General features: G+C 67.1%; 60 protein-coding genes and 1 tRNA gene (1 of these 61 only partly in view). 21 read left to right on the plus strand and 40 right to left on the minus strand.

Features of this window, described 5'->3' with window-relative positions:
• Positions 1 to 270 precede the first annotated feature (270 nt).
• The 8 genes from AVAK2825_RS02430 (at position 271) to AVAK2825_RS02465 (ending at position 9239) form a co-directional block, all read left to right on the plus strand.
• Entirely contained in the window at positions 271 to 408 is a 138-nt protein-coding gene (locus AVAK2825_RS02430) for a hypothetical protein (protein WP_284393942.1), read from the plus strand.
• Positions 386 to 1285: a LysR substrate-binding domain-containing protein gene (locus AVAK2825_RS02435; protein ID WP_284393944.1), complete on the plus strand. Its 900-nt coding sequence runs from the start codon at positions 386 to 388 to the stop codon at positions 1283 to 1285. The genes AVAK2825_RS02430 and AVAK2825_RS02435 overlap by 23 nt, the downstream gene beginning before the upstream one ends.
• A 274-nt stretch (positions 1286 to 1559) precedes the next feature.
• Positions 1560 to 3290: a methyl-accepting chemotaxis protein gene (locus AVAK2825_RS02440; protein WP_284393947.1), complete on the plus strand. Its 1731-nt coding sequence runs from the start codon at positions 1560 to 1562 to the stop codon at positions 3288 to 3290.
• Positions 3287 to 4780: a chemotaxis protein CheW gene (locus AVAK2825_RS02445; protein WP_284393950.1), complete on the plus strand. Its 1494-nt coding sequence runs from the start codon at positions 3287 to 3289 to the stop codon at positions 4778 to 4780. Before AVAK2825_RS02440 ends, AVAK2825_RS02445 begins: the two co-directional genes overlap by 4 nt.
• A 34-nt stretch (positions 4781 to 4814) precedes the next feature.
• Complete coding sequence (locus AVAK2825_RS02450; RefSeq protein ID WP_284393954.1) at positions 4815 to 5312, plus strand: GAF domain-containing protein; 498 nt, start codon at positions 4815 to 4817, stop codon at positions 5310 to 5312.
• Positions 5309 to 5704, plus strand: coding sequence for a response regulator (locus tag AVAK2825_RS02455; protein WP_284393956.1), 396 nt, complete (start codon positions 5309 to 5311; stop codon positions 5702 to 5704). The genes AVAK2825_RS02450 and AVAK2825_RS02455 overlap by 4 nt, the downstream gene beginning before the upstream one ends.
• Before the next feature lie 91 nt (positions 5705 to 5795).
• Positions 5796 to 7679 carry a bifunctional diguanylate cyclase/phosphodiesterase gene (locus AVAK2825_RS02460; RefSeq protein ID WP_284393958.1) on the plus strand — a complete coding sequence of 628 codons (1884 nt, stop codon included), beginning with the start codon at positions 5796 to 5798 and terminating at the stop codon, positions 7677 to 7679.
• A gap of 48 nt (positions 7680 to 7727) precedes the next feature.
• Entirely contained in the window at positions 7728 to 9239 is a 1512-nt protein-coding gene (locus AVAK2825_RS02465) for an FAD-linked oxidase C-terminal domain-containing protein (RefSeq protein WP_284393961.1), read from the plus strand.
• 34 nt (positions 9240 to 9273) lie between these two features.
• Here AVAK2825_RS02465 and AVAK2825_RS02470 read toward each other — a convergent pair whose 3' ends face one another.
• On the minus strand, positions 9274 to 9858 hold the full coding sequence (locus tag AVAK2825_RS02470) for a GYF domain-containing protein (RefSeq protein WP_284393963.1): 585 nt from the start codon (positions 9856 to 9858) through the stop codon (positions 9274 to 9276).
• Positions 9855 to 10541, minus strand: a complete 687-nt coding sequence (locus tag AVAK2825_RS02475) for a hypothetical protein (RefSeq protein ID WP_284393965.1) — start codon at positions 10539 to 10541, stop codon at positions 9855 to 9857. The genes AVAK2825_RS02470 and AVAK2825_RS02475 overlap by 4 nt, the downstream gene beginning before the upstream one ends.
• 141 nt (positions 10542 to 10682) lie before the next feature.
• Here AVAK2825_RS02475 and AVAK2825_RS02480 point away from each other — a divergent pair, with 141 nt between their 5' ends.
• Entirely contained in the window at positions 10683 to 11108 is a 426-nt protein-coding gene (locus tag AVAK2825_RS02480; protein WP_284393967.1) for an XRE family transcriptional regulator, read from the plus strand.
• 93 nt (positions 11109 to 11201) lie between these two features.
• Complete coding sequence (locus tag AVAK2825_RS02485; RefSeq protein WP_272566942.1) at positions 11202 to 11621, plus strand: XRE family transcriptional regulator; 420 nt, start codon at positions 11202 to 11204, stop codon at positions 11619 to 11621.
• Positions 11622 to 11668: 47 nt separating this feature from the next.
• Here AVAK2825_RS02485 and AVAK2825_RS02490 read toward each other — a convergent pair whose 3' ends face one another.
• Positions 11669 to 12976, minus strand: a complete 1308-nt coding sequence (locus tag AVAK2825_RS02490; RefSeq protein ID WP_272566941.1) for a DUF445 domain-containing protein — start codon at positions 12974 to 12976, stop codon at positions 11669 to 11671.
• 41 nt (positions 12977 to 13017) lie between these two features.
• On the minus strand, positions 13018 to 14160 hold the full coding sequence (locus AVAK2825_RS02495; RefSeq protein WP_284393976.1) for an aminotransferase class V-fold PLP-dependent enzyme: 1143 nt from the start codon (positions 14158 to 14160) through the stop codon (positions 13018 to 13020).
• A 229-nt stretch (positions 14161 to 14389) separates the two neighbouring features.
• On the opposite strand from AVAK2825_RS02495, the gene ltaE reads away from it, so the two are divergent.
• The gene (gene ltaE / locus AVAK2825_RS02500) at positions 14390 to 15463 is read left to right on the plus strand and encodes a low-specificity L-threonine aldolase (RefSeq protein ID WP_284393978.1); all 1074 of its coding nucleotides are present in this window, start codon (positions 14390 to 14392) and stop codon (positions 15461 to 15463) included.
• 408 nt (positions 15464 to 15871) lie between these two features.
• Here ltaE and AVAK2825_RS02505 read toward each other — a convergent pair whose 3' ends face one another.
• The 4 genes from AVAK2825_RS02505 to AVAK2825_RS02520 are packed head-to-tail and all read right to left on the minus strand — an operon-like array spanning position 15872 to position 21914.
• A complete protein-coding gene (locus AVAK2825_RS02505; protein ID WP_284393980.1) occupies positions 15872 to 16993 on the minus strand; it encodes an HlyD family secretion protein in 1122 nt (373 codons plus the stop codon).
• Entirely contained in the window at positions 16990 to 19191 is a 2202-nt protein-coding gene (locus AVAK2825_RS02510; RefSeq protein WP_284393985.1) for a TolC family protein, read from the minus strand. Before AVAK2825_RS02510 ends, AVAK2825_RS02505 begins: the two co-directional genes overlap by 4 nt.
• Before the next feature lies 1 nt (position 19192).
• Positions 19193 to 20518 carry a glycosyltransferase family 2 protein gene (locus tag AVAK2825_RS02515; RefSeq protein ID WP_284393987.1) on the minus strand — a complete coding sequence of 442 codons (1326 nt, stop codon included), beginning with the start codon at positions 20516 to 20518 and terminating at the stop codon, positions 19193 to 19195.
• Between the two features lie 4 nt (positions 20519 to 20522).
• Entirely contained in the window at positions 20523 to 21914 is a 1392-nt protein-coding gene (locus AVAK2825_RS02520) for a TackOD1 domain-containing metal-binding protein (protein ID WP_284393989.1), read from the minus strand.
• A 139-nt stretch (positions 21915 to 22053) separates the two neighbouring features.
• Here AVAK2825_RS02520 and AVAK2825_RS02525 point away from each other — a divergent pair, with 139 nt between their 5' ends.
• Entirely contained in the window at positions 22054 to 22332 is a 279-nt protein-coding gene (locus tag AVAK2825_RS02525; RefSeq protein ID WP_502870473.1) for a methyl-accepting chemotaxis protein, read from the plus strand.
• Positions 22333 to 22424: 92 nt separating this feature from the next.
• On the opposite strand, the gene AVAK2825_RS02530 is transcribed toward AVAK2825_RS02525, so the two are convergent.
• Positions 22425 to 23147: a YggS family pyridoxal phosphate-dependent enzyme gene (locus AVAK2825_RS02530; protein WP_284393991.1), complete on the minus strand. Its 723-nt coding sequence runs from the start codon at positions 23145 to 23147 to the stop codon at positions 22425 to 22427.
• Between the two features lie 39 nt (positions 23148 to 23186).
• On the opposite strand from AVAK2825_RS02530, the gene AVAK2825_RS02535 reads away from it, so the two are divergent.
• From AVAK2825_RS02535 to AVAK2825_RS02550, 4 genes are all read left to right on the plus strand, one after another.
• Positions 23187 to 24230 carry a type IV pilus twitching motility protein PilT gene (locus AVAK2825_RS02535; RefSeq protein WP_092744851.1) on the plus strand — a complete coding sequence of 348 codons (1044 nt, stop codon included), beginning with the start codon at positions 23187 to 23189 and terminating at the stop codon, positions 24228 to 24230.
• Positions 24231 to 24307: 77 nt separating this feature from the next.
• Positions 24308 to 24943: a cyclic nucleotide-binding domain-containing protein gene (locus tag AVAK2825_RS02540; protein ID WP_284394001.1), complete on the plus strand. Its 636-nt coding sequence runs from the start codon at positions 24308 to 24310 to the stop codon at positions 24941 to 24943.
• A 33-nt stretch (positions 24944 to 24976) separates the two neighbouring features.
• On the plus strand, positions 24977 to 26113 hold the full coding sequence (locus AVAK2825_RS02545) for a PilT/PilU family type 4a pilus ATPase (protein WP_272566929.1): 1137 nt from the start codon (positions 24977 to 24979) through the stop codon (positions 26111 to 26113).
• Positions 26114 to 26180: 67 nt separating this feature from the next.
• Entirely contained in the window at positions 26181 to 27113 is a 933-nt protein-coding gene (locus AVAK2825_RS02550; RefSeq protein ID WP_284394004.1) for an NAD(P)-dependent oxidoreductase, read from the plus strand.
• A gap of 105 nt (positions 27114 to 27218) precedes the next feature.
• Here the strand turns inward: AVAK2825_RS02550 and AVAK2825_RS02555 are convergent, their stop codons facing one another.
• The 3 genes from AVAK2825_RS02555 to AVAK2825_RS02565 all read right to left on the minus strand — a co-directional run bounded on the left by AVAK2825_RS02555 (position 27219) and on the right by AVAK2825_RS02565 (position 28976).
• Positions 27219 to 27896, minus strand: coding sequence for a BON domain-containing protein (locus AVAK2825_RS02555; RefSeq protein WP_487088864.1), 678 nt, complete (start codon positions 27894 to 27896; stop codon positions 27219 to 27221).
• Positions 27893 to 28489, minus strand: coding sequence for an SIS domain-containing protein (locus AVAK2825_RS02560; protein ID WP_284394008.1), 597 nt, complete (start codon positions 28487 to 28489; stop codon positions 27893 to 27895). Before AVAK2825_RS02560 ends, AVAK2825_RS02555 begins: the two co-directional genes overlap by 4 nt.
• 103 nt (positions 28490 to 28592) lie before the next feature.
• Positions 28593 to 28976, minus strand: a complete 384-nt coding sequence (locus AVAK2825_RS02565) for a YraN family protein (RefSeq protein ID WP_284394011.1) — start codon at positions 28974 to 28976, stop codon at positions 28593 to 28595.
• Here AVAK2825_RS02565 and rsmI point away from each other — a divergent pair.
• Positions 28976 to 29896, plus strand: a complete 921-nt coding sequence (gene rsmI, locus AVAK2825_RS02570; protein WP_284394013.1) for a 16S rRNA (cytidine(1402)-2'-O)-methyltransferase — start codon at positions 28976 to 28978, stop codon at positions 29894 to 29896. The genes AVAK2825_RS02565 and rsmI overlap by 1 nt on opposite strands.
• A gap of 74 nt (positions 29897 to 29970) precedes the next feature.
• Here the strand turns inward: rsmI and AVAK2825_RS02575 are convergent, their stop codons facing one another.
• The 26 genes from AVAK2825_RS02575 to AVAK2825_RS02700 all read right to left on the minus strand — a co-directional run bounded on the left by AVAK2825_RS02575 (position 29971) and on the right by AVAK2825_RS02700 (position 48501).
• Positions 29971 to 31227 (minus strand): Hsp70 family protein, encoded by a 1257-nt coding sequence (locus AVAK2825_RS02575; protein ID WP_284394015.1) that lies wholly within the window; start codon positions 31225 to 31227, stop codon positions 29971 to 29973.
• A 259-nt stretch (positions 31228 to 31486) separates the two neighbouring features.
• Positions 31487 to 31563, minus strand: a tRNA-Met gene (locus tag AVAK2825_RS02580).
• A 25-nt stretch (positions 31564 to 31588) separates the two neighbouring features.
• Positions 31589 to 31987 (minus strand): 50S ribosomal protein L17, encoded by a 399-nt coding sequence (gene rplQ / locus AVAK2825_RS02585; RefSeq protein ID WP_284394017.1) that lies wholly within the window; start codon positions 31985 to 31987, stop codon positions 31589 to 31591.
• A gap of 90 nt (positions 31988 to 32077) precedes the next feature.
• Positions 32078 to 33070: a DNA-directed RNA polymerase subunit alpha gene (locus tag AVAK2825_RS02590; RefSeq protein ID WP_272549398.1), complete on the minus strand. Its 993-nt coding sequence runs from the start codon at positions 33068 to 33070 to the stop codon at positions 32078 to 32080.
• 111 nt (positions 33071 to 33181) lie between these two features.
• Positions 33182 to 33805, minus strand: coding sequence for a 30S ribosomal protein S4 (rpsD, locus tag AVAK2825_RS02595; protein WP_272566916.1), 624 nt, complete (start codon positions 33803 to 33805; stop codon positions 33182 to 33184).
• An 89-nt stretch (positions 33806 to 33894) separates the two neighbouring features.
• Positions 33895 to 34299, minus strand: a complete 405-nt coding sequence (gene rpsK / locus AVAK2825_RS02600) for a 30S ribosomal protein S11 (RefSeq protein WP_011793799.1) — start codon at positions 34297 to 34299, stop codon at positions 33895 to 33897.
• Positions 34300 to 34317: 18 nt separating this feature from the next.
• Positions 34318 to 34683 (minus strand): 30S ribosomal protein S13, encoded by a 366-nt coding sequence (gene rpsM, locus AVAK2825_RS02605; RefSeq protein ID WP_056670935.1) that lies wholly within the window; start codon positions 34681 to 34683, stop codon positions 34318 to 34320.
• Between the two features lie 22 nt (positions 34684 to 34705).
• On the minus strand, positions 34706 to 34819 hold the full coding sequence (gene rpmJ, locus AVAK2825_RS02610) for a 50S ribosomal protein L36 (protein WP_011793797.1): 114 nt from the start codon (positions 34817 to 34819) through the stop codon (positions 34706 to 34708).
• A gap of 149 nt (positions 34820 to 34968) precedes the next feature.
• Positions 34969 to 36288 carry a preprotein translocase subunit SecY gene (gene secY, locus AVAK2825_RS02615; protein WP_284394099.1) on the minus strand — a complete coding sequence of 440 codons (1320 nt, stop codon included), beginning with the start codon at positions 36286 to 36288 and terminating at the stop codon, positions 34969 to 34971.
• A 23-nt stretch (positions 36289 to 36311) separates the two neighbouring features.
• Positions 36312 to 36743 carry a 50S ribosomal protein L15 gene (gene rplO, locus AVAK2825_RS02620; protein WP_272569571.1) on the minus strand — a complete coding sequence of 144 codons (432 nt, stop codon included), beginning with the start codon at positions 36741 to 36743 and terminating at the stop codon, positions 36312 to 36314.
• 10 nt (positions 36744 to 36753) lie between these two features.
• Positions 36754 to 36936 (minus strand): 50S ribosomal protein L30, encoded by a 183-nt coding sequence (rpmD, locus tag AVAK2825_RS02625; protein ID WP_056670941.1) that lies wholly within the window; start codon positions 36934 to 36936, stop codon positions 36754 to 36756.
• Positions 36937 to 36950: 14 nt separating this feature from the next.
• A complete protein-coding gene (gene rpsE / locus AVAK2825_RS02630) occupies positions 36951 to 37469 on the minus strand; it encodes a 30S ribosomal protein S5 (protein ID WP_272549406.1) in 519 nt (172 codons plus the stop codon).
• A gap of 17 nt (positions 37470 to 37486) precedes the next feature.
• Positions 37487 to 37852, minus strand: coding sequence for a 50S ribosomal protein L18 (gene rplR, locus AVAK2825_RS02635; RefSeq protein ID WP_272549407.1), 366 nt, complete (start codon positions 37850 to 37852; stop codon positions 37487 to 37489).
• An 11-nt stretch (positions 37853 to 37863) separates the two neighbouring features.
• Complete coding sequence (gene rplF / locus AVAK2825_RS02640) at positions 37864 to 38397, minus strand: 50S ribosomal protein L6 (RefSeq protein WP_272566914.1); 534 nt, start codon at positions 38395 to 38397, stop codon at positions 37864 to 37866.
• A 24-nt stretch (positions 38398 to 38421) separates the two neighbouring features.
• Positions 38422 to 38817, minus strand: coding sequence for a 30S ribosomal protein S8 (rpsH, locus tag AVAK2825_RS02645; protein WP_005793636.1), 396 nt, complete (start codon positions 38815 to 38817; stop codon positions 38422 to 38424).
• Between the two features lie 20 nt (positions 38818 to 38837).
• Positions 38838 to 39143 carry a 30S ribosomal protein S14 gene (rpsN, locus tag AVAK2825_RS02650; RefSeq protein ID WP_272549410.1) on the minus strand — a complete coding sequence of 102 codons (306 nt, stop codon included), beginning with the start codon at positions 39141 to 39143 and terminating at the stop codon, positions 38838 to 38840.
• 8 nt (positions 39144 to 39151) lie between these two features.
• Positions 39152 to 39691: a 50S ribosomal protein L5 gene (gene rplE, locus AVAK2825_RS02655; protein ID WP_272566913.1), complete on the minus strand. Its 540-nt coding sequence runs from the start codon at positions 39689 to 39691 to the stop codon at positions 39152 to 39154.
• A gap of 9 nt (positions 39692 to 39700) precedes the next feature.
• Positions 39701 to 40021 carry a 50S ribosomal protein L24 gene (gene rplX / locus AVAK2825_RS02660; protein ID WP_272549412.1) on the minus strand — a complete coding sequence of 107 codons (321 nt, stop codon included), beginning with the start codon at positions 40019 to 40021 and terminating at the stop codon, positions 39701 to 39703.
• A gap of 9 nt (positions 40022 to 40030) precedes the next feature.
• The gene (gene rplN, locus AVAK2825_RS02665; RefSeq protein ID WP_025596343.1) at positions 40031 to 40399 is read right to left on the minus strand and encodes a 50S ribosomal protein L14; all 369 of its coding nucleotides are present in this window, start codon (positions 40397 to 40399) and stop codon (positions 40031 to 40033) included.
• A gap of 194 nt (positions 40400 to 40593) precedes the next feature.
• A complete protein-coding gene (locus tag AVAK2825_RS02670; RefSeq protein ID WP_284394141.1) occupies positions 40594 to 42186 on the minus strand; it encodes a glycerol-3-phosphate dehydrogenase/oxidase in 1593 nt (530 codons plus the stop codon).
• Between the two features lie 153 nt (positions 42187 to 42339).
• On the minus strand, positions 42340 to 44070 hold the full coding sequence (locus tag AVAK2825_RS02675) for an ABC transporter substrate-binding protein (RefSeq protein ID WP_284394143.1): 1731 nt from the start codon (positions 44068 to 44070) through the stop codon (positions 42340 to 42342).
• A gap of 113 nt (positions 44071 to 44183) precedes the next feature.
• A complete protein-coding gene (locus AVAK2825_RS02680; RefSeq protein ID WP_284394146.1) occupies positions 44184 to 44492 on the minus strand; it encodes a DUF2160 domain-containing protein in 309 nt (102 codons plus the stop codon).
• Between the two features lie 150 nt (positions 44493 to 44642).
• Positions 44643 to 45455 carry a carbohydrate ABC transporter permease gene (locus AVAK2825_RS02685; RefSeq protein ID WP_272549418.1) on the minus strand — a complete coding sequence of 271 codons (813 nt, stop codon included), beginning with the start codon at positions 45453 to 45455 and terminating at the stop codon, positions 44643 to 44645.
• Positions 45448 to 46344 (minus strand): carbohydrate ABC transporter permease, encoded by an 897-nt coding sequence (locus AVAK2825_RS02690; RefSeq protein ID WP_272549419.1) that lies wholly within the window; start codon positions 46342 to 46344, stop codon positions 45448 to 45450. Before AVAK2825_RS02690 ends, AVAK2825_RS02685 begins: the two co-directional genes overlap by 8 nt.
• On the minus strand, positions 46341 to 47417 hold the full coding sequence (locus AVAK2825_RS02695) for an ABC transporter ATP-binding protein (RefSeq protein WP_284394149.1): 1077 nt from the start codon (positions 47415 to 47417) through the stop codon (positions 46341 to 46343). The genes AVAK2825_RS02690 and AVAK2825_RS02695 overlap by 4 nt, the downstream gene beginning before the upstream one ends.
• 1 nt (position 47418) lies before the next feature.
• Complete coding sequence (locus AVAK2825_RS02700; RefSeq protein WP_284394749.1) at positions 47419 to 48501, minus strand: ABC transporter ATP-binding protein; 1083 nt, start codon at positions 48499 to 48501, stop codon at positions 47419 to 47421.
• A gap of 341 nt (positions 48502 to 48842) precedes the next feature.
• On the opposite strand from AVAK2825_RS02700, the gene AVAK2825_RS02705 reads away from it, so the two are divergent.
• The 4 genes from AVAK2825_RS02705 to proC all read left to right on the plus strand — a co-directional run bounded on the left by AVAK2825_RS02705 (position 48843) and on the right by proC (position 53745).
• On the plus strand, positions 48843 to 50108 hold the full coding sequence (locus AVAK2825_RS02705) for a porin (RefSeq protein ID WP_272566906.1): 1266 nt from the start codon (positions 48843 to 48845) through the stop codon (positions 50106 to 50108).
• A 369-nt stretch (positions 50109 to 50477) separates the two neighbouring features.
• Positions 50478 to 51242: a DeoR/GlpR family DNA-binding transcription regulator gene (locus AVAK2825_RS02710; RefSeq protein WP_284394152.1), complete on the plus strand. Its 765-nt coding sequence runs from the start codon at positions 50478 to 50480 to the stop codon at positions 51240 to 51242.
• A 52-nt stretch (positions 51243 to 51294) separates the two neighbouring features.
• Entirely contained in the window at positions 51295 to 52827 is a 1533-nt protein-coding gene (gene glpK / locus AVAK2825_RS02715) for a glycerol kinase GlpK (RefSeq protein ID WP_284394154.1), read from the plus strand.
• A 75-nt stretch (positions 52828 to 52902) separates the two neighbouring features.
• Positions 52903 to 53745: a pyrroline-5-carboxylate reductase gene (gene proC, locus AVAK2825_RS02720; protein ID WP_284394156.1), complete on the plus strand. Its 843-nt coding sequence runs from the start codon at positions 52903 to 52905 to the stop codon at positions 53743 to 53745.
• A 94-nt stretch (positions 53746 to 53839) separates the two neighbouring features.
• On the opposite strand, the gene ubiA is transcribed toward proC, so the two are convergent.
• The gene (gene ubiA, locus AVAK2825_RS02725; RefSeq protein ID WP_272566902.1) at positions 53840 to 54715 is read right to left on the minus strand and encodes a 4-hydroxybenzoate octaprenyltransferase; all 876 of its coding nucleotides are present in this window, start codon (positions 54713 to 54715) and stop codon (positions 53840 to 53842) included.
• Between the two features lie 116 nt (positions 54716 to 54831).
• Positions 54832 to 54870 carry the 3' end of a Dps family protein gene (locus tag AVAK2825_RS02730; RefSeq protein WP_284394159.1) on the minus strand. 486 nt of this gene lie beyond the right edge of the window, so only the last 39 of its 525 coding nucleotides appear in the window; its start codon lies beyond the right edge, outside the window — the gene reads right to left on this strand; it ends in the stop codon at positions 54832 to 54834.

Below are 54870 nucleotides of genomic sequence, written 5' to 3' on the forward strand. Positions count from 1 at the left end.
GGGTCAGGTAAGGCGCAGCGAAGCTCCATTCTTCATCGCTGACGTCTGTTGGGTAGGGCTTGCGGGGCATCTGCAAACTCTACCCTTGGCTTCGCTCTCACGGAGCAAAGTTCATAACACGCTCTAGACAAGCACGGCAAGCAATTTGTGGTTCCAGTACAAGCCAAAGGCGGGTCTGACAAGCATGGCGTAGTGCAGACTCAGCAAGACATTGCGCTATGTGCCCAAGCTTTTCCTGGTTTGATTTGCAGGCCAGTGTCCGCACAGTTCATGACCGACGAACGAATTGCCATGTTTGAACTGACGGTGATGGATGGAAGTGTGAAAGTCATGGAAGAACGGCACTACCAATTGGTCAACGCGCACGCCATAACTTCATCCGATCTTGAGCAATATTCTCGAGCGTAAATTTGGTGTGGCGGCCCGCATCCCGCCCATCCAGTGCCTGCTGACCTTCGAGGCCCTGGCCCGCCTGCGCAGCGTGACGCAGTCCGCCGACGAGCTGTGCGTGACGCCCAGCGCCGTCAGCCACCGCGTGCGCCAGCTCGAGCAGATCCTGGGCGTGCGGCTGTTCGGCCGCGCCGATTTCTCGCTCACCACCGAAGGCAGCGCCTACCTGGCCCATGTGCGCGAAGGCCTGGGCGCGCTGCAGCGCTTTCCGGGCGCGGCCACGGCGCCGGGCAAGCGGCGGCTCAAGCTGGCGGTGACGCCGACCTTCGCCCGCGCCATCCTGATCCCGCGCCTGCGCCAGTTCACCGAGGCCTATCCCGAGATCGACCTGGCGCTGCAGGTTTCCATCCCGCTGCTGGACGTGGTGGCAGAGGATGCCGACCTGATCGTGCGCTTTGGCCCGGGGCACTACGCCGACCTGGAGCACGTGGAGCTGGCGCGCGACCGGGTCACGCCGCTCGCCTCGCCCGCCTTCGTGCGCGAGCACGGCCCCTTCGAGCGCCCCGAGGACCTGGAGGGCGTGGCTCTGCTGCGCAGCCCGCTGGAGCCCTGGCGCACCTGGTTCGGCGCCAGCGGCCTGGACTGGGCCGAGCCCAGCGAGGGCTCGCAGTTCAACGACATCGGCCTGATGTGCGACGCCGCCGCGGCCGGCATGGGCGTGGCGCTGGTGCGGCTCAAGCTGGGCGCGCCCTGGCTGGAAAACGGCACCCTGGTGCGGCTCTTTCCCGGCGAGGCGCCCAGTCCGCACGCCCACTACCTGTGCTGGCGCACCGGCACCATGGACCGCTGGGAATGCGCGGCCTTCACCGACTGGCTGCGCCGCACCATGGCCTGACAAGGGGTGAAAGCCGCCCCGCGCCCCGGCGCCGGGCGGCGATGGCGGGCAAAAAACCCCCCGGTTTCGGCCCCCGCAGGCTTGCGCGACGCCCGCGGGGCCGTCAAGATTCCCAAAGGCCCCGCGTCGGCGCGGGTCTATTGCGACGTCGGCGGCGGGAGCGGCTTCAAACCATCACATTACGCCTCGCCGGTTTTCCAGCGGGCCCGGCATTCAAGCCTGGGGCTGCAGTGGCCGATAACCCCTTGATGCCGCCCACCAGGACTTTGCGACCATGAACGCCTTCACAGACCCCCTTGCCGCGTCCGAGCTGGAACGCGCACGCACCACGGGCCTGCTGGCCGCGCTGGAACGGGTGCAATGCACCATCGAATTCGACCTGGCCGGCAAGGTCCAGCACGCCAACCCCCTGTTCCTGGCCCGCATGGGCTATGCCCTCGAGGACATCGTCGGGCAGCACCACCGCATCTTCTGCCCGCCCGAGGTGGCGGCCAGCGCGGCCTACGGTGCCATGTGGGAGCGTCTGGCCGCCGGCGAGATCGTCGAAGGCGTGTTCCAGCGCCTGACCAGGAACGCCGAGCCGGTGTGGCTGCAAGCCTCCTACAACCCCATCTTCGACAGCGCCGGGCGACCCGTGGGGGTGGTCAAGCTGGCCACCGACGTGACCCAGGCGCGCCAGGCCCAGGCCGACTTCGAGGGCAAGATCGCCGCGATGAACCGGGTGCAGGCCATGATCGAGTTCGACCTGACCGGCAAGGTGCTGCACGCCAATCCCAATTTCCTGAAGGTGTTCGGCTACACCGAGGACGAGGTGATCGGCCAGCACCACCGGATGTTCTGCACGCCCGAGGTGGTGCGCTCGGCGGACTACGCGCGGCTGTGGGAGCGGCTGGCCCGCGGCGAATTCGATGCCGGACGCTACCGCCGCGTGGCCAAGGACGGCTCGGACGTGTGGATCCAGGCGTCGTACAACCCCATCCTCGACTCCTCCGGCAAGCCCTACAAAGTGGTGAAGTTCGCCACCGACATCTCCGAGGAAACGCGCCAGGCCGCGGAGACCAAGGGCAAGCTCGATGCCATCGGCCTGTCGCAGGCGGTGATCGAGTTCGGCGTGGATGGCCGCATCCTCACCGCCAACCCGAACTTCCTGCGCACCATGGGCTACACGCTCGAGGAGATCCGCGGCAAGCACCACAGCATGTTCTGCGACCCCGATTTCGTGAAGACGCAGACCTACCGCGACTTCTGGGCGGACCTGGGGGAAGGCAAGTTCCAGAGCGCGCGCTACCGGCGCATCGGCAAGCACGACGCCGGCATCTGGATCCAGGCGACCTACAACCCCATCTTCGACGTGGAAGGCCGCGTGTACAAGGTGGTGAAGTTCGCGGTCAACGTGACCGAGCAGGTCGAACGCGAGACCGCCGTGTCGCAGAAGGTGCGGGACATCGGCGCCGTGCTGCACACCATCTCGGACTCGATCCAGCAGGTGGCGCGCAACTCCGAGCGCTCGGCCGACCTGGCCACCCAGACCCAGCACGAGGCCGGCCAGGGCCACCAGGTGCTGGCGCGCTCGCGCGAGGCCATCGCCGCCATCGAGCAGTCGTCCGCCGACATCCGCGACATCGTGGCCACCATTGGCGAGATCTCCAGCCAGACGCATCTGCTGGCCTTCAATGCCGCCATCGAGGCCGCGCGCGCCGGGCCGCACGGCATCGGATTTTCCGTGGTGGCCGATGAGGTGCGCAAGCTGGCGGAAAAGTCGGCGCTCGCCGCGCAGGAAATCTCCAAGCTCGTGGGCAGCAGCGTGGCCCGCGTGGCCGAAGGCGGGCGCCTGTCCGAAGAGGTGGGCGCGGCCTTCAGCCGCATCCTGGCTGCGGTGGACAGCACCAGCCAGTCCATCGGTGAGATCCGCAACGCCATGCTGGCGCAGGAAACGTCCACCCAGGACGTCGTCGTGCTGCTGGACAAGCTGCAAGGCGCCAGCTCCGGGCGCACGGGCACATGACCCCACCGGGCAGCCCCTCCACGCCTGCGGCGGCCGAGGCCGGAGCCGACGCCCAGGCGCATGTGCGGGTGCGCGTGGGCGATTGCCACATCGCCATCGCGGCGGTGCATGTGGAGCGCGCGATCGCCATCCCGCCGCAGGGCCTGGCGGCCCTGCCCCGCCGCCAGGGCGCCCTGGCCAGCATGATCGACCTGCAGGGCCGGCCGGTGCCGGTGGTGTCGCTGGAGCGCTGGCTGCCCATCGCCGCCTCGCCCGCCAGCGGCGCGCCACAACGGGTGCTGGTGCTGCACGCGGGGCCGGCGCGGATCGGGGTGCGGGTGGACGAGGTCCTGGGCGTGAAGCCCGTCGATCCGCAGGCCATCGTGCGCGTGCACCACGACGGCGGCCAGGAGGAATTGTTCCAGTCGGTCGTGCCCGCCTCGGCCGGCGCGCCGATCCTGTCGGTGCTGGAGGTCGAACGCCTCATGGCCCTGTGCCAGGTGTGGTGCGAGGACCCTGCGCTGGCCACGGACCCGGCCCCTGCGACCGCCGCTACGCCGTCGGCGGCCCGCCCCCCGGACCAGCAGGCGCTGGCCGGGCGGCATGCGGTCTTCGCCGTGGGCGACGACCTGTGGGCCGTGCCGGCGCGCGCCATCCACACGGTGGTGCCAGTGCCGCGCATCGAACTGAACGTCCCCCCCGGCCACTTCACGGTGGCCATCAGCACGCTGCGCGGCCGCAAGCTGCCGCTGGTGGACGTGGCCGCCGGCCCCGCCCGCGCCGGTGCCGCGCTGCGCCCCTGGGTGGCCGTGCTGGAAAGCCAGGGGCAGTGGATCGGCCTCACGGCGGACACCTGCCGGCAACTGGCCGACCTGGCCGAGGCCGACCTGGCGCCCACCCCCGGCGATCCGCTGCTCAAGGGCCTGGCACTGGTGGCCGGCCTGGGCACGCTGCGGGTGCTGGACATCGGCAAGCTGTTCGAAGCCGTGCCTGAGGCGGCCGTGAGCGAAGTGGCGCCCGCGGCTGCGCCGGTGGATGGGGCCGAGGGTGCCGGCGGTGCGCCGACGGATGCGCAGGCCGACGCGGACCAAGCCGGCGGCCACTTTCTGGTGTTCGAGGCCGACGCGCTCTATGCCTCGCCGGTGGACCAGGTGGTCGGCGTCGTCGACCTGCCGCAGCCGGTCATCGACGAACTGGTCCGGGGCCGGACCGCCGTGATGGACTGGCGCGGCACGACGCTGAAAGTGGCGTGCATGCCTTCTCTCAACGGCCGGCCCGGCGCCGAGCCGCCGCGCATGGCCATCCTGCTGCAACCCGACCCGGCGGATCACGCGACCGTGGGCATCGCGATTGCCAAGCTGTGCGACTGGCTGCCGGCCCACCGCGCCGACGTGCGCGCGATGCGCCTCGGCTCGGTGGGCGAGTTCCGCATGGTCACGCACCAGCGCGGCGGCGCCAGCGCCAGCATGGTCGTGGTCGATCTGGGCCAGATGGCCTACCTGCTCGGCTGACGCACCCCACCCCTCTCCCAAGGACCCACCCCCCATGACCCCAGCCAGGACCCCCGAGAACGAAGCGCAGCGCCTGCGCGCGCTGCAGGAACTGATGCTGCTCGACACGCCCCCGGAGGAGCGCTTCGACCGGTTCGTGCGGTTCGCCGCCGAACAGCTGGACGCCCCGATCGCCCTCATGAGCCTCATCGACGACCAGCGGCAATGGTTCAAGTCGCGCGTCGGACTCGCCGTGCCCGAAACCAGCCGCGATGTGTCTTTTTGTGCCCACGCCATCCTGCAGCCGGACCTGTTCGTGGTGGAAGATGCGAACCTCGACGCGCGTTTTGCCGACAATCCCCTGGTGACCCAGGCCCCGCACATCCGCTTCTACGCCGGCGCCCCGCTGTGCGCGCCGACCGGCGAGCGCCTGGGCACGCTCTGCATCATCGACACCAAACCCCGCAGCCTCACCGTGACCGAGCGGGCCGTGCTGCGGGCGCTGGGCACCCTGGCCAACGAAACCATTGCCGGCAAAGACAAAGACGCATGACCCGTCCACCCTCCCTGCCCATCCTTTTGCTGGTGGAGCCGCAATTCGTGCTGCGCCGCACGATCGTCTCGGTCGCGCGCGACCTCGGCCTGGTGGACTTCCAGGAAGCCACCAGCGTGGCGCGGGCCCTGCCCGTGCTGGCAGCCCAGCCCTTTTTCGGCCTGGTGCTCGATTGCGACGATGCCGCCGCCTCCACCGACCTGCTGGCGCGCCTGCGCAGCGGGGCGTTCGCCTGCCCGGCCGACATGCCCGTGCTGGCCATGTCCTCGCTGCCCGACCCGGAGCGCGATGCCTGGCGCGAAGCCATCGGCGTCACGGGCACGCTGCGCAAGCCCTTCAAGATCGGGGCCCTGCTCGAATCGGTGCAGGCCATGGCAGGGCGCCGGCCATGAGCGCGCGGCCCGCTCGCCTGGCGGTGTGCGGCCCCCTGGCAGGCGCGGGCGACGCGCCCCCGTTCATCACGCCGTTGGGAGACCGCCGCCCGTGCCACCGCTGAGTTCGATCCCCCGCCCCGAAGACACGGACCCGGCGCTCGAACAGGAGCACCAGCGCATCTGCGCCCTGCGGGCCACCGGCCTGCTGGAGACGCCGGACAGCGACGGCTTCGACCGCATCACGCGGCTGGCGAGCGCCCTGTTCGACGCCCCCATCGCGCTGGTGACGCTGGTGGACGGCGAACGCCAATGGCACAAGTCGCGCGTGGGCCTGTCCGCGCGCGAGCTGCCGCGCTCGGTGGCCTTTTGCCACCACACCATCCAGTCCGCCGACGTGATGGTGGTCGAGGACACCCTGCTGGACGAACGCTTCGCCAACAACCCGCTGGTGACCGGAGAACTGGGCGTTCGCTTCTACGCAGGCGCCCCGCTGGTGCTGCCCGGCGGCCAGGCGCTGGGCGCCCTCTGCATCCTGGACCAGCACCCGCGCACCTTCGATGCCGCGCAGTGCCAGCAGCTGCAGGACCTGGCCGCGCTCGTGCTGAATGAAATCGCGCTTCAGCGCACGGCCGGGCGCATCAACGAGATCACCAGCCTGTACAACCGGGCCCAGCTCGTACAGGACCTGACGAGCCTGTGCAACCAGACGCCGGGCGAAATGCGCACGCTCGTGCTGCTGGACGTGATCCGCGACCGCGACCTGCAGCAGGCCGTCCGCGCCATCGGCATCGCACCGCTGGAGGCCGGCCTGCGCGACGTGGTGGCGCACCTGATGCAGGCCCTGGGCCCGCAGGTGCAGCTGTACCACGCGTCCGAAACCCGGTTTGCCTACCTGCTGCCCGAAGGCAGCGCGCAGGTGCAGGAGCAGGCCGTGCTGCGCGTGCAGCGCCACCTGCAGGAGGCGTTCCGAATGAGCCGGGTGGTGCTGGATCTGTACCTGGTGGCGGGCCTGACGCGCTTCAGGCTGGATGCCGAATCCGCGGGCGACGTGCTGCGCCGCGCGACGTCGGCCCTGCACCAGGCGGACGAACTGAACCGTGCCTTCGTCTGGTACACCCCCGAGTCCGACACCGCCCACCGCCGCGCCTTCGCGCTGCTGCGCGGCCTGACGCAGGGCCTGGCGGAGGACGAATTCCGCCTGGTGTACCAGCCCCAGTTCGAGGTGCGCCACCAGCGCTTTTCCGGCGTGGAGGCACTCATCCGGTGGCGCCACCCGCGCCACGGCAACGTCTCGCCTGCCGAGTTCATCGCGCAGGTGGAGCAGACGGCCCTGATCCACCTGCTCACCGAATGGGTGCTGCACACGGCCCTGGCCCAGCTGGCGGAATGGAACCGCCAGGGCCTTCAGCTGACCATGGCGATCAACGTGTCCGCCCGCAACCTGGAGCACCCGGATTTCGCCACCGTGCTGCGCAACGCCATCGCGCTGCACGGCGTGGCGGCGCAGCAGCTGCACATCGAGTGCACCGAGAACGTCGCCCTGACCGGCCGCGCCACGCAGCGCGTGCTGGAGGAGATCCGCGCCATGGGCCTGAAGGTGTCGCTGGACGACTTCGGCATCGGCTACTGCAACCTGTCGTGCCTGCGCGGGCTACCGGCCGAGATGCTCAAGCTCGACCAGTCGCTCGTGATGCCCATCGCCCACGACATGCAGGCCTGGACGCTGCTGCGCACCATCATCTCGCTGGGCCAGCGCCTGGGCTACCAGCTCGTGGCCGAAGGCGTGGAAACCCAGGAGATCCTGGACATGGTCTCCGAGGCGGGCTGCGACCTGGTGCAGGGCTACTTCCTGGCCTACCCCATGGAGGCCAGCGAGGTCGCACCCTTCTTCGCCGCGCGGGCGGCGGCGGCTCCGGGAAAGCTTTTCACGGCCGGCGCGAAAGAACTTCACGCGAACTCGCCCGCGCAGCTACCCGTTTGGCGGCCGGATTGACGTAGAGTGCCCCTTCAGCGGTGCCCGCCTGGGGCCCCGCGGCACCCCATGACGACCGCCAACGCCCCTTCCGCCTCACCATCTTCCTCGCCATCGCCCGCCGCCGCCATCCGCGCGCGGCTGATCCCGGCGCTGCAGGCCGTGCTGCCCGCGCATGCGCTGCTGTGGCAGGCCGAGGACACCACGCCCTACGAATGCGACGGGCTCACCGCCTACCGCCAGCGCCCACTGGCCGTGGCCCTGCCCGAGACCGAGGACCAGGTGCAGGGCGTGCTGCGCGCCTGCCATGCGCTGTCGGTGCCCGTGGTGGCGCGCGGGGCCGGCACCGGGCTGTCGGGCGGGGCCATGCCGCACGCCCTCGGGGTGACGCTGTCGCTCGCCAAGTTCAACCGCATCCTGCGCATGGACCCGGTGTCGCGCACCGCCGTCGTGCAGTGCGGCGTGCGCAACCTGGCCATCAGCGAGGCCGCCGCGCCCCACGGGCTGTACTACGCGCCGGACCCGAGCAGCCAGATCGCCTGCACCATCGGCGGCAACATCGCCGAGAACTCCGGCGGCGTGCACTGCCTGAAATACGGCCTCACGGTGCACAACGTGCTGCGCGTGCGCGGTTTCACCATGGAGGGCGAGCCCGTCACCTTCGGCAGCGAGGCGCTGGATTCGCCCGGCTACGACCTGCTGGCCGCGGTGATCGGCAGCGAGGGCATGCTGGCCGTGGCCACCGAAGTGACCGTGCGCCTGATCCCCAAGCCGCAACTGGCGCGCTGCATCATGGCCAGCTTCGACGACGTGCGCCGGGCCGGCGATGCGGTGGCGGCCATCATCGCAGCCGGCATCATTCCGGCGGGCCTCGAAATGATGGACAAGCCCATGACCGCCGCGGTGGAGGATTTCGTCTGCGCCGGCTACGACCTCACCGCCGAGGCCATCCTGCTGTGCGAGAGCGACGGCACGCCCGAGGAGGTGCAGGAGGAGATCGGCCGCATGAGCGAGGTGCTGCGCGCGGCCGGCGCCACCGCCCTCACCGTGAGCCAGGACGAGGCCGAACGCCTGCGCTTTTGGAGCGGCCGCAAGAACGCCTTTCCGGCCAGCGGCCGCATCAGCCCCGACTACATGTGCATGGACTCGACCATCCCGCGCAAGCGGCTGGCCGACATCCTGCTGGCCATCGCCGCGATGGAAAAGAAATACGGGCTGCGCTGCGCCAACGTGTTCCACGCGGGCGACGGCAACCTGCACCCGCTGATCCTGTTCGATGCCAACGACCCCGACCAGCTGCACCGCTGCGAGCTGTTCGGCGCCGACATACTGGAGACCAGCGTGGCCATGGGCGGCACGGTGACCGGCGAGCACGGCGTGGGGGTGGAAAAGCTCAACTCCATGTGCACCCAGTTCACCACCGAGGAGAACGCGCAGATGTTCGCGCTCAAGGCCGCCTTCGACCCGGCGGGCCTGCTCAATCCGGGCAAGGTGATCCCCACGCTCAACCGCTGCGCGGAGTACGGAAAGATGCTGGTGCGCGGCGGCCGGATCGCCCACCCGGACCTGCCGCGGTTCTGAACGGCGCGCGGCCGGCCGCTGCCCACTCCCGAGCTCAGAGCATCAGCACCACGAGCAGGCACACCACCCAGGCCGCCAGGGGCGCGAGGCCCTGCCCCAGCCGCCGCGCGCGCCGGTAGAGATAGGCGGGCGCCAGCCACACCCAGCCGCGAAAGCCCGCGGTGTCGTGCCCGGCGCGCCACAGCCAGCGCTCGTCCACGAAGGCCAGCAGCACGTTGAACGCCACCGTCAGGAAGAAGAACGCCCCCGACTGCACGGCGCGTTGCGACACGTATGGATCGCGGTACACGAGGTAGGCCACGAAACCCTCCAGCGACACACCCATCACCGGCGCGCAGGCCAGCAGCCAGGCCAGCGTGTTGTTCACGCTGCCGGCCCAGGGATCGGCGGGCGCGGGCAAGCCCAGGTGAGGGCCCAGGTGCGGCCGGAACTCCGAATGCTCCACCGGCACCCAGCACGGCAGGCCCGGACGCCAGATGCGCTGGCCCGGGGGCAGGCGCCGGGCATCGATCAGGCGCACGATCTCGTCGTCGGGCACCGGGCCGCGGCACTCGCCCTGCGCCTCGTAGAACCAGCGGGCGTCCTCGCCCAGGTGGATGTCGACTTCCATGGTGTTCATCGCAACCACTCCCCTTTGCGCAAGGTGGCGGAGGCCCGCTCGGACGGATGGAGGACGGTGGGATCGGCCGGCGGCACCCGCGTGACGGGCCGCGCCGCCGCGAGCCGGTGGTGCACGGCCCCGGCGGCGGGCAGTGGGCGGTAGCCGCGCCATGCCCGTTCCAGCAGGTGCCGGTAGCCCGGCGACAGGTCCGGGCCGTCGTGCGCGGCCTCGGCGAACACGAAGTCGGCCGACACCGGCTCACGCGCGGTGTGGCTGGCGTATTCGGTGTCCACGCGCGAGCCGATCCAGACCGGCGCGGGCGCGTCCATGCGCCATTCGGTGATCTCGCGCACCCGCCGGAAATCGACCGACCGCTGGCGCAGCAGGTACAGCGCCTCGGCCCCGCCCGGCTCGCGCGCCGGCTCGGGCGGCAGGGCCGCGAGCGCCTCGCGCGTCAGCCGCGCATAGTGCGCCGTGGCCGGCCGGTGCTCGCAGGCATACTCGACGATGCGGCGCCCGCGCGCATCCTGGAACGAGCGCCACTGCACGGCCGCGCAGGCCCCGCGGCCATCGAGCGCCGCGCCCACCACCCGGCCCGGCACGTCGCCGCGCTCCAGCCCCTTCACCTGCCGCACCGCGCCGTCGCCGCAGCCGGCGAGCGCCATCCCGGCGCAGACCAGCGCCACCCATCCCTTGTGCATCGTTCTGGCTCCCCTGCCGAGACCCTCGGCCAAGCCCTGAAAGGCCCGCCGGAATTCGGAAAGTTGACTTTTAATCAATTGTTTGTCGTGACTTTATCCGAAAATCAATCTTCCGTCACGGGGTCTGCCTAGCGTGCCGCCATGCACGATCCCAAGCAGCGGTTTGCCGAGAAATTACGAGAAGCCATGACAGCCGCCGGCTATGAGCCCAAGCCCTCCGTGCTGGAGCGGGAGTTCAACACCCGGCACTGGGGCAAACCCATGACCCTGCACGGCGTGCGCCGCTGGCTGCTGGGCGAGACCATGCCCGATGCCCGCAAGCTCATCACCCTGGCCGAGTGGCTGGGCATGCCGGTGCAGGAGCTGGCCTTCGGCGTTGCCGACGGCAACGCGGTGCGCGAGGAAGCTGCCCAATGGCACGTCGGCGTGGGCTACGAGGACCGCGAACTGTTCGACACCTACCTCAAGCTGCCGGTGCCCAAGCGCCGCCTGGCGCGCGAGGTGATCCTGGCCATCGCCAAGGCCCACGCGGCCGATCAGCCCAAGCCGGCCGGCAAAACCCATTGACGCGGTCGCCGACCGTCACCCCGAATCACGATGGCCGCGTAACTCTAAGACGGAGTCAATCCACGGCCGACGGGCGTGCCTAGCGTGCCGCCCATGCAAGATCCCAAGCAACTGTTTGCCGAGAAATTACGCCAAGCCATGGTGGCTGCCGGCTACGAACCCAAGCCCTCCGTCCTCGAGCGGGAGTTCAACACCCGCCACTGGGGCAAGCCCATGACCCTGCACGGCGTGCGCCGCTGGCTGCTGGGCGAAACCATGCCCGATGCCCGCAAGCTCATCACCCTGGCCGAGTGGCTGCGCATGCCGGTGCAGGAACTGGCCTTCGGCACGCCCACGCCGCAGGCGCGCGAAGAAGCCGCCCGCTGGCACGTGAACCTGGGGTACGAGGACCGCGAACTGTTCGAGACCTACCTGAAGCTGCCCGTGCCCAAGCGCCGCCTGGCGCGCGAGGTGATCCTGGCGATCGCCAAGGCCCAGGCCGCCGAACAGACCCCGCGCGGCGGCAACCGCTGACAGGCCCGCCGGCCACCGGCTGGCAGCCACCGCAGGGCGCCGGCCCGTCAGCCGGCGAACAGGGCGCCCACGCCCTGCGCCAGGTCGTCCGCATGCGACAGCACGAACAGCAGCAGGCCGATGAAGCCCCCCACCACCGTGCCGTTGATGCGGATGTACTGCAGGTCGCTGCCGATGTGCAGTTCCACCAGGCGCGCCAGCTCCTTGGCGTCCCAGCGGTCCACGGTGTTGCGGATGTGCTCAGCCACGAACTGCGACAGCTCGGGCGCCCACTGCGCCGCCCACAGCTCCAGCCGCACGTTCAGCCGCACCCGCAGCGCCGGATCGCCCGCGAGCGACAGGCCCAGCCACTGGCCCATGGCCGCCACCTTGCGCGAGACCGCCGAGTCCTCGTCGGCCAGGTCGCGCTGCAGGCGCTCGCGCAGGCTGGTCCACAGCGTCTGCACGTAGCGCCCCAGGGTGGCGTCGTTTTGCAGGTAGTGGCGGATCGCCATGCCGCGCTCGGCCCATTCCGGGTCGGACTGCAGGCGCTCCACCAGCCGCTGCACCGCCCCATCCAGCGTGCCGCGCAGCTGGTGGGCCGGGTTGCCGGCCACCTCGGCCAGCAGGTTCTCGATGGCCTGGGCGATGGCGCCCGCGCCCTTCTCGCTCAGCCAGTCGGTGGGCAGCACCTTTTCCTTCAGAGGGTGCTCGCGCTTGATCCACTGCACGATGGTCTCGGCGATGAAGGTGCGGGTCTGCGGGTCGCGCACCAGGGTGGACAGGCGCGCCAGCAGGTCATCGAGCAGCGCTTGGTGGCGGCCGTTGTGGGTGAGCGCCTCCAGCGCCATGGCCATGGTGCGCGACAGGTCGATCTGCCCGATCAGCGTGCGCGCGGCATCGTTCATGAAGCGCTGGATGCGCTCGTCCTCCACCGTCTCCAGCGCCGACAGCGCCAGGCGCGACATCTGCCGCGCCAGCAGCTGGGCGTTGCCTGGCGAGGTGAGCCACTGGCCCAGCATGTGGGCCGGGTCGTGGCGGCGGATCATGGTGACCAGCGAAGGCGCATCGAGGAACTCGTCGCGCACGAACGACGCCAGGTTGCCGCCGATGCGCACCTTGTTGCGCGCGATGATGTCCGTGTGCCGCTGCACGAAGGGCAGCGGAATGCGCCGGAACAGCGCCGACACGGCGAACCAGTCGGCCAGGGCGCCCACCATGGCCGCCTCGGCCACGGCGCGCACGCATTCCACCGCCAGGCTGCGGGGGAGCGCATAGGTCAGCGCGAACACGGCGGCCACCGCCAGCAACAGGCCGGTGGCCAGCCACTTGGCCCGGGTCAGTGCGCGGGCCTGGTCTTCGTGGGTGCTCTGCATCGCCCAAGGATAGCCCGAGACCCCTGTGGGACAGGGCCGCTTCAGTGCGCTGGCGGGGCGGCGATCCGGTCCAGCGCCGCGGCCAGGTGGCCCACGGTGCGGTCCACGTGGTGCCACTTCTCCAGCCCGAACAGGCCGATGCGGAAGGTCTGGAAGTCCGGGCCCTCACCGCACTGCAGCGGCACGCCGGCGGCGGTCTGCAGGCCGGCCTCCATGAACTTCCTGCCGCTCTGGATGCCGGGGTCGGTGGTGTAGCTCACGACCACGCCCGGTGCCTCGTAGCCCTCGGCGGCCACGCTCGGAAAGCCCCGCTCGCGCAGCAGCGCGCGCACCCGGGCGCCCAGTTCGATCTGTTCGGCACGCACCTTGTCGAAGCCGTAGTCGCGCGTCTCCACCATCACGTCGCGCAGCTGCACCAGCGCGTCGGTGGGCAGGGTGGTGTGGTAGGCGTGCTGGCCCTTTTCGTAGCCCTCGGCGATCTGCATCCACTTTTTGAGGTCGCAGGCGAAGCTGCTGCTCGTGGTGCCGTCGATGGCCTGGCGGGCGCGCTCGCTGAGCATGACCATGGCGCAGCAGGGCGAGCCGCTCCAGCCTTTTTGCGGGGCCGAGATGAGCACGTCCACGCCGGTGGCCTGCATGTCCACCCACACGGCGCCGGAGGCCACGCAGTCCAGCACGAAGAGCGCGCCCACGTTGTGCGCGGCCTCGCTCACGGTGCGCAGGTAGTCGTCGGGCAGCAGGATGCCGCTGGCGGTCTCGACGTGGGGCGCGAACACCACCTTGGGCGATTCGGCACGGATGGCGGCGGCCACCTCGTCGGCCGGGCACGGCGCCCACGGGGCCTGCGGGCCCTCGCCCTGGCGGCGGGCCTGGCACACCACTGCGCCGCCGCCCAGAGCGCCCGCGTCGAAGATCTGGCTCCAGCGGTAGCTGAACCAGCCGTTGCGCACGATGAGCACCTTCTCGCGGTTGGCGAACTGGCGCGCCACCGCCTCCATGCCGAAGGTGCCGCTGCCGGGCACCAGCACCGCCGTGTGGGCGTGGTAGACGCCCTTGAGCGTGGCCAGTATGTCCTGCATCACGCCGGTGAAGCGCCGGGACATGTGGTTGAGCGCCCGGTCGGTGTACACCACCGAGAATTCGAGCAGACCGTCGGGATCGATATCGGGCAGAAGGCCGGGCATGGTTGTCTCCGTGAGGGCTGGGCCATCGCGCCGCACACGCCGCACAGGCCGCGCTGGCCGGCAGGCGGGGCGAACAAGGCCGGAAAAATTGAGCGGGCCAGCTTAGCACGCGCACTTTCCGCAGGCTGCCCGCCCGCATCGCCGCCGCGATGGACGCAGTGCGCCCAACGCCGCTAGGATGCCGGACCGACCCTTTTCGACCCCAAGCCCCCACCAGGAGCCCCTCCCGATGCCCGACTTTCGCAGCGACACTGTCACCCAACCCACGCCGGCCATGCGCGACGCCATGTTCCAGGCCCCCCTTGGCGACGACGTGTTCGGCGACGACCCCACCGTGAACGCCCTGCAGGACCATGCGGCGCAACTGCTCGGCTTCGAGGCCGCGCTGTTCGCCTGCTCCGGCACCCAGACCAATCTGATCGCGCTCATGGGCCACTGCCAGCGCGGCGACGAAGCCATCGTGGGCCAGAGCTGGCACACCTACCGCTGGGAGGCCGGCGGCATGGCGGTGCTGGGCTCCATCCAGCCGCAGCCGGTGGAGACCCAGCCCGACGGCACGCTGCGCGTGGCCGACATCGCCACCGCCATCAAGCCCGACGACCCGCACTTCGCCCGCACCCGCCTCGTGGTGCTGGAAAACACCACCGGCGGCCAGCCGCTGCCCACCGGCTACATCGCCGAGGTGGCCGCCCTCGCCCGCTCGCGCGGCCTGACCATGCACCTGGACGGCGCGCGCATGTTCAACGCGGCCACGGCCAACGCCGAGAAGAACGGCACCGACGTGTACGACGAGGCGCGCGCGATCTGCTCGCACTTCGACTCGGCCTCGGTGTGCCTGAGCAAGGGCCTGGGCGCCCCCGTGGGCTCGCTGCTGCTGGGCTCGCACGACTTCATCCGCCAGGCGCGGCGCACGCGCAAGATCCTGGGCGGCGGCATGCGCCAGGCCGGCTTTCTGGCCGCCGCGGGGCTGCACGCGCTGCAGCACCACGTGCGCCGCCTGGCCGACGACCATGCCCTGGCGCGCCGGCTGGCCGAGGGCCTGGCTGAAGCCGGCCGCAGCCACCCCGTGCTGCAGGGGCGCCTGACCGTGGCCTCGGCCCACACCAACATCCTGTTCACCGACGTGGAGGCCGACGTGGCCCCGGCCTTCACCGCGTGGCTGGCCCAACACGGCGTGCGGGTGACCAGCGGCCTCTACGGCCGGGGCGCGCGCCTGCGCTGGGTGGCGCACCTGAACGTGGGTCCCGAAGACGTGGCGCAGACGCTGGAGTGCGTGCGCCGGTTCGACGGGCGCGGGCAATGATCCGGCGGGGGTTTGGCAGGGGTGCCAACCCCTGTGTCGCACCGGAGAAGTGCGTGGTTTGAAACTAAGCTTTGAACGGGGGCTCGATGCCTGCCAGACGTCGCGCCTCTCGCAGGCGCGTGGGATTGAAACAACGGCGATATTTCGGACTGGGATGTGTCCAGCGTGTCACGCCCCGAGCTGGGCGTGTGGGTTGAAACCGTGTCGGGCACCTGGAAGGCCAGCCGGCCTGCCAGGTGCACCGTGCGGACGGGTGGATGCCGGCGCGCTGGATCGGCCCGCGCCCTCGCACAGGGTGGCGCTTGAGCGGACACCCGCCTGCAAGCAAGCAAGCAAGCAAGCAAGCTTAATGCTATATTTTTTATAGCAACACAGGCAATCAATACTAGGGCATGAAGGGGTTTTGACTCAAAAACCGCTCCACACCCAGTCGAACCGCACGTCCAGCGGCAACTGGTGGATGCGGTAGGCCGCGGGCAGCGGCTCCAGCGGGCGCAGGCGCACCACGATCGACGGCATGCGCGGCGACAGCGGCGAGACGCGCTCGGCAGGAAGGCGTTCGGCCTCGGCCACCACGCCGACCACCTCGGCGCGGATGCGCCCGCCGTCCATGAATTGCAGGCTGGCCTGGCGCCCCACCTGGGCGTAGCGCGCCTCGTTGGGCAGCACGTAGGCGTGCACCATGGGCGCCCCGCGCCCCTGCAGCACGGCCACGTCGGTGCCGGGCACCACCCACTCGCCGCGGCGAACGAGCTGGCGCACCACGGTGGCGTCGAAGGGCGCGACCACGTCGGGCGACGGCAGCGCCGCGCCGGCGGCCAGCGGCCCCGTGCCCGCGTTCGTGCCCGGCGCCCCCGGGGCCGCGAGCGGCACGGGGCTCTGGGCGCGCAGCGCCGCCTGGGCGAGTGCGCGGTCGCGCGCCACCTGCGCGGCGGTCTCGGCCCGTTCTGCCCGCGCGCGGTCCACGCCGGCCTGGGCCTGCATCGCCTGCAGGCGCACGCCATCCAGCTCCTGGCGCGTGGCCGCGCCCTGCAGGCGCAGGCCTTCCATGGTGCGCACGCGCTCCTGGTGCAGAGCCGCCTGCCGCAGCGCCAGGCGCTCGGCCTCCTTCAGCCCGGCCAGGCGCGCGGCCTGGCCCTGCGCCACGGCCTGGGCCACGGCCGGATCGGTGGCGGCGGCCAGCGGCGCGGCCAGGGCCGTGGAGGCCGGCGCCCCCGCGGCCGTGGGCGGCTCCAGCACCATCACCGGCTGGCCTGCGGGCACGGTCTCGCCCACGGCCACGATGCGCGCCACGCGCCCGGAGGTGTGCACGCCCACGGCCACCTGCTCGGTGACGACGAAGCCGGGCGCCGTCTCCCACCAGTAGGCGATGGCGAAACGCATCAGCAGATAGGCCGGCGCTGCGAGCACCATGGCCAGCAACAGGTACCAGCGCCAGCGCGGCACTTGCCGCTTGGCGGCGGCGTAGCGCACCGGCAGGCCGTTGGCCTCTTGCGCCGAACCCGGCGGAATGTCGAACTGGATCTTCACGGGGCCGCCCCTTCAAAATCTTCCCATGCCTGCACGACCACGCCGGCGAACGCCGGCAGGTCGGACAGGGACTGTGCAAGCGCGCGCCAGCGCTGCAGGGCTGCGGCGCGGCCCACGCCATAGCTGCTTTCCTCGCGGGTGAGCGAGTCCTCCATGCTCTGGGCCACCGCCACCCGCAGGCCGGGCACGGCCTGCCGCACCAGCGGGCGCGCCAGTTCGGCCGCGCGCTCGGGCCGGCTCACGTAGACCATGGCCACGACCTCGGTGGCGCCGGCGGCCTGCAGGCGCTGCGCGAGGCCGGGCACCTGCAGCTCGCGGTAGTGCGTGGTCAGCGCCAGGGGCCAGGGCGTGGCGGCGCGCACCGCGCGCAGCGTGGCCACGGTGCCGTCCTCCCAGCCGGGCTGGTCGGCGGCGTCGAGCTGACTGCGCTCCAGGTCGAGGTTGAGCCCATCGAACGGCAGGTGGCGCAGCGGCGCCAACAGCGCCAGCAGGGCCTCGCGCCCGGCGGGCAGCACCCAGCTGGGCTCGCCCAGCATCAGCTCCACCGCCATGCCCCGATCGTGCGCGTGCTCCAGCAGGCGCCGCAGGGCGGCGCGGCCCGGCGGGCGGGCCAGGGCGCGCAGCTGCGCGCTGGTGAAGGACAGCAGCACGCGCTGGCTGTCCTGCGGCATGGCGTCGAGCCGGGCGGGCCGGTCCAGCAGCGCCTGCCCGCTCCAGGAGAACCACCCCAGGCCCGGCGCACGCGCCTGCGACGCCGGCTCGCCCCGCACCGCCGGCGGCAGCGCGGACAGGGCGGTGAGCGCGGGCGCGAGCAGGTCGGGCAGGGGCTCGGCCGCGCCCGGCTGCGGCGGGCAGGGGCTGCCGAGCGCCAGCACGTCGAGCGCGGCCAGCGCCCGGCGCTCCGAGCCGTCGACGACCTGCAGCGAAGCCTGGTAGAGGGCGTAGCGCGCCATCAGCAGGCGCGAGTAGCCGTCGCCGTCGAAGGCATCGAGCCGCAGGCGCGCCACGCGCAGGCCCTCCTGGGCGGCCTGCAGCCGGTTCAAAAAGCCGGGCATCTCGCCGCCGCGCAATTGCCAGTCGGCCAGGGCCTGGTCCAGCACCGAGCGGTATTCGCCCAGGCGCAGTTCCATCAACTGATCGGCCCGGTCGCGCTCGCTCTGCAGCTGGCCCCGGGCGGCGTCGCGCTGCGCGCGCCACTCCAGGGGCATGGAAAAGTCCACGCCGACGACGGTGCTGCGGCCCGGCTGGCCGCCGATGTCGCGGCTCACCGATTGCGACAGCGACACGCCGGCCTCCAGGCCCGTGTGCTGCGCGTTCTCCAGCTGCGCGGCGGCGGTGTCGCGCTCGGTGCGGGCCTGGGCAATGGCGGGGTCGTCGCCCGCCTGCGCGAGCAGCGCCTCGCGGTCCATGCAGCGCGCGGGCCAGCCCGGGATGGCGGTGTCCACCCGCGCCACGGGCTGCCCCGCCAGCCGCGCGAGCGTGCGCAGCGCGCTGGACTGCGCGGCGCGCTGGGCATCGTGCGCGGCCTGCACGCCATCGAACAGCGCCGACAGGTCGAGCCGGTCGGCCTCCAGCATCACGCCGGCCTGGCGCCGGTGCAGCAGCTGCGCCTCCACGGGCGCGCGAACGGACAGGAATTCCTGCGCCAGCAGGCGCCGCTGCAGGCTGTGCGCGAACCGCACATAGGCCTGGCGCACGGCCAGCCGCACGTTCCGCTGCGCCTGGGCCTGCCGCAGCCGGCCCAGCGATTCGGCGCCCTCGGCCTCGCGCACGCCACGCTGCTGGGCCTCGCGGCTGCCCAGCAGCGGCCAACGCACGCCGACCTGGGCCTGGCCGCGCTGGTAGTCGCGGCTGGTGGTGTCGGTGACGGATTCGCGCACGCCCCCGAGGCTGGCGCCGCCGAACACGCGCGCGCCCTGCCCGGCGCGCGCCGCGCCGGTGCGCTGCGCGGCCACGTCGGCCTCGGCCTGCGCCAGCCGCACGGCCGGGGCCTGCACCTCGGCCCAGCCTTCCAGCTCCGCCAGGGTGGCAGGCGCCTGGGCCAGCACGTCGGCGGGCAGTGCGGGCGGTGCCTCCAGCGCCAACACGGGGGGCACCAGCGGCGGGGCCGGCGCGGCCGCCGGCGCGCCCGCGCCCCACCCCAGCAGGCACAGCACCGCGGCCCATGGCAAAAGACGTTCCCCCAGGCGATGCGGCATATCAGAACTTGGTTTTGCGCAGCACCCACCAGGGGGCCATCGCGGAGTCCAGGTGGGTCTTCAGGAAGACCTCCTGCAGGATCGAGAACGTGCAGTGCACGCGGTTGACGAAGGCGAAGAGCGGAAACAGCGGCAGGAACCGCAGGTAGGCCGCGTCGTGCCGGGGCCGCTCGGACACGGCCACGAGGTACAGCAGGAAATAGAACAGCAGCGCCGCCAGGTACACCGCGTAGACGAACCCCAGCACCCCCAGCACCGCCCCCACCGGCAGCGTGAACAGCATCACGCCGGTGTACGCCACGATGAGGAAGGGCATGAGCACCTGCATCACCAGGCCGTTCACCACCACGAAGAGGAAATTGCGCCAGCCCAGCAGGCGCGGCCGCAGGTTCAGGCGGAACTTGCGGATGAAGATGTAGAACATGTCGCCGTCCCAGCGCAGGCGCTGGCGGAAGAACACGCGCCAGGTGTCCGGCGCATCGGTGTGGCCCACGGCGTGCGGGTCGAACACGATGCGCAGGCCCGGATGGCGCCCGAAGTACTGCTTGATGCGCATCGTCATGTCCAGGTCCTCGGCGGTGCCCGCGTCCCAGCCGCCCAGGTTGCGGATGAAGCTGGCGCGGAACACGCCGAACGCCCCGGAGATGTTGTTGACGATATTGAACTCCGAAAGCCCCGTCTTGCCCGCCCCGATGGACAGCATGTATTCCAGCGCCTGCATGCGCGCGGCCAGCGAGCGGCGGGCGTTGCGCACGCGCAGGCTGCCGGCCACGCCCACCACGCCGGGGTCGTCGAAGTGCCGCGTGGCATTGCGCACCATGTCGTTGTCGAACGAGGTGTCCCCGTCCAGCGCCATGACGATCTCGCCGCTGGCGATCGACAGGCCGGCGTTCAGCGACGACACGCGGCCGCCGCGCTGCCACTTGGGCAGCACCACCAGCGCGCGCCGGCGCGCACCGGCCAGCAGTTCGCGCGCGCCGCGGGCCGCACGCAGCGTGGGCTCGTTCTGCACCGCGCCGTCCACCACGGCGATGATCTCGATGAAGCCCGGGTAGATCTGCTGGGCGAGCGACTGGATGGTCTTGCGCACGTCGTCGCCCTCGGAGTAGCAGGTGATGACGCAGGACACGCGCGGATAGCGCTCGCGCTGCAGGTAGGGCCGGTGTTCGCGCAGGCCGTACTTCACCATGCCCGCGCACACGAGCAGGAAGAACGGCGCCTCCAGCAGCACCACGAACGGGAAGAACTTGAGCGCCAGCTCCACCCACGACTGGTGCGTCGCGCTGGAAAACAGCGTGACGAACGCGAACACCACCTGCTCCCACATGCGTTCAGGCCCCGTCGCGCAGCCGCGCCATCAGGTCCGCGGCCTGCTCGCCGGAGCGCAGGCCGCCCGGCACCTCCAGGTGCCGGATGCGCGTGCGCAGCGGCATCGCGGCCGCGCCGCCGCCCGCGCCCTGGAGCGACGCCTGCAGGCGCGTGGCCAGCCCCTCGGGCGAGGAGAACGGCAGGAAGAGCCACAGGCATTCCTCCTGCGTGCGCGTGGTGATGTCCGAGGTGCGCAGCAGTTCGTGCAGGCGCCGCGCGAACTCGTCGAGCATCAGGAACACGCGCGAGGCGCCTTCGCGTTCGATCACCTCGGCCGCGTTCTGGAACTCCACCAGCATCAGCGCGAAACGCATCTCGCCGTGGCGCGCATGCGTGGCCAGCGCCCAGTCGAGCATGCGGCGGAAATCGGCGGGCGGCACGTAGTGCGCGGAGTCGAGCGCGGCGAACGATTCCTGGATCTGCCCGGCACGCAGCGCGGCGCGGCCCTGCGGGCTCAGGCGCAGTGATGAGATCTCGCGCACATCCAGCGTGCTGGGCTCGGCCGTGGTGCGGCAGTCCAGGCAGCGGGCCACCACCTGGGTCTCCACGAACACGTGGTGGCAGCTGCCGCAGGCGTACTGCGTGAGCGGCCGGTCGTAGTCCACGCCGATGTGCCGCAGCATGGCGTTGCACTTGGGGCACGAGAGCGCGCCATCCGCATGGAAGTCGGCCTCGGGGGCCACGTGGCCGCAGGCGAAGCAATGCAGCGAGGGCGACTTGCGGATGTGGATGCTGGTGCAGTGCGGGCACACGTCCAGGTAGTGGATGTGCGCGCTGCCGCAGGTGCGGCAGTGCCGCGTGCGGTCCACCAGCTCGGCGGGCTCCAGCAGCCGGCGCCGCGTGAGGCCGGCCAGGCACGCATCGGCATCGTCGCCGGGCCGGGCCAGCGCCTCGACCATCGGGTAGCGATAGAGCGCCAGGCTGGCGCGGTCGCATTGCGGCTGCAACTGGGCGCCGTCGCGCAGGCACAGGAAATACAGCACCCGCTCGTCGAAATGCAGGGCCGCAGGATCGAGCGGCAGGCTGCGCCGCACGGCCAGGCACAGCTCGCTGGCGGCCAGGGCGGCGGCATACGGCGCGGCGCCATCGGCCAGCCAGGGCGGGGCCGCATCGCCGGGCGCCACGAACAGCGGGCGGTCCCACCAGACGCTGGCGCGCAATTGCGCCGCCAGCGCGGCGGGGACATCGCCCTCCCAGCCGTCCAGGTAGAACCCCAGGGGCTCCGCGCCAGAGTCCGCGAAGGCCTCCCATGCACTCCAGGCCCTGGCCCTCGACTCGCCGGCCGCCAACTGCCCGGAAGGCCGCAGCACCACCATCGTTTCCAACGCCACGGCCGGCGTGATTTCAACATTCAAAACAACTATCCATTCGCGTTACGCCATAGAGCATGGCCGGCCGCATTCTAAGAGTGGGCCTTCCCGCACCCGGTAGGACAAGGCCGTCCGCAAGCCAGTGCTGTGCAACCCTTTGCAAGCGCCGGCGAGTTCCGCCAGCGTGCAGCGGATCGAGCAGGGCTGCGTGCTGATGAACAAGGCCGGGGCCACCATGACGGAGGTGGTGTCGTCCATCTGCCGCGTGACGGACCTCATGCAGGAAATCAGCGCGGCCAGCAACGAGCAGGCGATGGGCGTCGCCCAGGTCGGCAAGGCGGTGTCGCAGATGGACCAGGTCACCCAGCAAAACGGCAGCGTGGTCGTGCAGATGGCGGCGTCCGCCAGCGGCATGAAGGACTGCACCAGCGCCCTGCTACAGGCCGTGGGGTGTTCCGGCTGAATCAGGAACACGCCGAGGCCGGTTCGTCGCCGCCACTGGGCTGGTCACGCCGGGCCTGAGCGTGGCGCGGCCCCTTCCTCAGGCCTCAGGCGTCAGGCGGGGGCCGCCCTGGTGCCGAAGAGGCCCGTGCCGACCCGCACCAGGGTGCTCCCCGCGTGGATCGCGGCCTCCAGGTCGGTGGTCATGCCCAGCGACAGCGTGTCGAACGCCGCGAAGCCCTCGCCACCCTCCCCCCGGATCTGGTCGAACAGCGCCTTCGCCGCCGCATGGACCGCCAGCTGCGCGGCGAAATCGGGGGCCACGTCCGGAATGCTCATCAGGCCCCGCAGCCGCAACCGTGGCAGCCGCGCAACAGCCTGTGCCAGAGCCCGGGCCTCTGCCGGTGGCACGCCCGCCTTGGTCGCACCGCCGTCCACATTCACCTGGATGCACACGTCCAGCGGCGCCAGGCCGGCGGGCCGCTGCTCCGACAGGCGCTGCGCGATCTTTTCGCGGTCCACGGTGTGGACCCAGTCGAAATGCTCGGCCACGTGCCGGGTCTTGTTGCTCTGCACGGGACCGATGCAATGCCACTGCAGAGGCGGCGCCCAGGGTATGGCGCCGCCCCGCAGCGCGGCGATCTTCGCCACGCCTTCCTGGATGTAGTTCTCGCCGAACGCGCGCTGCCCGGCCTCGGCGGCACGGCGCACGGCGTCGTCGCCGAAGGTCTTGGAAACGGCCAGCAAGCGCACGCTGGCGGGGTCGCGCCCGGCCGCGGCGCAGGCCTGCGCGATGCGCCCAAGAACCTGTTGGAGGTTGTTACCAATCGTCGTCATAATGATTCCTCTGAGCGTACCAAACGACCGAGGGACCCCGTGGACATCACCCAACTGCTGGCATTCAGCGTGAAGAACAAGGCTTCTGACCTGCACTTGTCGGCGGGCCTTCCACCCATGATCCGGGTCCACGGCGACGTGCGGCGCATCAACGTCGATGCGCTCGACCACAAGACCGTCCACGCCATGGTCTACGACATCATGAGCGATGCGCAGCGCAAGGCCTACGAAGAGTTCCTGGAAGTGGACTTTTCCTTCGAGATCGAGGGCCTGGCGCGCTTTCGCGTCAACGCCTTCAACCAGAACCGCGGCGCGGCCGCCGTGTTCCGGACCATTCCGAGCAAGATCCTGACGCTGGAGCAGCTCAACGCCCCCAAAATCTTCGGCGAACTGGCCTTGAAGCCGCGCGGCCTGGTGCTGGTCACCGGCCCCACGGGCTCGGGCAAGTCCACCACGCTGGCGGCCATGGTCAACTTCCTGAACGAAAGCGAATACGGCCACATCCTCACGGTGGAGGACCCGATCGAGTTCGTGCACGAATCCAAGAAGTGCCTGATCAACCAGCGCGAGGTCGGGCCGATGACGCTGTCGTTCGCGGCCGCCCTCAAGTCGGCCCTGCGCGAAGACCCGGACGCCATCCTGGTGGGCGAAATGCGAGACCTGGAAACCATCCGCTTGGCCATGACGGCTGCGGAAACGGGCCACCTGGTGTTCGGCACGCTGCACACCTCCAGCGCCGCCAAGACCATCGACCGGATCATTGACGTGTTCCCCGCCGAGGAAAAGGAAATGGTGCGGGCCATGCTGTCCGAGTCGCTGCAGGCCGTCATTTCGCAGACGCTGTGCAAGACCAAGGACGGCCAGGGCCGTGTCGCGGCGCACGAGATCATGCTGGGCACCAGCGCCATCCGCAACCTGATCCGCGAGGCCAAGGTGGCGCAGATGTACTCCACCATCCAGACCAGCAGCAGCGCCGGCATGCAGACCCTCGACCAGAACCTGACCGATCTGGTCCGGCGCAACGTCATCAGCCCGGCCGAGGCGCGGGGCAAGGCGAAGATCCCCGACAACTTCCCGGGTTGATGCACACCGCATCCCCCACCGTCCACCCACCCCAGAGATTCGCGGCCTTTTCCAGGCGGCACACCGGAGCATCCCCTATGAAAGGCATCCTCGGCCTGTTGAAGGCCAAGACCCGCGGCGGCAAAGCGGCGGAAGAAGGCGGCGACTCCGTCTTCTTCACCACCGCCTTCGCCGGACAAGGCGTGGACGACGCCATGCTGGTGCCCTGGGAAGCCCGTGCCGTCGAGGTGGGCGCCAGGCGCATGGCCGCCAGCCGCGGCGGCAAGCTGCTGCAGGCGCTGTGGTCCAAGGACAAATACATGGCGCACCTGGACCGGGACGCCGTCGAGCGCATGGAGCGCTTCTTCGAGTTTGCGGCCGTCGCGCTCAACCGCGATGTGATCCGCCAGGACGAGTACGGCAACTTCATGGTGGTGCTGCTCACCGGCACGATCGCCGTCGATCGCGTGCAGCCCTGGGGCGAGCACCTGCGCTTGGCGGAAACCCGTCCCGGCGATATCCTGGGCGAAATGTCGCTGCTGGACAGCGGTATCCGCTTTTCGGCCTGCACCACGCTGACCGACTGCGAGATCGCGGTGCTCAGCGCGGAGGCCATGGACGACATGATGACCAAGGACCCCCAGCTGGCCGCCAGCCTGGTGGCCCTGCTGGCACGCAAGCTCTCGCTGCGCCTTCGCGTCGTGAGCGCCCGCCTGTCCGACAGCCAGAAATGACGCACCGCGCTGCAACCACCCCAGGGAGAGCTGATGGAACGCGATCAGGCCAGTAAATTCATCAACGATCTGCTCAAGCTCATGGTGAGCCGCGGCGGCAGCGACCTGTTCATCACGGCCGAGTTTCCGCCCGCGATCAAGGTGGACGGCAAGGTCACCAAGGTGTCGCCCCAGCCGCTCACACCCGCCCACACGCTGACGCTGGCGCGCGCCATCATGAGCGACAAGCAGGTGGCGGACTTCGAGCGCACGAAGGAGTGCAACTTCGCCATCTCGCCTGCCGGCATCGGGCGCTTCCGCGTGAATGCGTTCATCCAGCAAAGCCGCGTCGGCATGGTGCTGCGGACCATTCCGCTCACGCTGCCGACCATCGACGGGCTGGGCGTGCCGCAGGTGCTCAAGGAAGTCACGATGACCAAGCGGGGCCTTTGCATTCTGGTGGGCGCCACGGGCTCGGGCAAATCGACCACGCTGGCGGCGATGGTGGACTGGCGCAACGAGAACTCGTTCGGCCACATCATCACCGTGGAAGACCCGATCGAGTTCGTGCATCCGCACAAGAACTGCGTGGTCACCCAGCGCGAGGTCGGGCTCGATACCGACAGCTGGGAAGCCGCCCTCAAGAACACGCTGCGGCAGGCGCCGGACGTCATCCTGATGGGCGAGATTCGCGACCGCGAAACCATGGAGCATGCGGTCGCCTTCGCAGAAACCGGCCACCTGTGCCTGGCCACGCTGCACGCCAACAGCGCCAACCAGGCGCTGGACCGCATCATCAACTTCTTCCCGGAAGAGCGGCGCGCGCAGCTCCTCATGGACCTTTCGCTCAACCTGCGCGGCATGATCTCCCAGCGCCTCATCCCCAAGCAGGATGGCAAGGGCCGGGCCGCCGCGGTCGAGGTGATGCTGAACACCCCTCTGATCGCCGACCTGATCTTCAAGGGCGAAGTCGCCGAGATCAAGGAGATCATGAAGAAGAGCCGGAACCTCGGCATGCAGACCTTCGACCAATCGCTGTTCGACCTGTTCGAGGCCAACGTCATCACCTACGAAGACGCGCTGCGCAATGCCGATTCGCTGAACGACCTGCGCCTGCAGATCAAGCTGGGCAGCCAGCGCGCCAAGACCACCGACCTGGCCTCGGGCACCGAGCACTTCGCCATCGTCTGACGCCAGTCGCCCCACCACCCGCCCTTGCCCGGCGGGTTTTCTTTTTTCTGAAATGGAGCCCTCTCCCATGCCCAGCACGAATCCCCGCAGCTACGATGCCACGCCTTCACGCAAGGTCGCCTTTCTCGGCCTGGGCGTCATGGGCTACCCCATGGCAGGGCACCTCGCCCACGCCGGCCACTCCGTCACCGTGTACAACCGCACCGCCGCGAAATCGGCCGCCTGGTGCGAGGAGTTCGCGGGCAGCGCCGCGCCCCGGCACGCCCCCACGCCGCGCGAAGCGGCCCAGGGGGCGGACATCGTCTTTTGCTGCGTCGGCAACGACGATGATCTGCGTTCCGTCACGCTGGGTGCCGACGGCGCATTCGCCGGCATGCAGCCCGGCGCGGTCTTCGTCGATCACACCACGGCATCGGCCGAGGTCGCTCGCGAGCTGTACGGCGCGGCGCGCACGCTGGGACTGCAGTTCATCGATGCCCCCGTGTCCGGTGGCCAGGCCGGGGCCCAGAACGGCCAGCTGACCGTGATGTGCGGCGGCGACGCCGGCACCTTCGAAAGCGTGAAGCCCACGGCGCTGGCCTTTTCTCGGGCCTTCACCCGCGTGGGCGACAGCGGATCAGGCCAGTTGGCCAAGATGGTCAACCAGATCTGCATCGCCGGCATCGTGCAGGGCCTATCGGAGGCCATCGCCTTCGGCCAGCATGCCGGGCTCGACATGCCACTGGTGCTGGATGTCATCGGCAAAGGGGCCGCACAGAGCTGGCAGATGGACAACCGCGGCAAGACCATGGTGGAGGGCCGCTTCGACTTCGGCTTCGCCGTGGACTGGATGCGCAAGGACCTCGGCCTGGTCCTCGACGAATCCCGCCGCAACGGCGCACGCGTGCCGGTCACAGCGCTGGTGGACCAGTTCTATGCCGATGTGCAGCAGCACGGCGGCGCCCGGTGGGACACCTCCAGCTTGATCACGCGGCTGGGGCGCCAGAAAACGAACGGATAAAAGAACCGATCGCTCAGCCCGGCCGCCCCGGGCCGCGCCTTCGTGGCGGTGGCCAGCGGTCCGGTGTCGGAACCGCTTCTTGACGAACTCGCTGGCAGCCGACGCTCAGCGGACCGGCACGTTGGGCGAAGCGTCCGTGGTGACCGGCGCGGGACGCTGCTGCGCGAAGCCACGCTCCAGTTCCTGCTGCGTGATGATCTCGAACACGCGCACGACCTTGCGCACGCCGTTCACGCCCCGGGCAATGTCGGAGGCCCGGTCCGCCTCGCGCTGCGTCACGCGTCCCATGAGGTACACCGTCTCGCGCTCGGTGACCACCTTGTAGGCACTCGCGAACAGGTCCTTGGCATCGACAAAGCTTGCGCGCACCTTGCCGGTGATCAGCGTGTCATTGGAACGCTGCGTGAGGGAACTGGGGGGCATCACGGCCAGGTCGTTGACGACCGAGCGCACGTTCTCCACGGCCAACGCGGTCTGCTCGAGTTTTTCCTTGTCCTGCGCGGTCGGCACTTCGCCCGTCAGCAGCACTTGCCGGTTGTAGCTGGTCACATTGACATGGACGCGGTCGCCGAAGGTGTCGCGAATGCGGTTGGAGGCACGCAGTTCGATGCCTTCGTCCTCCACCTGCGTGCCCGTCGTGCGCCGGTCCGACGCCATCATGCTGCCCATGACGGCAGCGCCGCCTACCACCAGCGGAGCACATGCCGAGAGGGCCGCCCCCAAGGCGCCCACGGCCAGCAGGGTGCAAGTCAATCGGGTCAATCGGGTCATCGGGAAGCTCATAGCGGTATCTCCTGTTCACCAAGTAATTGGGCGTCCACGCCGTCGCACAGGCAGTGCAGGACGAGCGAATGCACCTCCCGCACGCGTGCGGCGCGGTCGTGGGGCACGGCGATCAAGACGTCGGTCTCGCGCAGCATGCCGGCCAGCCGGCCGCCGCTGCGGCCCGAGAGGGCGACGATGGTCATGTCTCTTTCATGCGCTGCATCGCATGCGGCCAGCAGCGGCAGGTCATTGCCGGACTCCGACAGTGCCAGCAGGACATCGCCCGCGTGCCCGAGCGCGCGCACCTGGCGCGCCAGCGCGTCGATGTCCGGGCCCTCCAGGTCTGCGGGGGTCCAGATCGCGTCGGGCGCCAGTGCCATGGCGGCCAGTTCCGGCCGCTCCCGCTCGAACCCGGCCACGCACAGTGCCGCAAACTGCTGCGCCTGCGCCGCGGCCGGGCCGCTGCCGCAGGCAAGCACCTTGCCGCCGCTGGTGACGCAGGCGAGGATGGCCTGCACAGCGGAAGCGATGGGATGGCTCAGGGTCTGCGCGGACTGGTATTTGAGGTCGGCGCTGTCGATGAAATGCTGTTGGATGCGTTGCTCTAGCATGAGACAAAGATGATACCCGGGGGGTCGGCGCCGTTTGGGTCAACCATGGACGGCAGGCGTAAAACACTGCATCCTGTTTGACTCCAACCAAGGGCTCGAAGCGTTACTGCGCCTCGAAGGCGCCACGCAGCCACTGCACTGAATCGCCTTCCACCAGGACCGCATCGAATCGACATGGCGGCGGTGCAGGCAGGCGCATCAGGTAGCAGCGGGCGGCGAACACGATCCGCTGCTGCTTGGTCCGGCCGATGCTGGCACCCGCGCCGCCAAACGCGCTGCTGGCGCGGCTTCGCACTTCCACGAACACCACCGTGCCATCGCGATCCCGCACGATCAGATCGATCTCGCCGCCGCCACGCCCGGGCGTTCGATAATTGCGCTCGACCAGCCGCAGTCCAGCGGCTTGCAGGTGGGCCAACGCGAGGTCTTCGGCAGCATTGCCGACCACGCGCGTGGTGGCCACCGGTTTTTTCCCAAGGAATCTCATTGAGCGCCTCTTTCGCTTCAGCCCTGAACGCCGCACGCGACGCGGCGGCTGCGCAGCATTATCCGCAAGGGGCTCTGTACGTGGTGGCCACGCCCATCGGCAACTTGGCCGACATCACACTGCGGGCGCTGCACGTGCTGCAACTGGCCGACACCATCGCCTGCGAAGACACCCGCCACACTCAGGCGCTGCTGCGTGCCTACGGCATAGAAAAACCCGGCAGCCAATTGCTGGCGGTGCACCAGCACAACGAGGCCGAGGCATCGCATGCGGTGGTGGAGCGTTTGCGCGCGGGGCAGCGGGTGGCCTACGCCAGTGACGCGGGCACCCCGGGTGTTAGCGATCCGGGGGCGCGGATCGTCGCTGCCGTGCATGCAGCAGGGTTGCGCGCCGTGCCACTGCCAGGGGCGAGCAGCGTGACCTCGGCACTCAGCGCAGCAGGCGCCGTGGCCCAGGGGACCGAAGGTTTTCTTTTTGCCGGATTTCTTCCGACCAAGAGCGGTGAGCGGGCAACGGCAGTGCAGCAGCTCGCCACGGAAACCCGCTGTGTGGTGCTGCTGGAGGCCCCGCACCGCATCGCCGAACTGGCACAGGCCCTTGTCATCCTGGGAGAACGGCAGGTCACGCTCGCCAGGGAGCTGACCAAACAGTTCGAAGAAATTGCCACCCAGCCCGCCCATGCCCTGCCCGCCTGGCTGGCCAGCGGACCACAACGCTCGCGGGGCGAGTTCGTGGTGCTGTTGCATCCGGTGCAGGCAGCGCAGGACGATGGCGACAGCCTGCGCGTGCTGAAGTTGTTGATGCAGGAACTCCCGCTCAAGACCGCCGTCCGCCTGGCGGCCGAGATCACAGGGGCATCGCGCAATGCCCTGTACCAATCGGCTTTGGCGCTCAAGCAGGAAGGTGGAGCACAGGCCTAGCGGACCTGGCACATGCCAAGCGATGCAATGCAGCCACTGGCGATGGTGAACGCATCCCCCTGCAAGCAAGTCCGTTAGCCGACCGTGTACGCAAGTCCGGACGCCACGCCGCCGAACAGGTCGCCTTCCATCTGAGTCACGTGTGGGAAGGCCTTCTTCAACGCGGTACGCAGTGGACGTAATGCAGAAGAGCCACCCGTGAGATAAATGGCATCGATGCCATCGGCATCCAGTCCGGCCTTGCGCAGGCATTCCTGGGCGCAATCCACGATCTGCTGCAAAGGCCCTTCCAGTTGCGCCTCCAGAACATCGGGTGAAATGAAGGATTGCAGATCGGATTCGAGCCAATCCAGCACGATTAGTTCTTCAGCGCTGTTTTGCGACACCGCGATCTTGGCCTGCTCCACCGCATTGGCCAAACGGTGCCCCCATCGCTCGTTGAGCACCTCCATCAATCGGTCGTGCAGGCGAAGGTCTGCATAGTCGGTCCGAAGGGCTTGCGCTTCCCTCAGGGCTTTGGCGCTGTACAGCCACTGGATCAGGTGCCATGTCGATAGATCGAAGAACACGCGGCTGGGGACCTCCCGACCACTGGGTCCGATGTGGCGCAAACCGAGCAGCGGCATGACCTGAGCCCGGCTCAACCGCTGGTCGAAATCGGTCCCACCCAAGTGCACCCCGGAAGTGGCCAGCACGTCGGAACTGCGATCGGCCAGCAGAGCACGTTCGGGGCCGAGGCGCACGACGGTGAAATCCGAGGTCCCCCCGCCAATGTCCACTACCAGCACCAACGATTCCTGTGTGATCCGCTGTTCATGGTCCAGCGCCGCCGCGATGGGCTCCAGTTGGAAGGAGACATTGGTGAACCCGGCATCCAAGGCCGCCTGCCGCAAGGCGTCTTCCGCCTGCGCATCACGCGCTTCGTCGCCATCCACGAAGTGGACAGGCCGCCCCATGACAACGCGGTCCGGCATCGCACCCAGCGCTTGCCGGGCCTGTCCCGCCAACGTGCGCAAAAACAGCGCGATGATGTCCTGATAGCTCACCATGTTCTGGTACACCGCCGTCTTGTCCTGCAGCAGCGCGCTGCCCAGAAGGCTTTTCAGCGACCGCATGAGCCGCCCTTCGGTGCCTGCGAGGTAATGCGCCACGGCATCGCGCCCGATGTGTGTTCGATGGTCTTCCGTGTTGAAGAACAGGGCGGTCGGCAATGTGGTTGCGGCCCCTTCCAACGGCAGCAATGTGGCCACGCCCCGGCCCCGTCTCAGCGCCATGGCGGAATTGGAGGTGCCGAAATCAATGCCAAGCGTGGTTTCTTCTGAGGATGTCATCGTGAACAAGGAGAGATGGGCATCAACCCCTGGATGGATAAGACGGCATCAGAGCATCGAGAAGCTGTTGGCAAACACACCTTCTTAGCGTTGCAGCGCGCCAACACGAAGCCTCTGGATCGATGAAAGATGCAGTGCTTCACCCGCTTGACTAGAGGCTAGCTAAAGCTCTCTATCAGTATTTATCCAGTGAGTTAAACGACAAAAAACAAAAAAGCCCACTGTTTAGTGGGCTTTTTTGAGAGCGTTTCCGCTTTATTGGTTGCGCGAGGAGGATTTGAACCTCCGACCTTTGGGTTATGAGCCCAACGAGCTACCAGACTGCTCCATCGCGCGGCAAGAGATAAATTATAACCTACTTTTATGCTTCTGCAGAAGCATTTGAGGTTTCTGCAGATTCTTCTGCACGATCAACCAATTCGACATACGCCATAGGTGCATTGTCACCCACGCGGAAACCCATCTTCAGGATGCGCGTGTAGCCGCCTGGACGTGCCTTGAACCGGGGGCCGAGCACGTTGAACAGCTTGGTCACGCTGTCACGATCACGCAGGCGATCGAATGCCAAGCGGCGATTGGCCAAAGTGTCTTCCTTTGCCAGGGTGATCATGGGTTCCACCACACGGCGCAGTTCCTTGGCCTTGGGCAGCGTAGTTTTGATGGCCTCGTGCTCGATGAGCGAGTTCATCATGTTCTGCAGCATCGCGAGTCGGTGCGAGCTGGTGCGATTGAGTTTACGAAGGCCGTGTCCGTGGCGCATGGTGCTTTCCTTATAAGTAATTAAATCGAGCAGCCGTATCAGGTACTGCCCAAGGCACTGGCTCCCATCGAGGGAGCCCAGAATTATAACTTAACGCTTGTCCAGGCCTGCAGGTGGCCAGTTTTCCAGCTTCATTCCCAGAGTCAAACCACGGGAAGCCAAGACTTCCTTGATTTCATTGAGCGACTTACGGCCCAGATTAGGCGTCTTCAGCAACTCGTTCTCGGTGCGCTGGATCAGGTCACCGATGTAGTAGATGTTCTCGGCCTTCAGGCAATTGGCAGAGCGCACCGTCAATTCCAGCTCGTCCACAGGGCGCAGCAAGATCGGATCGAAAGTTGCACTGCCGCGAGGGCCTGCCGGCGCATCGAATGCCGCCAATTCGCCGCCCTCGAGCTGCGCAAACACAGCCAGTTGCTCCACCAAAATCTTGGCGGATGCTCGCACGGCATCTTCCGCCGTAATGGCACCATTGGTCTCGATTTCGACAACCAGCTTGTCCAGATCGGTGCGCTGCTCGACGCGGGCGCTTTCCACGGTGTAGCTCACGCGCTTGACCGGAGAAAAAGATGCATCCAGCACAATGCGGCCGATCGACTTCGTCGATTCGTCGGCATAACGGCGCAGATTGCCCGGCACATAGCCACGGCCTTTTTCTACCTTGATCTGCATGTCCAGCTTGCCGCCCTGCGACAGATGGGCAATGACGTGATCCGGGTTGACGATTTCAACGTCATGGGGCGTCTGGATATCCCGCGCCGTGACCACGCCCTCACCGTCCTTGCGAAGGCTCAGCGTGACTTCATCGCGGTTGTGGAGCTTGAACACCACGCCCTTGAGATTCAACAAGATGTTGACAACATCTTCCTGCACACCATCGATGGATGAATACTCGTGCAAGACACCTGCGATCGTGACTTCCGTTGCTGCGTAACCCACCATGGACGAGAGAAGAACACGGCGAATGGCATTGCCCAGAGTGTGGCCATAGCCGCGCTCAAAGGGCTCCAACGCGACCTTGGCACGATTGTGGCCAAGCTGCTCGACATTGATCGCCTTGGGTTTCAGCAAATTGGTTTGCATTCAGACTTCCTCTCAATACCCCCAGCTCGTTACACCGGTAAGGCTGGTGAAGCGCCTATACCGCGATGCCTCGCGGTATAGGAACAATTTTCTCGAATGTGCGCTAAATGCTTAGCGCGAATAGAGTTCAACGATCAGGGATTCGTTGATGTCAGCGCCGAATTCGTCACGATCCGGGACCTTCTTGAAGATACCTTCGGCCTTGTCGGCATTCACTTCCACCCAAGCTGGCATACCCACTTGCTGGGCCAGCTGCAAGGCTTCGACCACGCGACCTTGCTTCTTGGACTTTTCACGCACAGCCACCACATCGCCCGTCTTGACGAGGTACGAGGCGATGTTGACGGATTGGCCGTTCACCGTGATGGCCTTGTGCGAAACAAGTTGGCGTGCTTCTGCGCGCGTGGAACCGAAGCCCATGCGATACACCACGTTGTCCAGGCGGGATTCCAGCAGGAACAGCAGGTTGGCACCGGTGTTGCCCTTGCGGCGATCAGCGGCTTCGAAATAGCGGCGGAATTGCTTTTCCAGCACGCCATACATGCGCTTGACCTTCTGCTTTTCGCGCAGTTGCAGACCATAGTCGGACGTGCGAGCACCGGAGGTGCGGCCATGCTGACCTGGCTTGGAGTCGAACTTGGCCTTGTCCGCGATAGAGCGGCGAGCGCTCTTCAGGAACAGGTCAGTGCCTTCACGGCGGGAGAGTTTGGCCTTGGGGCCGAGGTAACGTGCCACTTGAGCTTCCTTGGATTGTCATCTTCCGCAACATCATTGCGGGAGCCACCTGCTGCTAAAGCAATCAGGTGGCGGTGGGCTTATAAAAATTAGATGCGACGGCGCTTTTGCGGACGGCAGCCGTTATGGGGAACCGGCGTCACGTCAGAGATCGACGTGATGCGGATACCCAGGGCGCCCAGCGCGCGCACCGACGATTCACGACCAGGACCTGGGCCCTTGATCTCGACATCAAGATTCTTGATGCCTTGTTCAATGGCAGCACGACCCGCGACTTCGGATGCAACCTGTGCAGCGAACGGCGTGGACTTGCGCGAACCCTTGAAACCTTGACCACCCGACGACGCCCAGGACAAGGCATTGCCTTGGCGATCGGTGATCGTGATGATGGTGTTATTGAACGAAGCATGCACGTGCGCGATACCGTCCGAAACGTTCTTGCGAACCTTCTTGCGAACGCGCTGTGCAGCGTTATTGGCGGGAGACTTTGCCATGTTGATCTTTCAATCTTTTTACTTCTTCAGCGCCGCAGCACCCTTGCGCGGCCCCTTGCGGGTACGAGCATTCGTGCGCGTACGCTGACCACGCATGGGCAGACCGCGACGATGCCGGAAGCCGCGGTAGCAGCCAATGTCCATCAAGCGCTTGATGTTCATCGTGGTTTCGCGACGCAGATCACCTTCGATGGTGAACTGCGCGATCTGATCGCGAATCTTTTCGAGATCGCCGTCCGTCAGATCCTTGATCTTCTTGGAATAAGCGATGTCACAGGCTTCGCAGATCTTGCGAGCGCGGGTGCGACCGATGCCAAAAATGGCGGTCAAGCCGATTTCAGCATGCTGATGCGGCGGAATATTAATGCCAGCGATACGTGCCATATGCGTCCTCTAATACTTTCAATCAACCTTGGCGCTGCTTATGGCGCATGTCCGTGCAGATCACGCGCACCACACCTTTGCGGCGGATGATCTTGCAGTTGCGGCAGATTTTCTTGACCGAAGCCGAAACTCTCATTTCATTCTCCTAAAACTCGTCTTTTCGTCCCGGCCCACTGCGCGGAACACAATTTGCGCCCGCGATGACTCGGAGGCATCAATAAACCGTATCCACCAAGGCCAACCCGCCACTATAGCGCATTTGCCAAGATTCCACTTGTGACTGACTCAGCTGCCAAGCGTTGCTTTGAAGTTGGCCTTCTTGAGCAACGACTCGTACTGCTGCGACATCATGTAGTTCTGCACCTGGGCCATGAAGTCCATGGTGACCACCACAATGATCAGTAAAGAGGTGCCACCAAAATAGAACGGCACGTTGTACTTCAAGATCATGAACTCGGGAAGCAAGCACACAAAGGTGATGTACACCGCTCCAGCCAGCGTCAAGCGAACCAGGATCTTGTCGATGTAGCGAGCCGTCTGTTCTCCAGGACGAATCCCAGGAATGAAGGCACCACTCTTCTTCAAGTTGTCTGCAGTCTCCCGGCTGTTGAACACCAATGCGGTGTAGAAGAAGCAGAAGAACACAATGGCTGCTGCGTAGAACATCACATAGATCGGCTGACCCGGGGTCAGCGCTCCAGAAATGTCACGCAACCAACGCATCGACTCACCCGCGCTGAACCAGTTCACCACCGTGGCCGGCAACAAAATGATCGACGAAGCAAAGATCGGCGGAATCACCCCGGCCATGTTGAGCTTCAAAGGCAGATGCGACGATTGCCCGCCATACACCTTGTTGCCCACCTGGCGCCTCGCGTAATTCACGAGAATCTTTCGCTGACCTCTTTCGACAAACACGACGAAATAGGTCACTGCAGCCACGATCAGCACGATGAAAATCGCAGCCAGGATGCTCATCGCACCTGTGCGCACCAGCTCCAGCAATCCACCGATAGAACTCGGCAGCCCTGCAGCGATACCTGCGAAGATCAGGATCGAAATCCCGTTGCCCAAGCCACGCTCTGTGATCTGCTCACCCAACCACATCAGGAACATCGTGCCAGCCGTCAAGCTCACCACGGCCGTCATGCGAAACCCGAAACCGGGACTCAGCACCAGCCCTGCGGAACTCTCCAGTGCCACAGCGATGCCCAGCGACTGGAATATGGCCAAACCCAGCGTTCCATAACGCGTGTATTGCGTGATCTTGCGCCGCCCTGCTTCGCCTTCCTTCTTCAGCTGCTCGAACGTCGGAACGACGTAGGTCATCAGCTGCATGATGATCGACGCCGAGATATACGGCATGATCCCCAGAGCGAAAACCGTGAAGCGCGACAGCGCTCCACCCGAGAACATGTTGAACAGGTTCAGAATGCCACCCTGCTGGCCACTGAACAGCTGTTGCAGCTGCGCCGGATCAATGCCCGGCACGGGAATGTGCGCTCCGATGCGGTACACGACCAACGCCAGCAGCAGAAAAACCAGCCGGCGACGCAAATCGCCGAACTTACCGGTTTTCGCAATTTGAGCTGCGTTAGTAGCCACGGATGCGTTCCTTCAGAACGTATTCAAGCCAGGCTGCCGCCGGCAGCTTCGATGGCCGCTTTCGCGCCCGCCGTTGCACCGATGCCGGTCAACTTGACCGACTTGCTCAGTTCGCCACTCTTGATGACCTTCACCACCTTGATCAGCTGGCCCACCAAACCGGCGCTCTTGAGCGCCAGCAGGTCGACTTCAGCAAGACCCAGTTGGTCCAGCGCCGTCAGGGTCACTTCTGCATTGAACTTCAGCAGATGGGACTTGAAGCCGCGCTTGGGCAAGCGACGCTGCAGAGGCATTTGACCGCCTTCGAAGCCCACCTTGTGGTAACCGCCAGAACGCGATTTTTGACCCTTGTGACCGCGACCCGCGGTCTTGCCCAGACCAGAACCGATACCGCGACCAACGCGGCGCTTGGCATGCTTGGCTCCGTCTGCAGGCTTGATGCTATTGAGTTCCATCATCAACCTCTCAGAGGACTTTGACCAGATAGCTGATCTTGTTAATCATGCCGCGCACTTCAGGGCTGTCCTGCAGTTCGCTGATGCTGTTCAGCTTGCGCAGGCCCAGGCCGCGTACGGTGGCACGGTGCGATTCTTTGGTGCCGATCGGGCTGCGCACCAGTTGAATCTTGACGGTTTGTTGCGTAGTCATTTGCTCAACTCCGTTCAGGCGAAGATGTCTTCGACCGACTTGCCGCGCTTGGCTGCCACTTCCGAGGGGGTCGTGGAATGCACCAGCGCATCGAACGTTGCGCGGACCATGTTGTAGGGGTTCGACGAACCGTGGCTCTTGGCCACGATGTCGGTGATGCCCAACACTTCGAACACAGCACGCATCGGGCCGCCCGCAATGATGCCCGTACCCTTGGGGGCGGGAGCCATCATCACGTGTGCAGCACCATGGTGGCCCGTCACTTGATGGTGGATGGTGCCGTTCTTGAGCGACACCTTCACCAGATTGCGGCGAGCTTCTTCCATTGCCTTTTGCACGGCTGCAGGCACTTCTTTCGACTTGCCCTTACCCATGCCGACGCGGCCATCACCGTCGCCGACCACAGTCAGTGCGGCAAAACCGAGAATACGGCCGCCCTTCACGACTTTGGTCACGCGGTTCACCGCGATCATTTTTTCGCGCAGACCGTCGTCCTGACCTTCGCTCTGCACTTTGGGTTGAAATTTAGCCATTTTGTATTTCGCTCCGCTTAGAACTGCAGGCCAGCTTCACGTGCAGCGTCGGCCAAAGCCTTGACGCGGCCGTGATAGGCAAAACCTGCACGATCGAATGCAACCTTCTCGATGCCGGCCGCCTTCGCCTTTTCAGCGATGCGCTTGCCGATGATCTGGGCAGCGGTGGCATTGCCACCCTTGCCAGAGCCACCGAGGGACTTGCGCACATCGGCTTCTGCCGTCGATGCGCTGGCCAGGACCTTGCTGCCGTCGCCGGAGATAACACTGGCGTAGATGTGAAGGTTCGTGCGGTTCACCGTCAAACGCGCCACGCCTTGCTGCGCAATGCGAATGCGGGTCTGGCGCGAACGACGAAGACGCTGCTCTTTCTTGGTCAACATGTTGCAGCTCCTTATTTCTTCTTGGTCTCTTTGATCGTGACTTTTTCGTCCGAATAACGGATGCCTTTGCCCTTGTAGGGCTCGGGCGGACGAACGGCACGGATCTCAGCGGCCAATTGGCCGACGCGCTGGCGGTCGGCACCCTTGATCACGATTTCGGTCGGGGTCGGAGTCGCAACCGTGATGCCAGCAGGCATTTCGAAGTTCACGGGGTGCGAGTAACCCACGCTCAGATTCAGCTTGGCACCTGCAGCCTGGGCCTTGTAGCCCACGCCGATCAGGTTCAGCTTCTTTTCGAAGCCCTTGCTAACACCCACCACCATGTTGTTCACCAACTGGCGGATCGTGCCACTCATGGCATTCGCTTCACGGGACTCGTTGACAGGCTCAAAGCTGAGCTTGCCGTCCTTGATGGAGACCTTCACAAGCGCGCTCTGGGTCAGCGACAGCGTGCCGCCCGTACCCTTCACATTGATCTGGTCGTCCTTGATGGACACATCCACACCTGCGGGGATGGTCACCGGCATTTTTCCTACGCGGGACATTTCAGTTACTCCTCAATGCCACGTTTAAGCGACGTAGCAAAGCACTTCGCCGCCGACACCGGTAGCGCGCGCTTTGCGATCGGTCATCACGCCCTTGGGCGTCGTGACAATTGCCACACCCAGACCGTTCATGACTTGCGGGATGGAATCACGGCCTTTGTACACACGCAGGCCAGGACGGCTCACGCGCTCGATACGCTCGATCACCGGACGACCGGCGTAGTACTTCAGTGCGATTTCAAGTTCGGACTTGCCGGCTTCGGTCTTGACCTGGAAGCCGTCGATATAACCCTCGTCCTTCAGCACTTGTGCGATGGCGATCTTCACTTTGGAAGACGGCACCAGCACGGTTGCCTTGGACACCATTTGCGCGTTGCGAATGCGGGTCAGCAAGTCAGCGATGGGATCACTCATGCTCATGTTGTATCTCTCCTGCCCGCTTACCAGCTGGCCTTGGTGACACCAGGGATGTCGCCGGCAAAAGCCAGTTCACGGATCTTTGCGCGAGCCAGACCGAATTGGCGGAACGTGCCACGTGGGCGACCGGTGATTTCGCAACGGTTGCGCTGACGCGTGGGGTTGGCGTTGCGTGGGAGCTTTTGCAGGCCCAGACGGGCTGCTTCACGCTCTTCATCGCTGCGCTTCATGTCGCTGGCAACTGCCTTCAATTCCGCATACTTTGCTGCGTACTTGGCGGCCAATTTTTCGCGCTTCAGTTCGCGCTGGATCAAAGCTACTTTAGCCATACGCTGCCTCAGTTCTTGAACGGGAAACGGAAACCAGCGAGAAGCGCCTTCGCTTCTTCATCGCTACGTGCCGTCGTGGTGATGCTGATGTTGAGACCGCGCAAGGCATCCACCTTGTCGTACTCGATTTCAGGGAAAATGATCTGTTCCTTGACACCGATGTTGTAGTTGCCACGGCCATCGAAAGCCCGGCCAGAGATACCGCGGAAGTCACGGACGCGGGGCAGAGCCACGGTCACGAAACGATCCAGGAATTCGTACATCTGAACGCCACGCAGGGTGACCATGCAGCCGATGGCCTGGCCTTCGCGGATCTTGAAACCGGCGATGGCCTTCTTGGCCTTGGTCACCACGGGCTTCTGGCCAGCGATCTTGGTCAGATCGGCGACAGCGTTGTCCATCACCTTCTTGTCCGACACGGCTTCGCTCACACCCATGTTCAGGGTGATTTTCGTCAGCCGAGGGACTTGCATCGGAGAGGTGTAACCGAACTGCTTGGCGAGTTCGGGGGCGATTTTTTCGCGGTAGTGTTGTTGCAGTCGTGCCATGTTGACTCCTTAGGCCGCCTTGATTTCAGCGCCGCTGGACTTGAACACGCGAACGCGCGCACCATCAGCCTGCACCTTGATACCTACACGATCAGCCTTGCCGGTAGCCGCATTGAAGATGGCCACGTTGGACTGATGGATCGGCATGGCCTTTTCCACGATGCCGCCGGTCGTACCCTTCATGGGGTTCGGCTTGACATGCTTCTTGACCAGGTTGATGCCGTCGATGACCAGATAGGAGTCATCCTTGCGCAGCGACACCGTGCCGCGCTTGCCCTTGTCGCGCCCGGTGAGCACAACGATTTCGTCGCCCTTGCGAATCTTGTTCATGGCGCGTCCTCAGAGAACTTCAGGAGCCAGGGACACGATCTTCATGAACTTCTCGGTACGCAGTTCACGCGTCACGGGCCCGAAGATGCGGGTGCCGATGGGCTCCAGCTTTGCATTGAGCAACACTGCTGCGTTGCCATCGAATTTGACGAGCGAACCGTCGCCACGGCGAATACCCTTCGCCGTACGAACCACCACTGCGCTGTAGACCTCGCCCTTTTTGACGCGGCCACGCGGAGCGGCTTCCTTGATGCTCACCTTGATGATGTCGCCGACACTGGCGTAGCGACGCTTGGAACCACCCAGCACCTTGATGCACAGGACGGACTTCGCGCCGGTGTTGTCGGCAACGTCTAACCGAGATTCTGTCTGGATCATTTCAATATTCCCAACTTGCACCGGCAGGATTGACAGCCCCAGAGAACGTCTCAAGGGCTGAAGATCAGCCAATCAGTCTTGGGCCCGTCGTCCATGCCGCAAACCATTTGCAGCACTTCCCGCTGGGCAGAAACCTCGCGCTTGAAACGCGAAGCCCTCGATTTTGTCAAAAAGCGCAACTGGCGTCAAGCACTTCACAACGGGACGTCCAAATACTGCCGGGCCAACGCCTGAAACACCTCCAGTTGGGGGTCGAGGCCGAGCTCCTCGCGCAGGATCTCACCCACGCGCGGGGCCAGACGAGCGGCTTGGGCCGCATCCAGGAAAAGCATCCGGCTGCGGCGGGCCAGCACATCTTCCACCGTGCGGGCGTACTCGTAGCGGGCGGCAAATCGCACCATCGCCTCGGTCAGCCCCTCTGACAGCGCGGCGTCCGCGCCTGGCAGGCCGTCGATGAAGGATGCCTCACTGCCATAGGAGTGCAGGCCTTGGGGCGCGCTGATGCGGTGCTGCACCACCTGCTGGGGCGAGCCCACGAGGGGAAGATGGCGCGTCACGCCGCTCGGGCGCTCCGTCAGCAACCCCGCAGTGAAGCATTTTTGCAACACGTCCTCCGCCATGGCGCGGTATGTGGTCCATTTTCCGCCGGTGACGGTGACCAGTCCGCTCGCGCTGGCGATCACGGTGTGCTCGCGGCTGATGCTCTTCGTGTTGTCACCGTCGTCGTCCTGCGGCTTGACCAGAGGACGCAATCCGACCCAGATGCTGCGAACGTCCGAAGGGGCCGGTGCCCGGGTCAGGTAGCGGGCAGATTCGCTAAGGATGAACGCCACTTCCTCCTTGAACGGTAAGGGCTCGCGGGCCAGGTCCTGGCGGGGGCTGTCGGTCGTCCCCAGGATGACCTTGCCCAGCCACGGCACGGCAAACAGCACCCGGCCATCGGCCGTCTTGGGCACCATGAGCGCATGGTCGGAAGGCAGGAACTCGCGGTCCACCACGATGTGCACGCCCTGGCTGGGTGCCACGATGGGCTTGGCGGGGCGCCCGAGCGCCGCGGCATCCTGCTGGCGGAAAGCGTCCACCCACACACCGGTGGCATTGACCACGCATTTCGCGCGCACGGTATAGGTGGTGCCGGTTTCGCGGTCCTCGCAGGTGAAACCCGCCACCTTGCCGGCCTCGTGCACCAGATCGCGCGCGGAGCAGTAGTTGACGAGCAAGGCCCCGCGCTGCGCCGCCGTGCGGGCCAAGGCGAGCGCCAGCCGGGCGTCGTCGAACTGGCCGTCCCAGTATTTGACCCCGCCTTTGAGCCCTTCCTTGCGGGCCGTGGGCAGCAGGCGCAAGGTGCTTTCCCGGCCCAGGAATTCGGTGGCGCCCAGGCCGGCCTTGCCCGCCAGGACGTCATAGGCCTTGAGCCCCACGCCGTAGAACGGCGTTTCCCAATAGCGGTAGGACGGCATCACGAAAGGCAGCGGCTGTGCCAAGTGGGGGGCGTTGTTCAGCAGCGTGGTGCGCTCGTGCAGCGCTTCGCGCACGAGGGAGATATTGCCCTGCGCCAGATAGCGCACGCCCCCGTGTACCAGCTTGGTGGCGCGGGAGGAGGTTCCCTTGGCGAAGTCGTGCGACTCCACCAGGACCACGCTGAAGCCCCGCGCGGCGGCGTCCAGCGCCACACCCAGGCCTGTCGCGCCGCCCCCGATCACCGCCAGGTCATAGAGGCGGGGCTCGGCCAGCCGAGCCAGCAGTTCGGAGCGCTTGGTGTACAGGGGGGTGGTCACGGTATTCATGGGATCGATTGTCCATGCGTCTCGGAAAAACCAAGGGTTAACCCTTGATTCACCGCAAAAAACAAATCCGCCCAGGCCCTTGCAGACAAGGACGAGGGCGGGAGGTGGGCAAATCAGGCCGGCGGTGCGTGGGCGCCGGCCCATCCTGCCGGGTCAGCGCACCTTGCCGTCCTTCCAGGCCTGCAGCAGGCGGTCGTAGGCAATGGTTTCGCCCTTGGGCTTTTCGTTGGCCAGCTTGGCCCAGGGGGCGGCCTTGTCGCTCAGCCACTTGGCAGGATCGCCCTTGGGATTGAGCTTGGGTGCGCAATGGGCCATGCCGGCGCGCTCCAGGCGGGCCATGACCTGGTCCATCTCGTCGGCCAGCGTGTCCATGGCGCCCTGCGGGGTCTTCTCGCCCGTGACGGCCTGGGCCACGTTCTTCCACCACAGCTGCGCGAGCTTGGGGTAGTCGGGCACGTTGGTGCCGGTGGGCGACCAAGCCACGCGGGCCGGGCTACGGTAGAACTCGACCAGGCCGCCGAGCTTGGGCGCCATGTCGGTCATGGCCTTGGACTGGATGTCGCTCTCGCGGATGGGCGTCAGGCCCACGATGGTCTTCTTGAGCGAGACGGTCTTGGCAGTCACGAACTGGGCGTAGAGCCAGGCGGCGGCCGTCTTGTTGGCGTCATGGCCGTTGAAGAACGACCACGATCCCACGTCCTGGTAGCCGTTCTGCATGCCGGGCTTCCAGTACGGGCCGTTGGGGCCGGGCGCCATGCGCCACTTGGGCGTGCCGTCGGCGTTCACCACGGGCAGGCCGGGCTTGACCATGTCGGCGGTGAAGGCGGTGTACCAGAAGATCTGCTGGGCGATCTGGCCTTGCGCGGGCACGGGGCCGGATTCGCCGAAGGTCATGCCCATGGCTTCCTTGGGCGCGTACTTCTTCATCCAGTCCACGTACTTGGTGAGCGCGTACACGGCCGCGGGCGAGTTGGTCGCGCCGCCGCGGGACACCGAGGCGCCCACGGGCGTGCACTTGTCCGCCGCCACGCGGATGCCCCATTCGTCGATCGGCAGGCCATTGGGCGTGCCGATGTCGGCAGCGCCCGCCATGGACAGCCATGCGTCGGTGAAGCGCCAGCCGAGCGAGGGGTCCTTCTTGCCGTAGTCCATGTGGCCGTAGATGGCCTTACCGTCGATGGTTTTCACGTCGTTGCTGAAGAATTCGGCGATGTCTTCGTAGGCGCTCCAGTTCAGCGGCACACCCAGGTCGTAGCCGTACTTGGCCTTGAACTTGTCCTTCAAGTCCTTGCGCTCGAACAGGTCGGCGCGGAACCAGTACAGGTTGGCGAACTGCTGGTCGGGCAGCTGGTAGAGCTTGCCGTCCGGCGCGGTGGTGAACTTGGTGCCGATGAAGTCCTTCAGGTCCAGGCCAGGGTTGGTGAACTCCTTGCCGGCGCCCGACATGTAGTCGGTCAGGTTCATCATCTTGCCGTAGCGGTAGTGCGTGCCGATCAGGTCGGAGTCGCTGATCCAGCCGTCATAGATCGACTTGCCCGACTGCATCGAGGTCTGCAGCTTCTCGACCACGTCGCCTTCCTGGATCAGGTCGTGCTTGACCTTGATGCCGGTGATCTCCTCGAAGGCCTTGGCCAGCGTCTTGGACTCGTACTCGTGCGTGGTCAGGGTTTCCGACACCACCGAGATTTCCTTCACGCCCTTGGCCTGCAGCTTCTTGGCCGCGTCGATGAACCACTTCATCTCGGCCAGTTGCTGGTCCTTGGCCAGCGTGGACGGCTGGAATTCGCTGTCCACCCACTTCTTGGCTTCCGCCTCGCCCGCCATGGCCGTGTTGCCGGCCAGGACCGCGACGGCCAACGCCAGCGCCGAATACTGCATCTTCATAGTGCTTGTCTCCTGATAGTCAGTTGAATCGACTCCCCTTTGCATTCCAGCGGCCGCCGGGTCCGGGGGATGGGTCGGACCGGCGGCAGAAAAAACTCCCGGCAACCGTGCCGTCAGCCCTTGCGCAGGATCAGCACCAGCAAGGCCATCGACAGCACGAAGCTGATCCAGATCGACGGCTCGGCCGACAGCGAGAACCACTGCACCAGGTGCCCGCTGATGCCCACGAAGGCCAGGTTCACATAGGCGGCGGCCAGCAGGCCGATGAAGAGGCGGTCGCCGCGCGTCGTCGCCAGCGGCAGCCAGCCACGCCGCAGCGTGGTCGGAGATTTGATTTCCCACACCGTCATGCCGGCCAGCATGATCACGATGCACAGGAAGAAAACGGCCACCGGCGTGGTCCAGGCCATCCACTCAAACATGGGTACCTCCCTGAGCGCCTGCGGCGCTTCCTGCCGGTGGGACGCAACTGATGGCCGGGCAAGGCCCGTTCCACGGCTGCCGCTGGCCTTGGACGCATCGCGCGCTCTGCGGTGAAAGTGTGTGATTCATGCTTGTGCTCCCTTCACACGTCAAACCCGGCCCATCGCGAAACCCTTCGCGATGTAGTGCCGCACGAACCAGATGACGATGGCGCCCGGCACGATGGTGAGCACACCGGCCGCGGCCAGGGTGGCCCAGTCCATGCCGGATGCGCTCACGGTGCGCGTCATCGTCGCCACGATGGGCTTGGCGTTCACGCTGGTGAGCGTGCGCGCAAGCAGCAGCTCGACCCAGCTGAACATGAAGCAGAAGAACGCCGCCACGCCCACGCCGGCCTTGATGAGTGGCAGGAAGATGGTCAGGAAAAAGCGCGGGAAGCTGTAGCCGTCGATGTAGGCCGTCTCGTCGATCTCCCGCGGGATGCCGGTCATGAAGCCTTCCAGGATCCACACCGCCAGCGGCACGTTGAACAGCAGGTGGGCCAGCGCCACGGCGATGTGCGTGTCCATCAGCCCCACGGTCGTGTAGAGCTGGAAGAACGGCAGCAGGAACACCGCGGGCGGCGTCATGCGGTTGGTCAGCAGCCAGAAGAACACGTGCTTGTCGCCCAGGAACTGATAGCGCGAGAACGCATAGGCCGCCGGCAGCGCCACGGTGAGCGAGATCACCGTGTTGATGGCTACGTAGATCAGGCTGTTGATGTAGCCCGAGTACCAGGACTCGTCGGTGAAGATGGTCTTGTAGTTGTCCCAGGTGAAGTGCTGGGGAAAGAATGAGAACGTGGAGAGGATCTCCGCGTTCGTCTTGAAGCTCATGTTGACCATCCAGTAGATGGGCAGCAGCGCGAAGACGATGTAGGCCGCAAGGAAGAGGCTCCGCTTGCGAAAACGCTTTTCATTCATGGCCGGCTCCGGTCTGTGCGTCGGTGCCCACGCGCTGCATCCAGTTGTAGAGGATGAAGCACAGCAGCAGGATGATGAGGAAGTAGATCAGCGAGAACGCCGCCGCCGGGCCCAGGTCGAACTGGCCCACGGCCTTCTGCGTGAGGTACTGGCTGAGGAAGGTGGTGGCATTGCCCGGCCCGCCGCCGGTGAGCACGAAGGGCTCGGTGTAGATCATGAAGCTGTCCATGAAGCGCAGCAGCACCGCGATCATCAGCACGCCGCGCATCTTGGGCAGCTGGATGTAGCGGAACACGGCGAACTTGCTCGCGCCGTCGATGCGCGCGGCCTGGTAGTAGGCGTCGGGAATCGATCGCAGCCCGGCGAAGCACAGCAGCGCCACCAGCGGCGTCCAGTGCCACACGTCCATCACCAGCACGGTGAGCCAGGCCTGCGTGGCGTTGCCGGTGTAGCTGTAGTCGATGCCGATGTACTGCAGCGCGGCGCCCAGCAGACCAATGTCGGCGCGGCCGTAGATCTGCCAGATGGTGCCCACCACGTTCCACGGGATCAGCAGCGACAGCGCCACCGTCACCAGCACGGCGGAGGATTTCCAGCCCTGCGCGGGCATGGACAGCGCCAGGCAGATGCCCAGCGGGATCTCCACCGCCAGCACGGCGAGCGAGAACGTGATCTGGCGCCACAGGGCCGCATGCAGCTCTTCGTCGCGCATCACGGCGGCGAACCATTCGGTGCCGACGAACACGCGCCGCTCGGGCGAGATGATGTCCTGCACCGAGTAGTTCACCACGGTCATCAGCGGCAGGATGGCCGAGAACGCCACGCACAGGATGACGGGCAGGATCAGGAACCAGGCCTTCTGGTTCACGGGCTTGGTCGTGGTGCTCATGCCAGCAACTCCTCGTTTTGATAGAAGCAGGTGTGGCGCCCCAGCACCTGCAGCCAGACCGTGTCGCCCGCCGAAGGCACCGCCTCGCCCGTGCCCAGGCGGGCCTTGAGCGTGTGCTCGCCCACGCGGGCGGTGAGCAGGAAGTAGGTGCCGATGTCCTGCACCTTCTCCACCGTGCAGGGCAGCGCGCCGGGCTGCCCTGCCGCGGCGATGGCCAGGTACTCGGGGCGCACGCCCACCTGCAACGCGCCGGCCGGCAGGGCCTTGCCCGCGGGCCGCGCCAGGCGGTGGCCCGCGACCACGATCGCATCCGCCTCGCCCTGCGCGGGCAGGAAGTTCATGCCCGGCGAGCCGATGAAGTGGCCCACGAACACGTGCTGCGGCCGCTCGAACAACGCATCGGCCGCGCCCACCTGCACGGCGCGTCCGCGCGTCATCACCACCACCTCTTCGGCGAAGGTCAGCGCCTCCACCTGGTCGTGGGTCACGTAGATCAGGGTCAGCTTGAGTTCGTGGTGGATCTGCTTGAGCTTGCGGCGCAATTGCCACTTCAGGTGCGGATCGATCACCGTGAGCGGCTCGTCGAAGAGCACGGCCGCCACGTCGGAGCGCACCAGGCCGCGCCCGAGCGAAATCTTCTGCTTGGCATCGGCGGCCAGGCCCGAGGCGCGCTGGTCGAGCTGCCCGCTCATGTCCAGCATCTCGGCGATCTGGCCGACGCGCTGGCGGATCTGGGCCTCGGGCACCTTGCGGTTCTTGAGCGGAAAGGCGAGGTTCTCGGCCACCGTCATGGTGTCGTAGATCACCGGGAACTGGAACACCTGGGCGATGTTGCGCTCCTGCGGGCTCGCGTGGGTGACGTCCTTGCCGTCGAACAGCACGCGCCCCTGCGAGGGCACGAGCAGGCCCGACATGATGTTGAGCATGGTCGTCTTGCCGCAGCCCGAGGGGCCCAGCAAGGCATAGGCGCCGCCGTCGCGGAACTCCATCGACAGCGGCAGCAGCGCGTAGTCGCTGTCCTGCTGCGGGTTGGGCTTGTAGGCGTGCGCCAGATCCAGATTGATGCGCGCCATCTCAGCGCCCTCCCCGGCGCGCGGGCGCCAGCAGCAAGGCGCCGTCGGCGCCGAAGACATAGGCTTCGCCCGGTGCCAGGTGCAGCGTGATGGCCGCACCCAGGTCGAAGTAGTGCACTCCCGTGACCTGCGCCACGAGTTCGCCCCAGGGCGTGTGCGCATGCACGAAGGTGTCCGAGCCCGAGATTTCGGCCAGTTCCACCGTACCGGCCACCGCCACGTCGCCAGGGCGCGCCTGCAGGCGCAGGGCGCTCGCCCGCACGCCCACGGTCAGGCCCGTCGCGGCGCTACCCGCCGGCAAACCCTGCGGCAGCGCCAGCAGGCCGCCGCCGGCCATGCGCACGCCGCCGGTGGCCGCATCGGCTGCGATCAGGTTCATCGGCGGGTCGCTGAAGGCACGGGCCACGCGCAGCGAACTCGGGGCATGGAAGACCTCGGCCGTGGGGCCGTACTGCAGCAGTTCGCCCTCGTGCAGCACGGCGGTGTAGCCGCCCAGCAGCAGGGCCTCGCCCGGCTCGGTGGTGGCATAGACCACGGTGGAGTCGCCGGCAGCGAACAGCTGGGTCAGCTCGTCGCGCAGTTCCTCGCGCAGCTTGTAGTCGAGGTTGACCAGGGGCTCGTCCAGCAGCATGAGCGGCGCGCCCTTGGCCAGGGCCCGGGCCAGCGCCACGCGCTGCTGCTGCCCGCCCGACAGCTCGGCCGGATAGCGGTTCAGGAACATGTCGATGTGCAGCCGCTCGGCCAATGCGCGCACGCGCTCGGCGATGCCCTTGTCGCCCCGCAGCTTGAGCGGCGAGGCGATGTTGTCGGCCACCGTCATGGAGGGGTAGTTGATGAACTGCTGGTACACCATGGCCACGTTGCGCTCGCGCACGGGCACGCCGGTCACATCGACACCATCGACGCGCACCCGGCCTTCGGTGGGCGTGTCCAGCCCCGCCATGATGCGCATCAGGCTGGTCTTGCCGGCCTGCGTGGCGCCCAGCAGCACGGTCACCGCACCGCTGTGCAGCGCCATGTCCATGCCATGGAGCCAGGTCTGCGCTCCCACCCGCTTGCTGATGCGGTCCATTACCAGTTGCATCACGCAACCTTTCCTGAAGGCCCCTTGCGGCCAGTTGAACGTGCAAAACGCGCAGTGCCTGACGGAACCTGCGCGCTTCGAATGGCTTCATTTTTGTTCTTTTTCGTTCGTATCGAATCAAGGTTTACCCTCGATTGATTCGTTTTCGTTCGCTTCAACGCCGCGATGCGGCGGGCCGCATCCGCCCGGGACCGGGTTCCGGGTTTCCCCCTGTGTCACAAATGCCCAGTCCGGCATTCCCCTCCTTTACCGACTGAGGCGTTGCCTCTAGTCTCAGCCTTCCAAAAGCGCCGCATGCTGTCGCCGCCCCTCCATTCCCCTTTTGCCATTCGGAAGTCCTTATGAAGAAAATGCGTACGCTGTCGGCCGTCGTTCTTGGCTGCGCCTCGTCGGTCGCCATGGCGCAGAGCACGCCGCCAGGCACCAGCAGCCTCACCATGTATGGCCTGGTGGACCTGGGCATCAACTACATGACCGGCGCCCCCGGCGGCAACCTGACGCGGCTCACCAGCGGCAACATGGAAGGGTCCCGCCTGGGCTTCAAGGGCAATGAAGACCTGGGAGGCGGCTACCGCGCGATCTTCACGCTCGAATCGCGGATCGAAGCCGATACCGGCAGCCTCAGCAACCGCCCGCCCTCCCTGGGCCAGTTGCCGGACCGGCTCAGCACCGCTTCCTCGCTGGGCCTGCCCGCCGCCCTGCAACCCGCGGTCTCGGCCGTGGCCGCGCAGATCGGCTCCCAGGTGGGCGTCAACCTGGGCAACAGCATTTTCGACCGGCAGATCTTCACCGGCCTGGTCACGCCGTTCGGCGCCTTCACCGTCGGCCGCCAGTACACGCCCGGCTACCTGGCCACCGGCAACTTCGACGCGATGAAGACCGAGTCCAGCCTGGCCCTGGGGCAACTGGTGGCGATTCCGGCCTCCTTCGACATCCGCGTGAGCAATTCGATCCAGTACGCGCTGCAAAAGGACGGGCTCACCGCCACGGCCATGTATGCGGCGGGCGAAGTGGCCGGCAAGCCGAGCGCACGGCGGCTGCTGGGCATCATGGCCATCTACAAGGGCGACGGCTATTCCTTCGGCGGCGGCTACAACACCCGCAACAACGAGCTGGGCCAGAAGTCGCTCACCAACGCCATCCTGGGCGCGACGCTGGACATCGGGCCCGGCACGCTGTCCGGCCAGTACGCCACCATCAAGGACGACCACCCCACCGACCTGTCGACCATTGCCACGGGCCTGTCGGCCAACCCGGCCACCGCCCCCGTGGCCACGCTGGTGCAGAACGCCTTCGTGCAGGCCTTCAAGCAGGATGCCCGCCTGTTCCAGATCGGCTACCGCATCACCACCGGCCCGCACACCGTGACCGTGGCCTACAACAACATGAATGACCGGCGGCCGTTCGATGCCGACCGCTATTCCTACGGCGCGGCCTACACCTACGCCCTGTCCAAGCGCACCGACGTCAGCGCCGTGCTGACGCACCTGGAAAACAAGAACACCTCGCAGGACCTGCTGGGCGGCAACGGCTTCCTCGGCGGCGTGGCGTCAGCCCCGGGCAAGGACGTCAACAGCCTGACGCTGTCGATCCGCCACCGCTTCTGACGCGCCCGGCGCATTCCGCCGACTGCGCCACACCGAAATCCCCCGCAAGGGGGATTTTTCGTTGGGGCGCCATTCTTCCTTCCTTCAGGCCTCAGCGTGCGAGCGCCCTGCCCCCACGCCCTGCGTCGAGCGAGGCTCCCACAGCTCCACCACGCCCTCGCTCTGCGTTTTCCCGAGCAAGGCCCGGCAAACCGCACCCTTCCCCACCCCCCAGCCCACCCGAAAGGAGCCGCCGCGATCGAGCGTGTTGCTTTGTGATCGTTTTTCATCAAGGTTTACCCTGGAACGGTTCGTTTTGGTTCGCTTTAAAGTAAGACCAGCGCCTTTGCCTGTCCCACGCCTTCATTTCGCTTCGTTGCCCCACCCTCCGTGAACACCAATCCCCGCCAACTGCGCCTGCTCGAAGAGGTCCGCTCCCGCCAATCCGCCACCGTGGAGGAGCTGGCCGACACCTTGGGCGTGACGCTGCAGACGGTGCGGCGCGACGTGCAGCGGCTGGCCGAACTGGGGCTGGTGCGGCGGTTCCACGGCGGCGTGCGGGTGCCGACCTCCACCGTGGAGAACCTCGGCCACACGCAGCGCGAAACCCTGCATGCCGACGGCAAGGCCCGCATCGCGCGCGCCGTGGCGGCCCAGGTGCCCAACGACTGCTCGCTGATCCTCAACATCGGCACCACCACCGAAGCCATCGCCCGGGCGCTCATGCACCACCGCGGCCTGCGCGTCATCACCAACAACCTGAACGTGGCCGCCATCCTGAGCGGCAAGCCCGACTTCGAAGTCATCGTGGCCGGCGGCGTGGTGCGCTCGCGCGACCGCGGCATCGTGGGCGAAGCCGCGGTGGATTTCATCCGCCAGTTCCGGGTGGACATCGCGCTCATCGGCATCTCCGGCATCGAGTCGGACGGCACGCTGCGCGACTTCGACTACCGCGAGGTGAAGGTGGCGCAGACCATCATCGCCCAGGCCCGCGAAGTCTGGCTGGCCGCCGACCACAGCAAGTTCAGCCGCGCGGCGATGGTGCAGGCCGCCACGTTGGCGCAGATCGGCCGGCTGTTCACCGATGCGCCGCCACCCGAGCCCTTTCCCGCGCTGCTGCGCGATGCCGGCGTGGACTGCACCGTCGCTGGATGACGTCCCCACCGCCCTGCGGCACCCTGCCGGCCCCCTTCCTCCAGAATCCACCATGACCTATCTGCTCGCCCTCGACCAAGGCACCTCCAGTTCCCGCAGCATCGTGTTCGACGAGCGCGGCCACATCGTCGCGCAGGCGCAGCTGGAGCTGCCGCAGATCTACCCGCAGCCCGGCTGGGTGGAGCACGACCCGCGCGAGATCTGGCGCACCCAACTGGCCACCGCGCGGCAGGCGCTCGCCCAGGCGAATCTGAAGGCCGGCGACGTGCGCGCGCTGGGCATCACCAACCAGCGCGAGACCACGGTGCTGTGGAACCGGCGCACCGGCGAGCCCGTGCACCACGCCATCGTCTGGCAGGACCGCCGCGCCGAGCCGCTGTGCGCGGAACTGCGCGAGCGCGGCCTGGCCGACACCATCCAGGCCAAGACCGGCCTGCTGATCGACGCGTATTTCTCGGGCACCAAGCTGCGCTGGCTGCTGGACCACGTACCCGGCGCGCGCGCCCAGGCCGAGCGCGGCGAACTGGCCTTCGGCACCGTGGACAGCTGGCTCATCTGGCAGCTCACGCAAGGCCAGGTGCACGTGACCGACGTGAGCAACGCCGCGCGCACCATGCTCTTCAATGTGCGCACCAACCAGTGGGACGATGAACTGCTGGAGCTGCTGCAGATCCCGCGCGCCCTCATGCCCGAGGTGCGCCCCTCCAGCGCCCACTTCGGCGACACGCACCCCGAACTGCTGGGCAGCGCCCTGCCCATCGGCGGCGTGGCCGGCGACCAGCAGAGCGCGCTGTTCGGCCAGGCCTGCTTCAAGGCCGGCATGGCCAAGAACACCTACGGCACCGGCTGCTTCATGCTGATGCACACGGGGCAGAAGTTCCAGACCTCCACCAACGGCCTGCTCACCACCAGCGCGGCGCAGATCGGCACGGCGCCGCCCGGCGCGGCCTCGCTCAGCCTGGCCGGCAGCACGCCCGAGTTCGCCATGGAAGGCAGCGTGTTCGTCGGCGGCGCCGTGGTGCAGTGGCTGCGCGACGGCCTGCGCGCCATTTCGGCCAGCAACGAGGTGCAGTCGCTCGCCGAAAGCGTGCCCGATTCGGGCGGCGTGATGATGGTGCCCGCTTTCACCGGCCTGGGCGCGCCCTACTGGAAACCCGACGCGCGCGGCACCATCACCGGCCTCACGCGCGGCACCACGCTCGCCCACATCGCGCGGGCGGCGCTGGAGAGCATCGCCTACCAGAGCGCCGCGCTGCTGCAGGCCATGAGCCGCGACGCCGTGGCCGCCGGCGGCGCGCCGGTGAGCGAGCTGCGCGTGGACGGCGGCGCCTGCGTGAACGACCTGCTCATGCAGTTCCAGGCCGACCTGCTGGGCATTCCCGTGGTGCGGCCCGCGGTGATCGAGACCACGGCGCTGGGCGCGGCCTACCTGGCCGGCCTGTCGAGCGGCGTGTACCGCAGCACCGACGAGCTGTCGGACCTGTGGCGCGCCGAGCGCCGCTTCATGCCCACGCTGGGCGCCCCCCGCGCCCGCGAACTCATGGCGCGCTGGGAGCACGCCGTGCGGCAGGCCTCGCTCGACTGAAAACCGCCACCCCGGCCCCCGCCGCAGCGCAGGCGCTAACATCCTGCGCTTCGCCTCCACCTGCCTACCGCCGCCATGAACGCCACGCCCGCCGCGACCGATTCGCCCTCCTCCGCCATCGCCTTCATCGGCGGGGGCAACATGGCCAGCGCCATCATCGGCGGGCTGATCCGCCAGGGCGTGCCGGCCGCGCAGATCGAAGTGGTCGAGCCCTGGGCCGAAGCCCGCGCCGCCCTGCTTTCGCAGCACGGCATCACGGCGCACGAAGCGGCCGGCCCCGCGCTGGCCCGGGCCGGCACCGTGGTGTGGGCCGTCAAGCCCCAGACCTTCCAGGAAGCCGCCCGGCAGGCGCGCGCCCACACCGCCGGCGCCGTGCACCTGAGCGTGGCCGCCGGCATCCGCTCGGACAGCATCGCCCGGTGGCTGGACAGCGAACGCATCGTGCGCGCCATGCCCAACACCCCGGCGCTGATCGCCCGCGGCATGACGGCCCTCTACGCCCGCCCCCAGGTGACCGCCGCCGAGCGCGCGGCCATCGAGCGGATCATCGCGACGACGGGGGAATTCCTGTGGGTGGACGACGAGCCGCAGCTCGATGCCGTCACCGCCCTCTCGGGCTCGGGCCCGGCCTATGTGTTCCGCTTCCTGGAGGCCATGACCGAGGCCGGCGCCGCCATGGGCCTGAGCCGCGCCCAGGCCCACCAGCTCGCCGTGGCCACCTTCGCCGGCGCCTCCGAACTGGCCCGCCGCTCCGACGAGCCGCCCGAGGTGCTGCGCCAGCGCGTCACCTCCAAGGGCGGCACCACCTACGCCGCCCTGCAGTCGATGGAGCAGGACGAAGTGCCCCAGCGCTTCATGCGCGCCCTGCAGGCCGCGCGTTCGCGGGCGCGCGAACTGGGCGACGAGTTCGGCACCTGATCGCCAGCGCGGGCGGGCGCCCCGCCGGTTTCAAGCCAAATTGCCCTCCAGCACAATAAGTACTAGGGCATATCGCTACCAAAACAATAGCAAACTATCGCAGCGCGTAACCCACGGCGATGCCGGCGAACAGCGTGAACCCGATCCAGTGGTTCTCGCGGAAGGCCCGAAAGCAACCGTCGCGCGTGCGGTGGCGGATCAGCGCGAAGTGCCACGCCACCTGGGCCAGCACGGCGCCGATCGCAAGGTAGAACGCCGCGCCCAGCCCCAGCGGCGCCAGCGAAACGCCCCAGAACGCCACCAGCAGCAGGTAGAACGCCAGGATGGCCGCCACGTCGAAGCGGCCCAGGGTGATGGCCGACGTCTTCATGCCGATCTTCAGGTCGTCGTCGCGGTCCACCATGGCGTATTCGGTGTCGTAGGCCAGCACCCAGAACAGGTTGCCCAGCACCAGCCACAGCGCCAGCCACGGCACCTCGCCGCGCACGGCGGTGAACGCCATCGGAATGCCCATGCTAAAGGCAACACCCAGCACCGCCTGCGGCATCGAGAAGAACCGCTTCGTGAACGGGTAGAGCACCGTGACCGCCAGCGCCGGCACCGACCACGCGATGGTGATGGCATTGGTGGTGAGCACCAGCGCGAAGGCGACCAGCGCCAGCACCGCGCCCACGGCCAGCGCCTCGCGCGGGGAGACGGCGCCGCTGGTCACCGGCCGCTGCGCCGTGCGCTTGACGTGCCGGTCGAACCGGCGGTCGGCCACGTCGTTCACGCAGCAGCCCGCGCTGCGCATCAGGATGGTGCCCAGCGTGAACACGGCCAGCAGGTGCCAGCCGGGGAATCCGCCCGCCGCGACCCACAGCGCCGACAGCGTGGGCCACAGCAGCAGCAGCCAGCCGGCCGGGCGGCTCCAGCGGATCAGGTCGAGGTAGAGCGACAGGCGCGACGGCGTGGGGGCGGAAAGCTGCATGGCGCGGAAAAAGGAAAGGAAAGAAAAAAGAGAGAAAGAGAGGCGACCCGGGAAATGAAAACGCCCGCACGGGTGGGCGGGCGCTGGCTGGGCAGGGCCGTGCAAGCCCGGCCGGCTTACTCCTCCAGGAGCGAGCGCAGCATCCAGGCGGTCTG

Source organism: Acidovorax sp. SUPP2825 (genome assembly GCF_030158995.1).
Lineage (GTDB): Bacteria > Pseudomonadota > Gammaproteobacteria > Burkholderiales > Burkholderiaceae_C > Paracidovorax.

Excerpts from the sequence above, each read along its gene's own strand:
- rplF (WP_272566914.1), bottom strand. The coding sequence starts at position 38,397 with ATGTCCCGCGTAGGAAAAATGCCGGTGACCATCCCCGCAGGTGTGGAT.
- AVAK2825_RS02550 (WP_284394004.1), top strand. The coding sequence starts at position 26,181 with ATGCCCAGCACGAATCCCCGCAGCTACGATGCCACGCCTTCACGCAAG.
- rplN (WP_025596343.1), bottom strand. The coding sequence starts at position 40,399 with ATGATCCAGACAGAATCTCGGTTAGACGTTGCCGACAACACCGGCGCG.
- ubiA (WP_272566902.1), bottom strand. The coding sequence starts at position 54,715 with ATGCAGCTTTCCGCCCCCACGCCGTCGCGCCTGTCGCTCTACCTCGAC.
- AVAK2825_RS02675 (WP_284394143.1), bottom strand. The coding sequence starts at position 44,070 with ATGAAGATGCAGTATTCGGCGCTGGCGTTGGCCGTCGCGGTCCTGGCC.
- AVAK2825_RS02430 (WP_284393942.1), top strand. The coding sequence starts at position 271 with ATGACCGACGAACGAATTGCCATGTTTGAACTGACGGTGATGGATGGA.
- AVAK2825_RS02680 (WP_284394146.1), bottom strand. The coding sequence starts at position 44,492 with ATGTTTGAGTGGATGGCCTGGACCACGCCGGTGGCCGTTTTCTTCCTG.
- AVAK2825_RS02495 (WP_284393976.1), bottom strand. The coding sequence starts at position 14,160 with ATGCCCGGCCTTCTGCCCGATATCGATCCCGACGGTCTGCTCGAATTC.
- AVAK2825_RS02480 (WP_284393967.1), top strand. The coding sequence starts at position 10,683 with ATGCACGATCCCAAGCAGCGGTTTGCCGAGAAATTACGAGAAGCCATG.
- AVAK2825_RS02590 (WP_272549398.1), bottom strand. The coding sequence starts at position 33,070 with ATGCAAACCAATTTGCTGAAACCCAAGGCGATCAATGTCGAGCAGCTT.
- AVAK2825_RS02695 (WP_284394149.1), bottom strand. The coding sequence starts at position 47,417 with ATGGCGCGCATCAATCTGGATCTGGCGCACGCCTACAAGCCCAACCCG.
- rpsH (WP_005793636.1), bottom strand. The coding sequence starts at position 38,817 with ATGAGCATGAGTGATCCCATCGCTGACTTGCTGACCCGCATTCGCAAC.
- AVAK2825_RS02465 (WP_284393961.1), top strand. The coding sequence starts at position 7,728 with ATGACGACCGCCAACGCCCCTTCCGCCTCACCATCTTCCTCGCCATCG.
- rplQ (WP_284394017.1), bottom strand. The coding sequence starts at position 31,987 with ATGCGCCACGGACACGGCCTTCGTAAACTCAATCGCACCAGCTCGCAC.
- rpsK (WP_011793799.1), bottom strand. The coding sequence starts at position 34,299 with ATGGCAAAGTCTCCCGCCAATAACGCTGCACAGCGCGTTCGCAAGAAG.
- AVAK2825_RS02685 (WP_272549418.1), bottom strand. The coding sequence starts at position 45,455 with ATGAATGAAAAGCGTTTTCGCAAGCGGAGCCTCTTCCTTGCGGCCTAC.
- AVAK2825_RS02545 (WP_272566929.1), top strand. The coding sequence starts at position 24,977 with ATGGAACGCGATCAGGCCAGTAAATTCATCAACGATCTGCTCAAGCTC.
- rplR (WP_272549407.1), bottom strand. The coding sequence starts at position 37,852 with ATGTTGACCAAGAAAGAGCAGCGTCTTCGTCGTTCGCGCCAGACCCGC.
- AVAK2825_RS02490 (WP_272566941.1), bottom strand. The coding sequence starts at position 12,976 with ATGCAGAGCACCCACGAAGACCAGGCCCGCGCACTGACCCGGGCCAAG.
- AVAK2825_RS02475 (WP_284393965.1), bottom strand. The coding sequence starts at position 10,541 with ATGCACAAGGGATGGGTGGCGCTGGTCTGCGCCGGGATGGCGCTCGCC.
- AVAK2825_RS02470 (WP_284393963.1), bottom strand. The coding sequence starts at position 9,858 with ATGAACACCATGGAAGTCGACATCCACCTGGGCGAGGACGCCCGCTGG.
- AVAK2825_RS02515 (WP_284393987.1), bottom strand. The coding sequence starts at position 20,518 with ATGTGGGAGCAGGTGGTGTTCGCGTTCGTCACGCTGTTTTCCAGCGCG.
- rplX (WP_272549412.1), bottom strand. The coding sequence starts at position 40,021 with ATGAACAAGATTCGCAAGGGCGACGAAATCGTTGTGCTCACCGGGCGC.
- AVAK2825_RS02530 (WP_284393991.1), bottom strand. The coding sequence starts at position 23,147 with ATGACGACGATTGGTAACAACCTCCAACAGGTTCTTGGGCGCATCGCG.
- rplO (WP_272569571.1), bottom strand. The coding sequence starts at position 36,743 with ATGGAACTCAATAGCATCAAGCCTGCAGACGGAGCCAAGCATGCCAAG.
- AVAK2825_RS02450 (WP_284393954.1), top strand. The coding sequence starts at position 4,815 with ATGACCCCAGCCAGGACCCCCGAGAACGAAGCGCAGCGCCTGCGCGCG.
- rpsM (WP_056670935.1), bottom strand. The coding sequence starts at position 34,683 with ATGGCACGTATCGCTGGCATTAATATTCCGCCGCATCAGCATGCTGAA.
- ltaE (WP_284393978.1), top strand. The coding sequence starts at position 14,390 with ATGCCCGACTTTCGCAGCGACACTGTCACCCAACCCACGCCGGCCATG.
- AVAK2825_RS02455 (WP_284393956.1), top strand. The coding sequence starts at position 5,309 with ATGACCCGTCCACCCTCCCTGCCCATCCTTTTGCTGGTGGAGCCGCAA.
- AVAK2825_RS02670 (WP_284394141.1), bottom strand. The coding sequence starts at position 42,186 with ATGAATACCGTGACCACCCCCCTGTACACCAAGCGCTCCGAACTGCTG.
- AVAK2825_RS02445 (WP_284393950.1), top strand. The coding sequence starts at position 3,287 with ATGACCCCACCGGGCAGCCCCTCCACGCCTGCGGCGGCCGAGGCCGGA.
- rpmD (WP_056670941.1), bottom strand. The coding sequence starts at position 36,936 with ATGACTACGCAACAAACCGTCAAGATTCAACTGGTGCGCAGCCCGATC.
- AVAK2825_RS02510 (WP_284393985.1), bottom strand. The coding sequence starts at position 19,191 with ATGCCGCATCGCCTGGGGGAACGTCTTTTGCCATGGGCCGCGGTGCTG.
- AVAK2825_RS02540 (WP_284394001.1), top strand. The coding sequence starts at position 24,308 with ATGAAAGGCATCCTCGGCCTGTTGAAGGCCAAGACCCGCGGCGGCAAA.
- rpsE (WP_272549406.1), bottom strand. The coding sequence starts at position 37,469 with ATGGCTAAATTTCAACCCAAAGTGCAGAGCGAAGGTCAGGACGACGGT.
- glpK (WP_284394154.1), top strand. The coding sequence starts at position 51,295 with ATGACCTATCTGCTCGCCCTCGACCAAGGCACCTCCAGTTCCCGCAGC.
- rpmJ (WP_011793797.1), bottom strand. The coding sequence starts at position 34,819 with ATGAGAGTTTCGGCTTCGGTCAAGAAAATCTGCCGCAACTGCAAGATC.
- rpsN (WP_272549410.1), bottom strand. The coding sequence starts at position 39,143 with ATGGCTAAAGTAGCTTTGATCCAGCGCGAACTGAAGCGCGAAAAATTG.
- AVAK2825_RS02440 (WP_284393947.1), top strand. The coding sequence starts at position 1,560 with ATGAACGCCTTCACAGACCCCCTTGCCGCGTCCGAGCTGGAACGCGCA.
- AVAK2825_RS02575 (WP_284394015.1), bottom strand. The coding sequence starts at position 31,227 with ATGACATCCTCAGAAGAAACCACGCTTGGCATTGATTTCGGCACCTCC.
- AVAK2825_RS02565 (WP_284394011.1), bottom strand. The coding sequence starts at position 28,976 with ATGAGATTCCTTGGGAAAAAACCGGTGGCCACCACGCGCGTGGTCGGC.
- proC (WP_284394156.1), top strand. The coding sequence starts at position 52,903 with ATGAACGCCACGCCCGCCGCGACCGATTCGCCCTCCTCCGCCATCGCC.
- AVAK2825_RS02560 (WP_284394008.1), bottom strand. The coding sequence starts at position 28,489 with ATGCTAGAGCAACGCATCCAACAGCATTTCATCGACAGCGCCGACCTC.
- AVAK2825_RS02690 (WP_272549419.1), bottom strand. The coding sequence starts at position 46,344 with ATGAGCACCACGACCAAGCCCGTGAACCAGAAGGCCTGGTTCCTGATC.
- rplE (WP_272566913.1), bottom strand. The coding sequence starts at position 39,691 with ATGGCACGACTGCAACAACACTACCGCGAAAAAATCGCCCCCGAACTC.
- AVAK2825_RS02555 (WP_487088864.1), bottom strand. The coding sequence starts at position 27,896 with ATGAGCTTCCCGATGACCCGATTGACCCGATTGACTTGCACCCTGCTG.
- AVAK2825_RS02485 (WP_272566942.1), top strand. The coding sequence starts at position 11,202 with ATGCAAGATCCCAAGCAACTGTTTGCCGAGAAATTACGCCAAGCCATG.
- AVAK2825_RS02700 (WP_284394749.1), bottom strand. The coding sequence starts at position 48,501 with ATGCAACTGGTAATGGACCGCATCAGCAAGCGGGTGGGAGCGCAGACC.
- AVAK2825_RS02705 (WP_272566906.1), top strand. The coding sequence starts at position 48,843 with ATGAAGAAAATGCGTACGCTGTCGGCCGTCGTTCTTGGCTGCGCCTCG.